General features: G+C 72.6%; 43 protein-coding genes and 2 pseudogenes. 25 read left to right on the forward strand and 20 right to left on the reverse strand.

The genetic code is table 11. The features are described from left to right. Positions 1 to 119: 119 nt before the first annotated feature. Positions 120 to 1,049, reverse strand: a complete 930-nt coding sequence (locus tag ACNTMW_RS32430; RefSeq protein WP_426637855.1) for an SGNH/GDSL hydrolase family protein — start codon at positions 1,047 to 1,049, stop codon at positions 120 to 122. 368 nt (positions 1,050 to 1,417) lie between these two features. On the opposite strand from ACNTMW_RS32430, the gene ACNTMW_RS32435 reads away from it, so the two are divergent. Beyond that, complete coding sequence (locus ACNTMW_RS32435) at positions 1,418 to 1,591, forward strand: hypothetical protein (RefSeq protein WP_426637856.1); 174 nt, start codon at positions 1,418 to 1,420, stop codon at positions 1,589 to 1,591. Positions 1,592 to 1,728: 137 nt separating this feature from the next. Next, positions 1,729 to 1,989: a hypothetical protein gene (locus ACNTMW_RS32440; RefSeq protein ID WP_426637857.1), complete on the forward strand. Its 261-nt coding sequence runs from the start codon at positions 1,729 to 1,731 to the stop codon at positions 1,987 to 1,989. A 403-nt stretch (positions 1,990 to 2,392) separates the two neighbouring features. Here ACNTMW_RS32440 and ACNTMW_RS32445 read toward each other — a convergent pair. The 5 genes and pseudogenes from ACNTMW_RS32445 to ACNTMW_RS32465 all read right to left on the reverse strand — a co-directional run. Then, a pseudogene (locus tag ACNTMW_RS32445) lies at positions 2,393 to 2,528 on the reverse strand (IS5/IS1182 family transposase); the annotation flags it as partial. 38 nt (positions 2,529 to 2,566) lie between these two features. Beyond that, complete coding sequence (pip, locus tag ACNTMW_RS32450) at positions 2,567 to 3,577, reverse strand: prolyl aminopeptidase (protein ID WP_426637858.1); 1,011 nt, start codon at positions 3,575 to 3,577, stop codon at positions 2,567 to 2,569. An 84-nt stretch (positions 3,578 to 3,661) separates the two neighbouring features. Beyond that, a pseudogene (locus tag ACNTMW_RS32455) lies at positions 3,662 to 3,895 on the reverse strand (DUF6886 family protein); the annotation flags it as partial. Between the two features lie 100 nt (positions 3,896 to 3,995). Further along, positions 3,996 to 4,520, reverse strand: a complete 525-nt coding sequence (locus tag ACNTMW_RS32460; RefSeq protein WP_426637860.1) for a hypothetical protein — start codon at positions 4,518 to 4,520, stop codon at positions 3,996 to 3,998. Positions 4,521 to 4,667: 147 nt separating this feature from the next. Continuing rightward, the gene (locus ACNTMW_RS32465; protein WP_426637862.1) at positions 4,668 to 5,687 is read right to left on the reverse strand and encodes an alpha/beta hydrolase-fold protein; all 1,020 of its coding nucleotides are present in this window, start codon (positions 5,685 to 5,687) and stop codon (positions 4,668 to 4,670) included. Between the two features lie 146 nt (positions 5,688 to 5,833). Here ACNTMW_RS32465 and ACNTMW_RS32470 point away from each other — a divergent pair, with 146 nt between their 5' ends. Together ACNTMW_RS32470 and ACNTMW_RS32475 are read left to right on the forward strand one after the other, a co-directional pair. Then, complete coding sequence (locus ACNTMW_RS32470; RefSeq protein WP_426637864.1) at positions 5,834 to 7,288, forward strand: diguanylate cyclase domain-containing protein; 1,455 nt, start codon at positions 5,834 to 5,836, stop codon at positions 7,286 to 7,288. 47 nt (positions 7,289 to 7,335) lie between these two features. After that, a complete protein-coding gene (locus ACNTMW_RS32475; protein ID WP_426637865.1) occupies positions 7,336 to 8,430 on the forward strand; it encodes a PLP-dependent cysteine synthase family protein in 1,095 nt (364 codons plus the stop codon). A gap of 72 nt (positions 8,431 to 8,502) precedes the next feature. Here ACNTMW_RS32475 and ACNTMW_RS32480 read toward each other — a convergent pair whose 3' ends face one another. Together ACNTMW_RS32480 and ACNTMW_RS32485 are read right to left on the reverse strand one after the other, a co-directional pair. Beyond that, positions 8,503 to 8,874: a TraR/DksA family transcriptional regulator gene (locus tag ACNTMW_RS32480; protein WP_426637866.1), complete on the reverse strand. Its 372-nt coding sequence runs from the start codon at positions 8,872 to 8,874 to the stop codon at positions 8,503 to 8,505. Then, positions 8,871 to 9,359 (reverse strand): universal stress protein, encoded by a 489-nt coding sequence (locus ACNTMW_RS32485; protein WP_426637868.1) that lies wholly within the window; start codon positions 9,357 to 9,359, stop codon positions 8,871 to 8,873. Before ACNTMW_RS32485 ends, ACNTMW_RS32480 begins: the two co-directional genes overlap by 4 nt. Positions 9,360 to 9,505: 146 nt before the next feature. Between ACNTMW_RS32485 and ACNTMW_RS32490 the strand changes: the two genes are divergently transcribed. Beyond that, a complete protein-coding gene (locus ACNTMW_RS32490; RefSeq protein WP_426637870.1) occupies positions 9,506 to 10,237 on the forward strand; it encodes a DsbA family oxidoreductase in 732 nt (243 codons plus the stop codon). 65 nt (positions 10,238 to 10,302) lie between these two features. On the opposite strand, the gene ACNTMW_RS32495 is transcribed toward ACNTMW_RS32490, so the two are convergent. Further along, a complete protein-coding gene (locus tag ACNTMW_RS32495) occupies positions 10,303 to 10,779 on the reverse strand; it encodes a VOC family protein (RefSeq protein ID WP_426637871.1) in 477 nt (158 codons plus the stop codon). An 18-nt stretch (positions 10,780 to 10,797) separates the two neighbouring features. On the opposite strand from ACNTMW_RS32495, the gene ACNTMW_RS32500 reads away from it, so the two are divergent. Then, on the forward strand, positions 10,798 to 11,646 hold the full coding sequence (locus ACNTMW_RS32500) for a DUF6597 domain-containing transcriptional factor (RefSeq protein ID WP_426637873.1): 849 nt from the start codon (positions 10,798 to 10,800) through the stop codon (positions 11,644 to 11,646). A gap of 75 nt (positions 11,647 to 11,721) precedes the next feature. Here the strand turns inward: ACNTMW_RS32500 and ACNTMW_RS32505 are convergent, their stop codons facing one another. Then, complete coding sequence (locus ACNTMW_RS32505; protein ID WP_426637875.1) at positions 11,722 to 12,582, reverse strand: helix-turn-helix domain-containing protein; 861 nt, start codon at positions 12,580 to 12,582, stop codon at positions 11,722 to 11,724. Positions 12,583 to 12,766: 184 nt separating this feature from the next. Here ACNTMW_RS32505 and ACNTMW_RS32510 point away from each other — a divergent pair, with 184 nt between their 5' ends. The 3 genes from ACNTMW_RS32510 to ACNTMW_RS32520 all read left to right on the forward strand — a co-directional run bounded on the left by ACNTMW_RS32510 (position 12,767) and on the right by ACNTMW_RS32520 (position 15,518). Continuing rightward, positions 12,767 to 13,201, forward strand: coding sequence for a protein-tyrosine phosphatase family protein (locus ACNTMW_RS32510; RefSeq protein ID WP_426637877.1), 435 nt, complete (start codon positions 12,767 to 12,769; stop codon positions 13,199 to 13,201). A gap of 174 nt (positions 13,202 to 13,375) precedes the next feature. Continuing rightward, on the forward strand, positions 13,376 to 14,494 hold the full coding sequence (locus ACNTMW_RS32515; protein WP_426637879.1) for an endo-1,4-beta-xylanase: 1,119 nt from the start codon (positions 13,376 to 13,378) through the stop codon (positions 14,492 to 14,494). A gap of 130 nt (positions 14,495 to 14,624) precedes the next feature. Continuing rightward, positions 14,625 to 15,518 (forward strand): serine hydrolase, encoded by an 894-nt coding sequence (locus ACNTMW_RS32520; RefSeq protein ID WP_426637880.1) that lies wholly within the window; start codon positions 14,625 to 14,627, stop codon positions 15,516 to 15,518. Between the two features lie 58 nt (positions 15,519 to 15,576). Here ACNTMW_RS32520 and ACNTMW_RS32525 read toward each other — a convergent pair whose 3' ends face one another. Beyond that, the gene (locus ACNTMW_RS32525) at positions 15,577 to 15,978 is read right to left on the reverse strand and encodes a PPOX class F420-dependent oxidoreductase (protein ID WP_426637881.1); all 402 of its coding nucleotides are present in this window, start codon (positions 15,976 to 15,978) and stop codon (positions 15,577 to 15,579) included. A 92-nt stretch (positions 15,979 to 16,070) separates the two neighbouring features. Here ACNTMW_RS32525 and ACNTMW_RS32530 point away from each other — a divergent pair, with 92 nt between their 5' ends. From ACNTMW_RS32530 to ACNTMW_RS32540, 3 genes are read left to right on the forward strand one after another with little or no spacing between them, the layout of a single operon-like run. Further along, entirely contained in the window at positions 16,071 to 16,631 is a 561-nt protein-coding gene (locus ACNTMW_RS32530; protein WP_426637883.1) for a PadR family transcriptional regulator, read from the forward strand. Further along, on the forward strand, positions 16,628 to 17,329 hold the full coding sequence (locus ACNTMW_RS32535) for an ABC transporter ATP-binding protein (RefSeq protein WP_426637885.1): 702 nt from the start codon (positions 16,628 to 16,630) through the stop codon (positions 17,327 to 17,329). The genes ACNTMW_RS32530 and ACNTMW_RS32535 overlap by 4 nt, the downstream gene beginning before the upstream one ends. After that, the gene (locus ACNTMW_RS32540; protein ID WP_426637886.1) at positions 17,326 to 18,876 is read left to right on the forward strand and encodes an FtsX-like permease family protein; all 1,551 of its coding nucleotides are present in this window, start codon (positions 17,326 to 17,328) and stop codon (positions 18,874 to 18,876) included. Before ACNTMW_RS32535 ends, ACNTMW_RS32540 begins: the two co-directional genes overlap by 4 nt. Positions 18,877 to 18,885: 9 nt before the next feature. Here the strand turns inward: ACNTMW_RS32540 and ACNTMW_RS32545 are convergent, their stop codons facing one another. The 3 genes from ACNTMW_RS32545 to ACNTMW_RS32555 form a co-directional block, all read right to left on the reverse strand. Further along, positions 18,886 to 19,407: a PH domain-containing protein gene (locus ACNTMW_RS32545; protein WP_426637887.1), complete on the reverse strand. Its 522-nt coding sequence runs from the start codon at positions 19,405 to 19,407 to the stop codon at positions 18,886 to 18,888. Positions 19,408 to 19,533: 126 nt separating this feature from the next. Next, positions 19,534 to 20,364, reverse strand: a complete 831-nt coding sequence (locus ACNTMW_RS32550) for a hypothetical protein (protein ID WP_426637888.1) — start codon at positions 20,362 to 20,364, stop codon at positions 19,534 to 19,536. A 53-nt stretch (positions 20,365 to 20,417) separates the two neighbouring features. Next, positions 20,418 to 21,101, reverse strand: coding sequence for an RNA polymerase sigma factor (locus ACNTMW_RS32555; RefSeq protein WP_426637890.1), 684 nt, complete (start codon positions 21,099 to 21,101; stop codon positions 20,418 to 20,420). A gap of 180 nt (positions 21,102 to 21,281) precedes the next feature. Here ACNTMW_RS32555 and ACNTMW_RS32560 point away from each other — a divergent pair, with 180 nt between their 5' ends. The 6 genes from ACNTMW_RS32560 (at position 21,282) to ACNTMW_RS32585 (ending at position 30,240) form a co-directional block, all read left to right on the forward strand. Next, complete coding sequence (locus ACNTMW_RS32560) at positions 21,282 to 21,467, forward strand: hypothetical protein (RefSeq protein ID WP_426637892.1); 186 nt, start codon at positions 21,282 to 21,284, stop codon at positions 21,465 to 21,467. Positions 21,468 to 21,758: 291 nt separating this feature from the next. Beyond that, positions 21,759 to 23,720 (forward strand): protein kinase domain-containing protein, encoded by a 1,962-nt coding sequence (locus ACNTMW_RS32565; RefSeq protein ID WP_426637893.1) that lies wholly within the window; start codon positions 21,759 to 21,761, stop codon positions 23,718 to 23,720. 317 nt (positions 23,721 to 24,037) lie between these two features. Continuing rightward, the gene (locus ACNTMW_RS32570; RefSeq protein WP_426637895.1) at positions 24,038 to 25,633 is read left to right on the forward strand and encodes an FHA domain-containing protein; all 1,596 of its coding nucleotides are present in this window, start codon (positions 24,038 to 24,040) and stop codon (positions 25,631 to 25,633) included. 30 nt (positions 25,634 to 25,663) lie between these two features. Then, positions 25,664 to 26,176, forward strand: a complete 513-nt coding sequence (locus ACNTMW_RS32575) for a hypothetical protein (protein ID WP_426637897.1) — start codon at positions 25,664 to 25,666, stop codon at positions 26,174 to 26,176. A gap of 64 nt (positions 26,177 to 26,240) precedes the next feature. After that, on the forward strand, positions 26,241 to 28,358 hold the full coding sequence (locus tag ACNTMW_RS32580) for a RecQ family ATP-dependent DNA helicase (protein WP_426637898.1): 2,118 nt from the start codon (positions 26,241 to 26,243) through the stop codon (positions 28,356 to 28,358). A 643-nt stretch (positions 28,359 to 29,001) separates the two neighbouring features. Then, positions 29,002 to 30,240, forward strand: a complete 1,239-nt coding sequence (locus tag ACNTMW_RS32585; RefSeq protein WP_426637900.1) for a class I SAM-dependent methyltransferase — start codon at positions 29,002 to 29,004, stop codon at positions 30,238 to 30,240. A gap of 46 nt (positions 30,241 to 30,286) precedes the next feature. On the opposite strand, the gene ACNTMW_RS32590 is transcribed toward ACNTMW_RS32585, so the two are convergent. Then, the gene (locus ACNTMW_RS32590) at positions 30,287 to 30,868 is read right to left on the reverse strand and encodes an O-methyltransferase (protein ID WP_426637901.1); all 582 of its coding nucleotides are present in this window, start codon (positions 30,866 to 30,868) and stop codon (positions 30,287 to 30,289) included. Positions 30,869 to 30,940: 72 nt separating this feature from the next. Next, on the reverse strand, positions 30,941 to 32,551 hold the full coding sequence (locus ACNTMW_RS32595; protein WP_426637913.1) for a DEAD/DEAH box helicase: 1,611 nt from the start codon (positions 32,549 to 32,551) through the stop codon (positions 30,941 to 30,943). A 346-nt stretch (positions 32,552 to 32,897) separates the two neighbouring features. Here ACNTMW_RS32595 and ACNTMW_RS32600 point away from each other — a divergent pair, with 346 nt between their 5' ends. Next, a complete protein-coding gene (locus ACNTMW_RS32600) occupies positions 32,898 to 33,551 on the forward strand; it encodes a ferritin-like fold-containing protein (protein WP_426637903.1) in 654 nt (217 codons plus the stop codon). Positions 33,552 to 33,764: 213 nt separating this feature from the next. Here the strand turns inward: ACNTMW_RS32600 and ACNTMW_RS32605 are convergent, their stop codons facing one another. Next, positions 33,765 to 33,992, reverse strand: coding sequence for a DUF3107 domain-containing protein (locus tag ACNTMW_RS32605; RefSeq protein WP_426637904.1), 228 nt, complete (start codon positions 33,990 to 33,992; stop codon positions 33,765 to 33,767). A 55-nt stretch (positions 33,993 to 34,047) separates the two neighbouring features. Continuing rightward, positions 34,048 to 34,686 carry a TetR/AcrR family transcriptional regulator gene (locus ACNTMW_RS32610; RefSeq protein ID WP_426637914.1) on the reverse strand — a complete coding sequence of 213 codons (639 nt, stop codon included), beginning with the start codon at positions 34,684 to 34,686 and terminating at the stop codon, positions 34,048 to 34,050. A 250-nt stretch (positions 34,687 to 34,936) separates the two neighbouring features. Between ACNTMW_RS32610 and ACNTMW_RS32615 the strand changes: the two genes are divergently transcribed. The 5 genes from ACNTMW_RS32615 to ACNTMW_RS32635 all read left to right on the forward strand — a co-directional run bounded on the left by ACNTMW_RS32615 (position 34,937) and on the right by ACNTMW_RS32635 (position 42,892). Then, entirely contained in the window at positions 34,937 to 38,080 is a 3,144-nt protein-coding gene (locus ACNTMW_RS32615) for a hypothetical protein (RefSeq protein WP_426637906.1), read from the forward strand. Between the two features lie 192 nt (positions 38,081 to 38,272). Further along, the gene (locus ACNTMW_RS32620) at positions 38,273 to 39,340 is read left to right on the forward strand and encodes an alpha/beta fold hydrolase (protein WP_426637907.1); all 1,068 of its coding nucleotides are present in this window, start codon (positions 38,273 to 38,275) and stop codon (positions 39,338 to 39,340) included. A gap of 289 nt (positions 39,341 to 39,629) precedes the next feature. Further along, positions 39,630 to 40,763, forward strand: coding sequence for a DUF3152 domain-containing protein (locus ACNTMW_RS32625; RefSeq protein WP_426637908.1), 1,134 nt, complete (start codon positions 39,630 to 39,632; stop codon positions 40,761 to 40,763). A gap of 110 nt (positions 40,764 to 40,873) precedes the next feature. Further along, positions 40,874 to 42,052 (forward strand): adenylyltransferase/sulfurtransferase MoeZ, encoded by a 1,179-nt coding sequence (gene moeZ / locus ACNTMW_RS32630; RefSeq protein WP_426637909.1) that lies wholly within the window; start codon positions 40,874 to 40,876, stop codon positions 42,050 to 42,052. A 48-nt stretch (positions 42,053 to 42,100) separates the two neighbouring features. After that, positions 42,101 to 42,892 carry a prenyltransferase/squalene oxidase repeat-containing protein gene (locus ACNTMW_RS32635; RefSeq protein ID WP_426637910.1) on the forward strand — a complete coding sequence of 264 codons (792 nt, stop codon included), beginning with the start codon at positions 42,101 to 42,103 and terminating at the stop codon, positions 42,890 to 42,892. A gap of 51 nt (positions 42,893 to 42,943) precedes the next feature. Here ACNTMW_RS32635 and ACNTMW_RS32640 read toward each other — a convergent pair whose 3' ends face one another. Both ACNTMW_RS32640 and proB read right to left on the reverse strand, forming a co-directional pair. Next, positions 42,944 to 44,197 carry a glutamate-5-semialdehyde dehydrogenase gene (locus ACNTMW_RS32640; RefSeq protein ID WP_426637911.1) on the reverse strand — a complete coding sequence of 418 codons (1,254 nt, stop codon included), beginning with the start codon at positions 44,195 to 44,197 and terminating at the stop codon, positions 42,944 to 42,946. A 15-nt stretch (positions 44,198 to 44,212) separates the two neighbouring features. After that, complete coding sequence (proB, locus tag ACNTMW_RS32645; RefSeq protein WP_426637912.1) at positions 44,213 to 45,313, reverse strand: glutamate 5-kinase; 1,101 nt, start codon at positions 45,311 to 45,313, stop codon at positions 44,213 to 44,215. 122 nt (positions 45,314 to 45,435) lie between these two features. Between proB and ACNTMW_RS32650 the strand changes: the two genes are divergently transcribed. Beyond that, on the forward strand, positions 45,436 to 45,666 hold the full coding sequence (locus ACNTMW_RS32650) for an MGMT family protein (RefSeq protein WP_426637915.1): 231 nt from the start codon (positions 45,436 to 45,438) through the stop codon (positions 45,664 to 45,666). Positions 45,667 to 45,859 lie beyond the last annotated feature (193 nt).

Here is a 45,859-nt window from a genome sequence, read left to right on the forward strand (position 1 = left end):
TACGGACGCCGCTGGGACGGCGACGACGGCGAATCGCCCGAGCCCAAACGGCCAGCCCGGCTCCTCACCGACCTGCCACCCATCCTGCCCTGGTGGGGACCACGCCAGCGAGGTTGAAATCAGCTCAGGGCGTCCGGGGTGATGGTCAGGTTGACCGGTAGATGCAGGGCATTGATCCAGGGCGTATTGCTGCCGCAGATGAGGTTGTTGGCGAACCACGGCGACGGGTCGAGGAAGGCGTAACCGGCAGCCAGCGCGCGGGCCCTGGTGACGGTGTTGAGCTGAGTTGCCAAGTTGTTCGCGGCGGTGCGGTTTTCGCGGGTCATGTTGAACGGTTGTTGGGTGAACGGGTTGGCGACGACGCAGTTCTCGACATTGGCAAACAGGACGGGATACCCGATCACGATCACCGTGGCTGAGGACGACTTCTTGGAATTGATCGAGTTGTAGAGGTTGGTCAGCCTGTCTGGAAGTACGGTCTGTGCCTGCGTGATGGCGGCGTCGATTGAGCTGACGCACGAGGTGGTGGCGGTGCAGTCCACGATCAGCTTCGCGAAGCCGACGTCGTTTCCTCCCGCCGAGACGGTGATCAGGTCTGTGGTGCTGGTGATGGCGCTCAGTTGACTGTTGATCACGCTGTCGGTGGTGGCGAGCTCGCAGGCGGGAAATGAGAACGTGCTGCCCGACAGGCTGTGCGCGTTGGCGAAGAGTTGGGGGAAGGCCTGGTTGCTCCGAAGGCAGTACACGCTGTTGAGGTCGAAGGTGGCAGGGTACCCCGTGGGCAGGTTGCCGACGCCTGCGGAGAATGAATCTCCCAGGGCGACGTAGTTGGTTACGGGTGGGTCCGCGGACGGGCCGCCGGTGGGGCTGTCGGCCCGAGCCGTCACTGACCATGCCAGTAGGGCCGCTGTTGTCGCGCCGAATATGATTCCCATTCCGGAGCGAAGAAGAATCGTGATCGGCGCTGCCATTTCGCGTAGTCGACTTCGCTTCCTCCGGTGGGCGGGCGCGGTCTTCTTCTGCGACGAACCAACCTCATGTTCTTCCACCGCTACCCCCTCGTGTCCCTGCAAAGTCGGTTGTGACCTTGAACTGTCGGGGTTCGGGTTGTGTGGCGCATTGCGATGCGAGCTGCGCCAACGGTATGGGGCTGGCTACTCCATTGGTACTAAGCCTGCGGTACCCCCACGAACGTGAGCTATTCGCCGAGGCGGTGCTCGGCTAGCGGAGTTACCGGTGCGCGGTAACCGGCGGTCACCAGCCGAAAGGTGAACCGGACTGGAAAATCATTCCGTTCGTTACATGAGTGCCCCGCTGTGCGTGCACTTTCGTGCTGAGCCTGGGTGGCCCGCCGCCCGGTCGGGGCGTAGGGCAGGTCCTGGTGTTACGTCGGGATGGACGCTGACGGCGGTACCGCGTGGCGACCGCTCGGGGCGTACTGCGACAGCCAGCCCAGGAACCGGTCGTGCAGGTCCCCGGCGGGTACGCCGCGCAGGTCGGCGCTGGCCTCGACCAGGGCGGCGCTCAGGACCAGGGCCAGGCTGACCGGGGTGTCGGCGTACTCGCCCAGGAGTTGGCGGCGCCTTGGTAGCGATGCGCCGCCGACCAGGGGCGCCTGTCATATAGCCAAACAGTATTGTTGTCCATTTGGCATAATCGGTTAAGAGCTGGTTGTGCCTAATCGAATCCGACCTCGTTTGGCCAAGGGTGGGATGCGAATATCGCGGCGTGTCGGACGACCTTGAATCCGCCATGCGCGCATACCGGGAGGCCCAAGCTGCCGTGGGCGATGCGCGGGCCCAGGCTGAGCGGTTGATCTCCGACGCCAAGGCTGAGGTGGACCACGCGCGCGAGCGGCTGGCTGCCGCCATTGTGGAGGCAGCCCGTAGCGGCGTGCGCCAGGTGGATATCGTGCGCAGGACCGGATACACCCGCGAGCGGGTGCGGCAGATCTGCCGCGCGGCCGGCGTGGAGGCTGACCAGGACTGAGGCTGACCAGGGCTGGGGTCAGTCCTGCCGACCATGGGGTTCGTGCGGCGCTGTTGCGGTTCCGCGGAGCGGTCGGCCGGAGCCGGTTCCCCGTAGATCTTGGAAAGTTGGGCGCCAATATTGGTGCCCAACTTTCCAAGATTGAATACGTGGACCAATGATCATGAGACGCACTGCCCGTTATGCGCGATTCGGCAGTCCTCATACTCATCGCCACCGTCCGACGGCTCCGGTTGTCGGCGAGACGGGTCTCGGCCCTGTCGCTCTCGGGTCTGACGATCAAGCGCCAGGTCCAAACCGGAGTGGGAAGGCAAGGGCTCCTGACCTCCGCCAAGGCTGCCGACTTCCCGTAGGTCGTTAGGCGGGCGGGTGGCTTGCCGTGGGAATTTCCAGTGAGCCATTTTCATCGTGCGTAGCGGTCGGCTTCGACGTGGTGTAGGACGAGGATGACCTGCACGATCGCGGTGGCGCGGCAGGGGGCAGCAGCGCAGGCCGGCCAGGATCTTCCAGCCTTTGAGGGTGGCAACGGCGCGTTGTCGTACGGCCGCACCGCCCTTGCCGTACCCGCGTCGGTGCGTCAGTACCTGTGTCCGGAGTTCGGTTCGGTGATCGCCGCGTACAGCTTGTCGCCGGCGGCGTGCTGCGCCTCCCGCATCGCGTCGCTGCCGGTGTGTCCGGAGTCGTCGACGACGACGAGTTCGGCGCCGGGCCAGGCGCGTGCGAGTTCCCAGGCGGTGATCACCGGGCCACCGAGGTCACCGCGTCCGTGGATCAGGATGCCGGGGATGCCGGCCAGCCTGCCCGCCTCGCGGATGAGTACGCCGTCGTCGAGGAAGCCGCCATTGGCGTAGTAGTGCGCGCAGATCCGTGCGAAGGCGAGCTTCGCGTCGTCCGGGCGGTTGCCGTACTGGCCCGGATTGCCGTTGCCCTCCATCGAGATGACCGCGTCCTCCCAGGCCAGCCACTCGGCCGCGGTCCGGGCCCGGACGTCGGGGTCGGGATTCTCCATGAGCCGGGAGTACGCCGTCAGCAGGCCCTCGATCGGCGGTTCGGTGTCCGTCGGCAGCCGGTATTGCCCGGCCCCGACGAAGTCACGGAACCGCGCCCACGCCTCGGGGAACATCCGCCCGGCACCCCGGTACAGCCAGTCCAGTTCGGACCGCCGGCACGACGTGATGCTGACCAGGAGCATGCCGGAGACACGGTCCGGGTGGCGCTGCGCGTACGCCAGCGACAGCGTCACGCCCCACGACCCGCCGTACAGCATCCACCGGGGTACGCCCAAGCGCTCGCGCAACCGCTCCATGTCGCCGAGCAGGTGTGCGGTGGTGTTGCGGCTCATGTCGGCGGCGGGGTCGCTCGCGTGGGGCGTACTCCGGCCGCAGTTGCGCTGGTCGAACAGGATGATCCGGTACCGGTCCGGGTTGAACGACCTGCGTGCACCGGTCGAGCACCCGGCACCCGGGCCGCCGTGCACGACGAGGACGGGCACGCCGTCCGGGTTGCCGCAGGTCTCCCAGTAGACGGAGTTCCCGTCGTCGGTGTCCAGCATGCCGGTCTCGTACGGCTCGATCGGCGGGTACGCCATGCGAGCTCCTCGTTCCATCGTTCGCCGCAAATATTCGGTTCCGGTCATCCAGCCATGGCGGTCACGGGCGCGGGGCGGCATTCCTCAGCCGGATGCCACTGAAGCCGAGCGTGCGATCGATATCGCCTCCAGCCAACGGTGCTCGACAGTGTGTACCCGCTCACCTCCGCCCGGCCCGAGGATACGGTCCCGGCCGGTCTGCGACGAGGTCCCGGTCGTCCACACCATCGCCCGTGGGTAGTCCCATGGGAACCAGTAGTTCGGCGCCGAACCCCGTCGACCACCCCACGCGTACGCCTCGGGCTGCGCGGCGGTGGCCGCGACATGGGTGCGAAGCGGGTGATCGTGGGATCTTCCGAGAGGTACGGGACCTGTCCGGGCTCCGGGCGAAGCCTCCCCCTTGTGGCGAACGGTGCCGTCACTGCTCGTGTATCGGCTGCTTCGTCGCCGCGTCCTCTTCGTGGATCAAGGCGGTCACGAAGGCGGCGAACTCATCGATGTAGTGGCTCTCGACCGCCCGCCACACCGTCCTGAACTCGGTTGTCGCCACGTCGGTCTCGATAACGTTCTTCCAGGCGCCCCATGCGTTCTCTGCCAGGTGGCCGGACTGGTGCGACGTGAAGATCGCCTCATGCACGTCCATCCGGACGTACATGAACATGTGGCGTAGGTTCTCGTCGTGGGATCCGACCGGAATTCCCCGCGACGACAGGAACCAGTCGAGGAGGTCCTTGTTCGCCCCGAAAAGAACCGTATTGAAGTTGGCGCCGTAGGTGGTGAGCTGGCGATATGACTCTTGTTGGAGAATTGAGCTGGAGAGCTGGACCTGCTTTGATGCCTCGCTGGCCTGCCTGCCCGTTTCGCGCGCTTGCCAGTAGTTGAGAAACAGTGCTGTCGCTACCGCCCCCAGTGAAACAATCTGCAGAACGTCCGCCAGCTTCACACCGTCTCCCATGGCGCCGCTCGACAACCGGTGACGCGATGCAATAAACCATGGAATATTAAGCGCTGTCAATCATGAGTGAATTATTTCGGATTGCTGCAAGAAAGCGGGTACGACCTCAGTTCCGGCGAAACTGAGCGGATCTTGTCAGGGGGAGACGGATCCGTACCGGCGGGCCGCCGTCGGATCGCGTCGCACCATCTCGGTCAGCTCCGGTTCCATCAGGACGCGCATCGCGGTCGGGCCGGTGACGCCGAACGCGTCGAGATCGGGCGGGGGGCCCTGGCGCCCACCGGCCGCCCAGGCGAGCCAGGCGGCTTCGAGTTCCCGGTCGGCCGCCGTCCTGTCCTCGCCCGCCTGCGCCCGCTGCACCGCACCGAGGAACGCCAACGCGGCGCGCGGCGCGGCCACGGCCTCCGGCCCGAGGTGGTCGGCGCCGAAGACGAGGTGGTACTCGTGGCCGATGTCGAGATCCCACAGCGCGCGGTGGAGTTGTTCGGTGCCGTCGTGCAGGTGGAACATGTCCCGGTCGCCGCAGCGCAGGAAGATGGGCAGCTCGCTCGCGCGGATCGCGTCGGCGTTGGCCCGCAGCCGGTGCAGGACGCTGTTGGCGGCGAACCGGCGAGGGTCGGTGCCGTCGCCGGCCATCTCCCTGCCGAACTGCGCGAGCACGCTCAGGGTGTTGCGCGGTCGCAGATCCTGCGGAGCGTCCGCGGGTAGCAGCGCGGGGGCGATCGCGGCGACCGCCTGCCAGCGCGCCGGCTCCGCGAAGACGATCTTGAGTGCCCCGTAGCCGCCCATCGAGGAGCCCATCAGCAAGATGCGGTCCGGGTCGATGCGGTACCGCTGTTCGAGCAGCCGGGGAAACGCCGTGGCGATCAGGCTCTCCCACGAGCCGCCCTCGGGGCGGTCGATGTAGAAGCCGCCGACCGTGGGTGTCGAGGCGCAGGCGACGACCGACCGGGTCAGCGACCCGTCCCGCCACATGCCGTCGATGACCGGCTGGAGCCGGGCGAGCAGGTCGCTGGACGAGTTCGCGCCGTGCAGGAGCAGGATCAGCGGCAGCCGCTCGTCGGTCGTCCACCCGCCCGGTAGGACGACGGTATAGGCGACGTCGTCCGGGACGAGCGGGTCTCGGATGACATCCCGCACGAGGCTGCTGTCCATGCCCGCCAACCTGCCACGGGGAAAGATCGGTGAGCAAACCGATTAGTACGGCGCCGGGCGGATGACCGGTCCCGCGCCCGTCAGGTACGCGGCGCCCGGTCCGGCGTTGTCCTCACGTCGACCGGTGGTCGGCCGATGACCGGTACGTGGGCTCCGCCGCCGGCAGCCGCCGGGTTCTCACGTGGTACGTCATCGTGTCGCTCGGTGCGACCCTGGCGTACCCGGCGCTGCCCGTCGCGATCCGCCCGACCGCGTACCTGCTGATCGCCCTGACCCCGATCCTGCCGGTCGGCATCAGCCTCGTGAACACACCGAAGCCGCACCGGCGGGCGGCCCGGCTGTTCATCACCGCGCTGCTCGTGCTCGGCGCGGGCAACACGATCAACGCCGTCTCGATCGCCGGCAGCGGCGTCCGCAGCGGGACGGCCCAGTTGACCATCACCGTTGGCCACGTACTCCTGCTGCTCAGCGCCTTGTTGCTGGTCCGACAGCACGGGCGCGACGACGTCGGCGGGGTCATCGACATGGCGGTGGTCGCGATCGCCGGCGTGGGCGTGCTCTGGACGATCCTGCTCCACCCACGGCTGACCGAGCTCGGCGTGCACCTCGGCGGTCAGGCCTCCCTGCTGACCATCACCATGTCGCTCAGCGGGATCCTGGGCGCGCTGCTGCGCCTGGAACTCGTCAGCCGGCAGCCGCTCCTGGCGCTGCGCCTGTTCATGGGCGTCCTGCTGCTGTCCGTCGTGGGTAACCTCGGGCTCGCGTTGACCGGCAGTTTCGTCAAGGTCCACCGGCCGCCGTGGCTGGACGTGGTGTTCCTGCTGTCGTACGTGATCATGGGGGTCGCCGCGTCGCACCGGTCGATGGTCACGCTGCTGATGCCGGGGCCGACCGTCGAGGACCGGCTCAGCGTGCTCCATCTGGTCTTCCTCGGCGTGGCGCTCGGCATCAACCCGGTCGTGGCCGGCTTCCAGCAGGCGCTCGGCCTGTCACCGAACGCGTCCCTGCTGGCCATCGTCACCGCCGCCATCGTGCCGCTGGTGATGGTGCGGATCGGCTGGCTGTCCGCCCAGCGGCTGCGGGCCGAGCGGGCGCTCGGTCACCAGGCCACCCACGACCCGCTGACCGGTCTGCCCAACCGGGTCGAGTTCCTGGCCCGGCTGACCACCGCGCTGGGCGCCGGGGCCGGTACCGGGCGGCCGGTCCTGCTCTTCTGCGACCTCGACGGCTTCAAAGCGGTCAACGACCGGTTCGGCCATGTCGTCGGTGACGAACTCCTGCGACGGGTCGCCGGCCGGCTGGTCGGCTGCCTGCGGGACGGGGACACGCTGGCCCGGTACGGCGGCGACGAGTTCGTCATCCTGTGCCCGTCGGCCGTGACGGCGGGCGTCGTGGACCACATCTGTCAGCGCATCGAGCAGGCGCTGTCCACGCCGTTCGACCTCGCCGGCGAAGCGGTCCGCATCGGCGTGAGCGTGGGAGCGGTCACCGCCGTACCCGGCATGGACGCCGACGACGTCGTGCGCCGGGCCGACGAGGCGATGTACGTGGCCAAACGCAACCGGGACGCCGGGACGTCCGTGTCGCTGCGGGGCGCGTAGCCGGCACCGGGCGAATCCTGTCGCCGCCCGCGGCTACAGTGCACCGCATGAACGTCGGCGGCGGGGCGTCACGGGCATGGGCGGCGGAGGCGATCGGGCGACTCGACCGGGAGGCCGGGGACGCCGGGCGCACGCCGTTGCGTACGTTTCCGCTCCCGCCGGAGTGGGGCATCACGCTCCGGTTCAAAGACGAGTCGGCGCACCCTACCGGCAGCCTCAAGCACCGCGCCGCGCGCGCCATGTTCCGGTACGCCATCGCCGCCGGCCGGGTCACCGAGGGCACCACCGTGGTCGAGGCCACCGGCGGCACCGCGGCGGTGGCCCAGGCGTACTTCGCGCGCCTGCTCGGCCTGCCGTACCTGGCGGTGATGCCGGGAGCGCCGAGTCCCGGTCGCGCCGCACCGGTGGAACGGCTCGGCGGCCGGTGCCGGTTCGTCAGCCCGCCGCTGGCCATCTACGAGGAGGCCGCGCGGATCGCGGCCGAGAACGGCGGCCACTACCTCGACCAGTTCACCTGGGCCGAGCGGACCGTCGACTGGCGCGGACCCGGACTGGCCGAGGAGCTGTTCGACCAGCTCGCCGACCTCGACGCGGGGGAACCGGCGTGGCTCGTGGTCGGCGCGGGTACCGGCGCCACGTCGGCCGCGCTGGGGCGGTATCTGCGGTACCACGGCCACGCGACCCGGCTCGCCGTCGTGGACCCGGAGAACTCGGCGTACTTTGCCGGCTGGGCGACCGGCGCCGCCGACTACGCCACCGGCGCGCCGTCGCGGATCGAGGGCATCGGCCGGCCACGGATGGAGCCCGGCTTCCGGCCGGAGTTGGTCGACGTGGTGATCCCGGTGCCCGACGCGGCGAGCGTGGCCGGCGCCCGTACGGTTCGCGGGGTCACCGGGCAGCCGGTCGGTGGCTCCACGGGTACCAATCTGTGGGGTGCCCTCGAACTCGTGGCCCGCATGCGCCGGGACGGGGAGACGGGCAGCATCGTCACGCTGATCGGTGACGCGTCGCCCCGTCACCTGCGCACCTACCACGACGACCGGTGGGCCGGGGAGAAGGGGCTGGTGGACGTGGCGGCGTTCGACGCCGCGATCCGGGAGTTCCGCGCCGGTGGCGACTGGCGGTCGACGAACCGGCCCTGACGGTGGCGGGCGGCTGACGGTGGCGGGCGGCCGCGTAGCCGTCAGCGGCGGCGGATGGACGCGCAGCCGCCGCTAACGGCGGCGGGCTGAGGCGCAGGTGATGCAGGTCCGTGCCGCCGGGCGCGCCGCCAGGCGCTCCGCCGCGATCGGCTGCCCACAGTGCTCGCACACGCCGTAGGTGCCCGCGTCGAGTTGCTCGACCGCCCGGTCCAGGTCGGCGAGGCGTTCCCGGGCCCGACCGAGCAGCGCCGCGACCTGGGCCCGCTCGAACGCGATGGTCGCGCCCTCCGGATCGTGCTCGTCGTCGGTCGCCACCGAGGTGGACGCGTCGATGATGTCCTGCAGGTCCCGGGTCAACGCACCGATCTCGTCCGTGGTGCTCGCCCGCGCGGCGGCGAGCGCGCTCCGCAGTTCGTGCCGATCGTGCGGCGGGAGCGCGGTCATCGCGCCGGGGCCTGGTCGCGGACCACCAGTACCGGGCGGTGCGCCCGCCGGATCACGTCCTGTGACGTACTGCCGAGCAGCAGCTCACTGATGGTGCGGTGGCCGTGGGCTCCGACGATGATGGCCGGGCTGTCGTTCTCCCGGGCCAACCGGATGAGCGTGTCGGCCACCGTCCCCTCGTCGGCGACGACCATGCTCTTCGCGTCGAGGCCGGCGTCGCGGGCGAGCACCTCGCCGTACCGGGCCGTGCGCCGTGCGGCCTCGTACATCGCCTGGTCGAGCACGAAGCCGGTGCGCAGGTCGAGGACGGCCGGCGGTTCTTCCAGGGCCCGGATGGGCAGCGTCGCCAGTTCGAAGGCGCGGCCCGCCTCCCAGACCACGACGACGAGCGCCGGGTGCGGGGCGAGCAGGGCGGCCGCCTCGCGCAGGGCGTGCTCGGCGGCGGGCGAGCCGTCGAAGCCGATGATCACGGGACGAGAACTCATGGCAATTGTCACGGTACGCCTGATCGGGTGGGGCCGCGCCCGACGGCACCCTTGCGCGGCCAATGGGGTGGCACTCTTGTGTGACCCTGTCGGGCGGCGCCCGGTCCACGCTATGGTTGAGACCTCAACAACTGGAAGGCCCTCACGTGATCACCGTTGAGATCTGGTCCGACGTCGTCTGCCCGTGGTGCTACATCGGCAAGCGTCGCTTCGAACAGGCGCTGGCGACGTTCGAAGGCGACGTGGAGGTCGTGTGGCGCAGCTTCCAGCTCGACCCCGAGGCTCCGGCGCGTGAGGAGGGCGGGTTCGCCGAGTCGTTCGCGGCCCGCAAGGGGTTCGGGGTGGACCAGGTCCGCGCCATGTTCGCCAACGTGACCGAGGTCGCCGCCGGTGAGGGACTGGCGTACGACTTCGACCGGGTACGCGGCACCAACACGTTCGACGCGCACCGGCTCCTGCACTTCGCCGCGGCCCACGGTCGGCAGGGTGAGCTGAAGGAGCGGCTGCTGCGGGCGTACTTCACCGAGGGCGAGCAGCTCGGTGATCCCGAGGTCCTCGCCCGGCTCGCGGCCGAGGTCGGTCTCGACGCGGAGCAGGCCCGGCGGGCGCTCGACGGCGGCGCGCACGCCGACGACGTGCGCGCCGACATCGACACGGCGCGGGCGTTCGGCGTCACCGGGGTGCCGTTCTTCGTCTTCGACCGGCGGATCGGGGTGTCCGGCGCCCAATCCACCGAGGTCTTCACGCGCGCGCTGGAGATGGCGCGGGAGCAGACCGCGGACGGTTCGTCCGGGGCCGGCGCGGCGCCGGGAGCGTCCACGGCGGACCCCCACGGCGCCGCCGGCCACGCCTGCGACGACGACCACTGCGCCGTCTGACCTCGGCGCAGACCGCCCGGCCCCGGCGTAGCCGGTCCGGCCTCGGGCAGGCCATCCGCGTCGGCTCAGCTCTCCTGAGTGGCCGCCCACGCCCGTGCGGCGGCCTCGATCTCCTGCGCCGGTACGTCCCGGTCGTGGCGGGCCACGCACCAGCGGATACCGAACGGGCAGCGCACGACGCCCATCCGGTCGCCGGAGAACGCGTCCTGCACCGGCGTCATCACGGTCGCCCCGGCGGCCACGAGCCGGTCGAAGACCGCGTCGACGTCCGCGGTCCAGTACGTGATCGTGAAGTTGTTGCCCTCCGCCGGCGGTGGGAGGAGCCCGTACGAGGGGGACGCCTCGCCCAGTTCGAACACGCAGTCGCCCAGCCGAATCGCGGCGTGCATCACCGTGCCGTCCGGCATCGTCGCCCGGGTCAGCACCTCGGCGCCCAGGGTCTCGGTGTAGAACTCGATGGCCTTCGCACAGTCGTTCACCGCGAAGTAGGTCACCAGGCGCTGGCTGCCGGGCGGGGCGACGCTCTGAGAATTGTCGGTCATGGGGTCCATGCTGGTGGCGTGGACGACGGGCGGCTTGGACAAACGCGACAGATCGCGACGACCAGTGAGTACGGCATTCTCGGCGTCCGGGACGTGGACTTCTACCTCGACCGGATGCCCGCCTCCGCCGACCTCGCAGACCTGGTCGAGCGTCACTGGCTGGTCCGTTGGGAGCTGCCCGAGGGGCGGCGCGCCTCGGTGACCCTGCTCCCGCACCCCTGCGTCAATCTCGTCTTCGACCGGGGCCACGTGGCGATCGCCGGGGTCGGCCGGGAGCGCTTCACCTATCGGTACGAGGGTCGCGGCCGGGTGTTCGGGGTGAAGTTCCGCCCCGGCGGGTTCCTGCCGTTCCTGGGCGGCCCGGTGTCCCCGCTCACCGGACAGACCTGGCCACTCGCCACCCTGTGGGGCGCCGACGCGGCGCGGCGCCTGGCCGACGAGCTGGCTCGCGCCGCCGGCCTGGACGAGCTGGTCGAGGTCGCCGAGCGGCACCTGCGCGCGCACCGGCCGGCGCCGGACCGCGAGGTCACCCGCGTCGGCCGGATCGTCCACGCGCTGCTGCACGACCGGTCGGTGCGCCGGGTCGACGACGTGTGTGTCCGGTTCGGCCTGTCGGCGCGCTCGCTCCAGCGGCTCTTCCAGCGGTACGTGGGGGTCAGCCCCAAGTGGGTGCTCCAGCGCTACCGCCTGCACGAGGCGGCGGCCCGGCTCGCCGACGGCACCAGCGGCACCTGGGCGGAGGTTGCCGTGGAACTGGGCTACTTCGACCAGTCGCACTTCATCCGCGACTTCAGCCGGGCCGTCGGCATGACCCCGGTGGCGTATGCGGACGCGTGCGTCCGCCGGCAGGCGCCGGTGAGCGCCTGACGCACCCGGAGCCGGGCGCGGTGCCGCCCAGTCATGCGTGCATGACTGGGCGGTGGAGAGGCGTCCGCGGGCGCTTCAGGAGGCCGGATCTCCCAGGTACCGATCGAGGTCCGCGGCGATCGACCGTAGGTACCGGATCGACTCGGTACCCGGCAGTGCCGCGCTCCACAGTGACGCGAACAGGTCCGTGTAGCGCCGGATGTCGTCCGGCGCGGCGAAGTACGCGGCCGCGGTCGGCGACTCGACGCACGCCACCGGCCGGCTCTGCGGGTGGTGGAAGTCGTACAGGGTGAAGCCGACGGCGCACAAGCCGCCCGCCGGCCGGCCGACGGGGACGATCCGCAGGTCCAGTCGGGGCAACCGCTGCGCCCGGACGGCCAGCGAGAGGATCTGGTCGTGGATCACGTCCACCGGCGCCACCGCGGACAGCAGGGCCCGGGCGTCGAGGACGAGGTCGTACCGCGGCCCGTTGGCCGCGGTGAGGATCTCCTGGTGGCGCATCCACGCCTCCGCCAGGGCGTCCGGGTCGTCGGTGCCGGACACCGCGAGGGCCCTCCGGGCGTACTCGCGGGTCTGGAGCAGGCCGGGCAGGACCGCCGGTTGGTACTCGCGGAGCCTGGCCGTCACCGGTTCCGGTCCGGTGGCCGGGCCCCGGCGCGGCCGGGGGCCGGAGGTACGGACCAGCCAGGCGCCTTCACCGTTGCCGGTGGCGGTTGCGCCCAGCAGTTCGGCCCGGAGGTCGTCGCCGCTCCCGTACACCTCGAGCAGGTCGGCGATGTCCCGTACCGCCACGGCGTGCCGGCCGGCCTCGATCCGGGACACCTTGGACTGCGACCAGCCGAGCGTACCGGCCACCTGGTCGCCGGACAGGCCGGCGAGCACCCGCAGGCGGCGCAGGTGTGCGCCGACCCGTACCCGTTGAGCGGTAGCGTCCACCGGCACCGCACCCCTCCACTCATGCGTGCATGAATGGGTCCAGACTAATCCCGATTTCTCCTTAAAAGGGACTATTCGCCGCGACGCGCCGGTCTCGTCGCGGTGCACCGGGTCCGCTTCGCGTGGTACATCGGACCTTTTCCCTGCGGTCCGCCTGGGCTCCGGGATGGGCTAGCGTGCGGTCATGGTCGATGGTTGGGACGAGACCGCGCCGGGGGTCCTGCGGTTGCCGTCGGGGCGGCTGGTCCGCGGTCGGGGACTGGGTCGACCGCTGCCGGCCGGACCCCGGCCGACGTACGGGCTGTACCTGCTGGGCAAGCAGCCGCCGGCGGTACCGTGGCGGTCCCGGTGGTTGCGCTGGCCGGACTTCTGGCTGCCGGCCGACCGGATCGACGCCGTCGACGCGCTGCGCGAGGTGTGGATGCTGGCCGGTGCCGAGCGGGTCGAGGTCGCGTGTCACGGTGGCCGGGGGCGTACGGGCACCGCGCTGGCCTGCATCGCCTGCCTGGACGGGGTGCCGCCCAGGGAGGCCGTTGCCTTCGTCCGCGCGCACTACGACCGGTCGGCGGTCGAGATGCCGTGGCAGCGTCGATACGTTGCCCGCTTCGGCCGGCGGTGATCCCCGGCTGTCGGACTCCGGTCGTCGACCATCGTCCGTCGAGTCCCGGTCGGCGACCGCCGGTGGTCGAGCGCCGGACGTCGACGATATTGGCCCTTGCGAATCTCGATAGCGCGGCGGATCCTTACCGGAAACATTCCGGAAATTGCCCGACGTCTATCGAGAGGACGCCGCATGAAGATGACGCGCTCAGCCGCCGCCGGCGCGGTGGCGGCAGCGGTGCTGCTGACCCTCCAGCTCCCCGGAGCGGCTGTGGGCGGGTCGGTCGGCGGTGACCGCGCGCAGCCGGTCGACCAGTCGCTGCGGGCCCTGGGCAACCGCCACGACCTGCGCATCGGTACGGCCGTCGACATGGCGGCGCTCGCGTCCGACGGTACCTACCGCGACCGCACGGCGGCGGAGTTCTCGACCGTGACGCCGGAGAACGTCATGAAATGGGAAGTGGTCGAGCCACAGCGCGGAAGTTTCGACTTTTCCGCCGCGGACCGGCTGGTCGACTTCGCCCGCCAGCACGGCCAGAAGGTCCGTGGCCACACCCTCCTCTGGCACAACCAACTGCCGAAGTGGCTCACCGACGGGGTCGCCGACGGCTCGATCACGGCCGACCAACTGCGCACGATCCTGCGTGACCACATCTTCGCGGAGGCGGGTCACTTCCGCGGCAGGATCTGGCAGTGGGACGTGGTCAACGAGGCGATCAACGATGACGGCACCATGCGGAACACGATCTGGCTCCAGAAGCTCGGACCCGGGTACATCGCCGACGCCTTCCGCTGGGCACACCAGGCCGACCCGCACGCCCTGCTGTTCTACAACGACTACAACATCGAGTTCACCGGCGCCAAGCACGACGCGGCGGTCGCCCTGGTCACGTCGTTGAAGGCCCAGGGCGTACCGATCCACGGCGTAGGGATGCAGGGGCACCTCGGGTTGCAGTACGGCCTGCCGAGCGCCCCGGAGTTGGCGGCCAACGTCAAGCACTTCGCCGACGCCGGCCTGGCCACAGCGTTCACCGAGGTGGACGTCCGGATGCCGATGCCGAACGACGTCTACCGGAGCCAGGCGCAGGCGCAGGGCTACAGCGTCGTCATGCAGGCGTGCCTGCTCAATCCCCGCTGCCTGTCCGTCACCGTCTGGGGCTACACCGACAAGTACTCCTGGATCCCGGGCTGGTTCACCGACCCGCCGCAGGGCGCGGCGAACCTGCTCGACGAGAACTTCGCGGCCAAGCCGGCCTACCAGGCCGTGCGGACCGTCCTCGCGATGTCGACCGGCCCGCGACACCGCTCCTGACCGCGTCGGGCCCGGCGGTGTACCTCCGGTGCGCCGCCGGGCCGGCCGCCTGCCCAGGTAAGGACATCGCGGGATGTAAATCCTGAAAACAGGGGAATACGCCGGCGGTGACCGGGTAGGGCCGGCCGTCGTGATCAGATGGCGCTCCACTGTGGTCGGCCTGGCGATTCTCGCCGCCGTCGGCATCGCGACCGGTCAGAGCCTGCGGTACGTTCCGGCCGCCGGTGCCGCCCTGTGGCGCCCGGTGGATTCGGTGCCGATACCCGTCGCCGGCCGGGCGCCGGTGCCGCCGTCGTCGACCGGGCAGCGGTGGCAGCAGCGGGAAGCTGCTCTCGCCGCGGCGCTGAAACGGTACGACGGCGGCGGCCGCGTCGATCTGGCGGTGGCCGTGGTGGACCGCGCCACCGGTCGGACGTTCAGCTACAACGGTCAACGGCCGTTCCAGACCGCCAGCATCGTCAAGGTGGAGATCCTCGCGGCGCTGTTGCTGGAGAACCAGCCCACCCGGCGGCCGCTCACGGAGGAGGAGAAGCACCTCGCGGCCGACATGATCGAGCGCAGCGACAACGACGCCGCGACGCAACTGTGGAGCCACACCGGCGGCATCGCCCGATGTATCGATGCCTTCGGCCTGACCGCGACCGCGTTGCCCGACGACGACCGCTGGGGGAACACCACCACGACCGCGGAGGACCAGGCCCGGTTGATCAACGCGCTGGCCAGCCCCGCCGGTCCGATCGAGGACGCCGGGTACCTGTTCGGTCTCATGCGCGACGTCGACCGCTCCCAGGGCTGGGGGATCAGTGCCGCGGCCCGGCCGGGTGAGGCGGTCGCGGTGAAGAACGGCTGGATGCCGAGGGAGACCACCCCCGAACGGTGGACGGTCAACAGCGTCGGGCGGATCACCGGCACCGGCACCGACGTCACCGTCGTGGTGCTCTCGCATGGCCACGACTCACTGGAGTCCGGCATCGACCTGGTCGAGGCGGTCGCGAAGCTGACGCGCGGCACGCTCGGCTGGTGAGGCCGGCGACGCCGTCCGGTCCCGCTTCCTCCGTGGCCGGGAGGGGGCGCGGCGGTGCTCAGGCGACGTCACGCCGCGACATGCCGGGGCCGAACCGTTCGATACCCCACGAGATGATCCGGCGCGGGTGGATCCGGATGATGTCGTCGCTGAGGTGGGGCATCGGGGGCGTCGCACCGCGGACGGCCTCCGCCACGCCGCGGATCTCGATGCCGCGTACCCGCCACGGGTCCCGCGACGCCACGTCGTCGACGACGAGGGCGGCCCGGCCGTTGGCCTGCACGTTGCGGAACTTCCTGGTGGTGCCCATGGTGTAGCCGCCGATGTCGATCGTGCCGGTCTCCGGGTTGTACCGGAAACCGACCGGGTTGTTCTGCGGTTCCCCGTCGGGGTCGACGGTGGCCAGGCGTCCGAGACGCTGGGTCGACAGGTACGCGAGTTCGGCCTCGGTGAAGGACATGCCACCAGCCTTCAACCTGAAGCGTGGTTGAGGTCAAGCCGGACGGTGTACTCCACTTGACCAAACTATTCATTCAGTGAATAGTTTGGTCCGTGCCCATCCCGTCCTCGGCCGGTTCGGTGACCGCGCACGTGCTGCTCGGCCTGCTCGCCGCCGGCCCCCGGCACGGATACGAGCTGAAACGCGCCCACGACGAGCGGCTGCCCCGCGCCAAGCCGCTGGCCTACGGGCAGGTGTACAGCACCCTCGGTCGGTTGGAGCGGGACGGCCTGGTCGAGGCCGCCGGTCAGGACCAGGCCGGCGGCCCGGAGCGCACCTCGTACACCCTCACCGCGGCCGGCCGGGCCGAGTTGGCGGCCTGGCTCGGCAGCGTCGAACCGCCCGCGCCGTTCGTCAGCAGCACGCTGCTGGCCAAGGTGGTCGTCGCACTGCTCGTCGCCGATGCCGACGCCGCCCGCGACTACCTGGTCGCGCAGCGCCAGGCACACCTCGACCGGCTGCGGGAGCTGACCGCCGCCAAGACGGCACCCGGTGCTGATCTCGGCACCGTCATCGCGGCCGACTTCGCCATCGTCCACCTCGACGCCGACCTGCGGTGGCTGCGGACCACCCTCGAACGCGTCGCCAGCACCCACGGGGGAGTGCTTTCATGATCTTGCAGGCCCGCGGCCTCGTCCGCTCCTACGGGCTGACGCCGGCCCTGCGCGGCGTCAGCCTCGGCATCGAGGAGGGCGAGGTGCTCGCCGTCACCGGTCCCAGCGGCTGCGGCAAGTCCACCCTCCTGCACTGCCTCGCCGGCATCATGCGACCGGACGCCGGCGAGGTCTGCTACCGCCACCAGCGCGTCGACACGCTCTCCGAGGCAGCCCGGTCCCGGCTGCGCCGCGGCGAGTTCGGTGTGCTGTTCCAGTTCGGTCAGCTCGTCGCCGACCTGACGGCGGCCGAGAACGTCGCGTTACCGCTGATGCTCGCCGGCACGGGGCGGCGAGAGGCGCGTACCGCGGCACTGGCCTGGTTGGCGCGGCTCGGCGTCGCCGACCTGGCCGACCAGCGCCCAGGGGAGGTCTCCGGCGGCCAGCAGCAGCGGGTGGCCCTCGCCCGGGCGCTGGTCACCGAGCCTCGGGTGCTCTTCGCCGACGAGCCGACCGGCGCGCTCGACACGCTCGCGGGTGAGCAGGTCCTGGAGCAGCTCTTCCGGCTCGCCCGCGACCAGCGCACCACCGTCGTGCTGGTCACCCACGAGGCGCGGATCGCCGCGTACGCCGACCGGGAGATCGTGCTGTGCGACGGCGTGGTCGACCCGACGGGCCTGGGCCTGGGCGGCGCGCCGGCTGCCGGGAGCCGGCCGTGAAGCCCGCGGCGGTGGTCCGGCTGGCGCTCGCCGGTACCCGTACCGACACCCTCCGGGTGGTCCTCACGGCGGCGAGCGGGGCGCTGGCCACGGTCATCATGCTGCTCGCCGCGACCGTGCTCGCCATCCCCACGCACCCCTTGCGCGACAACGACGTTTCCGCCACCTATGCCAACCAGTACCGGATTCAACTGCTCGTCGAGCCCGGGTTGCGGGGTGGCACCGCCTTCGCGCTGGTCCTGCTCACGGTCCCGGTGCTGGCGCTGGCCGCCCAGTGCGGCCGGCTCGGCGCCCCGGCCCGCGACCGGCGGCTCGCCGCCATCCGGCTGGCCGGCGCCACGCCGGGGCAGGCGGTCGTCATCGCCGCCGCGGAGACCGGGCTCGCCGCCGCGCTGGGGTCACTGGCCGGACTGGCCGCCTACCTTGCCGGGCGGGTACTCCTGCACCGGCCCGACGCCGAGGGCACGCTGTTGCTGCCCACCGACGTCCTGCCGTCGTGGTGGGGCATCGTCGCGGTCTGCGCCGGCCTGCCGGTGCTCGCGACCCTGATCGCGGCCGGGCTGCTGCGCCGGGTCGTGTTCACCCCGTTCGGCGTCGTGCGCCGCACCCGTACCCGGGCGCCCAGGCCGTGGCCGGTCGCACTGATCGCCGTCGGCGTCGGACTGGTCTGGCTGGCCGTGCCGCTCGGGCGGTGGGTCGAACGGTGGCCCGGGAACCCGGTGGGCCCGGTGCTGACGACCGTCGTGTACCTCGCGGGTCTCACGACCGCGATCGGCGTCGTCGTCTCGACCGGCTCCATCTCCCACGCCGCCGGCCGGCTGCTGCACCGGTACGCGCGGCGGCCGGCCGCGCTGCTCGCCGCCCGCCGGCTCCTGGCGGACCCGTGGTCGGGCAGCCGGACGTTCGCCGTCCTCATGGTGTGCGTGCTGTTCGGCGCGGGCGCGGTGGCGGTGCGGGCCTCGTTCGTCACCGAGTTCGCGACCCGGGAGGCCAGCGCCCGCTGGCAGGCGCGGGCGGCCGGGATTCCCTACGAATCCGTGGAGAACACGAACTTCTACTTCGACTCGCTGAAACTGGTCGACGCGGCGGTCGCGGTCGCGACCGTCCTGGCCGCCGCCGGCATGCTGGTCGCGATCGCGGAGGGCATCGTGTCGCGCCGACGCGAGTACGCGGCGCTGGTCGCCACCGGGGTACCGCGCGGCACGCTCGCCCGGGCCACGCTCTGGCAGGTGTTCGCTCCGGTCATACCCGCCGTGGTGGTGGCGCTCGCCGCCGGGGCCGCGCTGCCCCGCGGCATGGTGGGCGAGTCGCACGCCGGGGGCGGCCGGACGCAGTACTGCGTGGGCGGCTGGGATCAGTGCACGGACCCGGGGTCACCGAACCTGCGCACGATCGACGTGCCCGACTTCGTGCACGCCGTTCCCGTACCGTTCGCGGATCTTGCCCTGGTCGGGGCAGGCGCGCTCCTGGCCGTGCTCGCCGTGGTCGGTGTCGGAATGCTCTTCCTGCGCGGCGCGACCGCGGTGGAGGAACTGCGGACCACCTGACCGCCGCGGCTACGACGCCAGCCGGGGGTCGTGGCCGTCGCGGCTGCGCTCCCGGTAGGCGGTCAGGTGCCGGCGCAGCTCCCGGTACGCGGCGTGGAAGGCGTCCCGCCGGAACGCGAAGTCGATCCCCTGCGCCCACAGCGTCGTCTCGATCGCAGGCCCGTCGTGCGGGTCGAGCTGCACGCTCAGCCCGCCGGCGACCTGGAACCGGCCGATCGAGTGCCGGGTCTCGCGGACGGTGACCCGCTCCACCTCCGCCCACCGCACGGTGCGGGTGCGCAGCAGTCCGCGTACCCGCACGCCCCGGTCGCTGACGTACACGCCCATCCGCAGGATCCGGTACGAGATCAGCACCCAGGCGGCGAAGAGGGCCACGACGAGGGCGATGATGCCGGGCGGGGTCAACGCGAGGCTCGGCCGCAGCGCCCGCTCCGTGGTCCAGCCGAAGAAGGCCAGCCCGAAGAGTTCCCAGGCGACCACGAACCAGCGGCCGGGTCCGGGTGAGTACGGGCGGTGCCAGTGCGTCGTCACCGGACGAGTGTGACAAAAGTGAGTGCCCGCGTACCCGGTCCGTTCGGCCAATTTGCGAAGATCCGACCGGTGCCCGCCACGCCCACCGCGGGGGGGACGATGGGCGTGGCGGTGCTTACCGGCGTCCTAACCGGGGGGATAGGACGCCCGCACCGACCGTGCACGGGGGGAGTCACGGTCGGTGGTCGGGGACGCGGCCATGCTGTGCTGGCCGTACCGGTGGGGATCGGGGTACTGCGGCGGGCTGCCTGGTGGGGTCGGGCCGCCGGAGTCGGGGGACGGGTAGCCGCTGCGGGTGCGCTGCGGGGTCCACCACTCGGCGGCGGGGGTCGGGACGGGCATGGCCGGGGTGAGCAGGCGCGAGCAGTACGACCAGACCCCGGCGTAGCTGCCGGCCGCGGCGACCAGGGAGGCGAACGCGGAGCCGTCGAGACCGACGTGCGTGCCGGCCGTCCGGTTGCGCAGGTCGGCGATGAGGATCCGGCACAGGTTGTCCACCGGCGGCGCGGACGTCGCCACGGCGGGGCGTTGGGCCGACCGGGACGGGGCGGGGGCCGTCGGCACGACGGTGACGCGGCCGGTGGTGGCCGGTGCCGGCGTGGTCGCCACCGGCGCGGCCGGCCGGGCGCCGAACCGTGACGTGCCGTGCAGTCGGTGCAGCCCGCCGGCGGCCAGGGCGGCGCCACCGACGGCGGTCAGCGTGAACGCGGCGGTGAGCTTCACCGTGAGTACCCCCGCGAGGAGGGCCCGCCGTCCGGGCGCGTGAACCGGGGGCCGGTGGGACTGCCGGAAGGCGGCGACGGCCGCTTCCTCCCCGGCCAGTTCGGATCGCCCGCCGGGAGCGGTCGCCGCGGCGAGCAGGTGGACGAGCGGTTCCGGCGCGCCGGGGCACCGGTCGCCGTGCAGGAGCGACTCGGCGGTGCCGCGGTCCACTCCGGGGGTTCGATCTCGTCCCATCCCACGTCCTTTCAGCGTCCGCGACCGGTCTGGTGTTACTCCCTTCCGAAATTTCATCTTTTCCGCAGTTCGACGGCGGTCAGTCGGGCTCGCGGGGCCGGCTCCCCGGCCCGCCCGACGCGCTCGGCGAGCCGGCGCAGCCCGCGGTGGGTCGCGATCCGGACCGCGCCCGACCGCTTGCCGAGGACCTTGGCGGCGGCTTCGGCGGACAGTCCCATCACCGCTCGCAGCATGACCGCCTCGGCCTGGTCGCGGGGCAGGGAGGCGATCAGCGCGACCGCGTTGCCGGTCGACATCGCGTCGAGCGCGCCACCCGCGGTGTCGTCTGTGGACGCCAGATGGACCAGTTCCTCGACCGGTACGTCGGCGCTGGGACGGCGGCGCAGGCGCCGCAGGTGGTCCAGTGCCCGGTGCCGGGCGATGGTGGCGGCCCAGCCGCGGAACCCGTCGAGGCCGCCCTGGAACGCGTGCAGTCCCCGGGTGATCTCCAGCCAGACGTCGGCGGCCACGTCCTCGGCGTCGTCCGGGACGAGCGCGTGGAGGTAGCGCAGCAGGCGTGGCTGTACCTCGCGGTACAGCAGCCGGAACGCGTACTCGTCGCCGCCCTGGGCGGAGGCGATCAGATCGTCGCTGTCCGGGCGGTGGGCGTCACCGGCGCGGTGCACGTGGTCCGGTCCGGTGATCTGCGGTCCACATGCGACCGTGTCGAGGGTCTGGCCGTACTCGCCCCGGGTCACCGGCACCATGATGGGGCAGTTCGAACCCGCTGGGAAGCTTCTCGATGCCCGGACAGGGCAATTTCGGCGCTCCGTGTCTGGATGGTCGCTTTACGTCCGAACCTGGTGCCCGGTATATGAGGTAAGCCCGGATGGCTTTTCGGGGGGTGTGATGCTGTATGTGGCGGGTACGAGAGACGTATGAACACTCCGCGACACGATGACCGGTCGGAGCGGGTCGAGCTACGGACCGGGGCCGACCAGATATGGGAGCCGGTGGACCTGGCCGCGGCCGAGGGCAAGGATCCGACTCCTGAGAACATCGACGACGCACGCCGGGAACTCGAGGAGCTGGGACCGGCGGCGATCGAGAAGACCGTCCCCTGACGGTCGCGCGGCGACCTCTGCCGCCCGCGTCGTCGCATAGCGGCCCGCATCGCCACGGCGCCGCGCGGCGACCTCCGCCGCCCGCGTTGCCGTCCCGGCACCCCCGTTCGCGTGAATCGGGCACCCGTGCCGCCGCGCGGCGGTACCGTACGACGTGGAAGCCCGTCGATGGTCCAGGGGCGTGCGAGCTGCTGTTCGTCGCCCGGTCGGGCCCTGCGACGCCACCCGTTGGCATGTCACCACGGCGGATGTAAATGATTAGCTCTCCGACGATCGGGGCAGGTTGGGCACGTGGATGCGGTCGAGGTGCTCGGGGGTCGGTACCGGCTCGTGGAACGCCTCGGAGCCGGTGGCATGTCCGTCGTCTGGCGCGCCCATGACGAGGTGCTCAACCGGCAGGTCGCGATCAAGGTGCTCGCCGCCACGCTGGCGGCCGACGCCGACTCGCGGGCGATGATCCGGGCGGAGGCGCAGGCGGCGGCCAGGTTGTCCCACCCGCACATCACCGGCGTCTACGACTACGGCGAGTCGACCACCGGGGACGGGGAGACCGTTCCCTACGTCGTGATGGAGCTGATCTCCGGGCGGACCCTCGCGGAGCGCCTGGCCGGCGGGCCGATGCCGTGGCGGGCGGCGCTGCGGGTCGGCGCGGAGGTCGCGGCGGCACTGGCGGCCGCGCACGCCCGGGGACTGGTCCACCGCGACGTCAAGCCGGCCAACATCATGCTCACCGCGTCCGGCGTCAAGGTCGTCGACTTCGGCATCGCCGCCGTCGCCGGCGAAACCGGCGAACCCCGCCCCGACGGCACCGTGCTCGGCACCCCCGCGTACCTCGCGCCGGAGCGGCTGGACGGTGGGCCGGTCCGGCCCGCCAGCGACGTGTACGCCCTCGGGCTGCTGCTGTACCGGGCGCTGGCCGGCGGAATGCCCTGGACCGCCGAGACCACCACCCAGATGATCAACGCCAACGTGCAGGTCGAACCGCGGCCGCTGCCGGCCATCACCGGCCTGCCCGACGGGGTGACCGAGCTGTGCCTGCGGTGCCTGGCGAAGAATCCGTCCGACCGGCCGACCAGCGCGGAGGTGGCCCGTGCCCTTGCCACCGCCGCCGGCATCCGGGTACCGCTGCCGGCCGGTGCCGACGACCCGGAGGACCTGGTACTCGACCCGTCGATGGTCGCGAACGCCCCGGCGGGGCGCTTGCCGGAGCGCCTGCGGCTCGCGGTCGCCGCGCTCTTCGGTGCGGGCATCGACCCCGCGGCCGAGACCGCCATCCTGCCCGGCGCCGTCCTCGACAGTGCCGCCGTCCGTAACGCCCGCCGGCTACGGCGACGGCGGGCGATCCAGGTCGGCGGCGCCACCGCCAGCATCGCGGTCGCCGGCCTCGCCCTGGCCACCTGCGCCGCGCTGCCGGGCGACCGGAGGGCGACACTCGCCATCGCGGCCGACGGGGCCGGTGCCAACCGGGCGCCCTGCGCCGTGCGGTACGTGACGCGGGCCGACACCGGCAGCCGGTTCGACGTCGAACTCAGCATCACCAACAACGAGGCCAAGCCGCTCGACCGGTGGACGCTGCGGTTCGCGTTCGCCGGTGACCAGACGTTGACCGGGGGATCGGCCGGGGAGTGGGCCCAGCAGTCGGACGGCACGGTGACCGTACGCGGCCCGGCCGGCGACCCGTCGCTGGCGGCCGGGGCGCAGCGGACCCTCGACTTCTCGGCCGGGTACCGCACGGCCAATCCGATGCCGACCGCCTTCACGCTCAACGGTGCCGAATGCTCGTACGTGCTGGTCGGTGCGTCGGGCGAGACGCGGACCGGAGGGCCCGGCAGGCAGCCGGCCGGCGGCGGTGAGGTCGAGGCGGCCGGTGGCCAGGGCGGTGCGGATGGGTACCGCGGCGGCGGGCGGCCCGCCCAGGTGACGCGCGGCGGCTCGACCGTCGGCGGGTCGAACCCGGCCGGTGCCGGCCGGGCGACCGGCGGCGCGCCAGCCGGCGGCGGCTCTGCCGGGCACGGTCCGGCCGGCGATGGCTCCCCGGCCGGTGCTCCCACCACCCCGCCCGCCGGTGGGTCCGCTCCTGGTACCGGCGCGCCGACACCGCAGCCCACCGGCAGTGCTCCGGCTCCCGCGCCCAGCCCGGAGCCGACCTCGCCGGTCGCGGGACCGACCGGTACGACCAGCCCGAACCCGGGCGGGGCGAGCCCGTCGTCCGGCTCCAGCCCCGCGCCGGCCGACGCCGGCTCCGGTTCCTGACGGCCGCGTGCGGGTGCGCCCGACCACGGCCGGTTCCTGGCGGCCGCGCACGGGCGCGCCCGACCGCCGCCTATCGCTAGAAAACACCGCCGCCTATCGCTAGAAAACATCGTGAACCAGCGTGAAAAATCATCGTGAACCAGCGTGATCGTCGCTGTCCCGACTTGCCCCGGTGTTCTGCGCGTTCCGGACGTATCCCGATGTATGAGTCGGCGTGGCCGGCCCGAACGGAGCGATCGGAATCGTCGCCATCTACAGACGCGCAGGTAGCACGTCATTTAGGGTGTGGGCAGCGCGCTCGCGAGCGGGAGGTGGCCGTGCGCTTCGAAGTCAACCAGGTAATGGACACCATCGAGCGGCGTCTATCAACCGATATCGTGATGGCCCAGGCCGTGTGCGATCTCGGGGAGATCGTTCGGTACGTCGACCTGGACAGCGGCCGGTCGGCCAACCTGATCCGCGCCGGTATGGTCGTGGACGCCTTCGGGCGCTACCTGCGTGACGGCGGAGCGATGATCTATCCCGTGGCGCCGCGCCAGCTGCTGTCGGAGGCGGCGTTGACCGCCAAGGAACGGATGGTGCTCGGCCGCTGGACCGACGACGGGTTGATCGAGGCCACCCAGGACGCGCCGACCAGGGTGCTGGAGATCGCTGAACTGACCGGGTTGCCCATCATCACCCTGCGCGATTACGCCGAGCTGGCGGCGTCGTACGGCTGGCTGGGCGACGCCCCGCTGCGGGTCCTGACGGTCAGTCCGCGCGGCGGGGGAGCGTTGCTGACCGACGGCGCCGGCGGTACGGGCGGGGTGGTGCGGTCCCGGCCGGGCGACCACGCCGGCCGGTGGCGGGTGGCCGTGGCGGCGGGTGCGCCCAGCGCCGGGCCCGCTGCCCGACCGGAGACCGCCGCGGCGCCCACTGCCCGACCGGAGACCGCCGCGGCGCCCACTGCCCGACCGGAGACGGCTGCCGAGCCCGCCGACGTGGCGGAGGCCGCTGCGTCCACTCCCGCGGCGGAGGCGGCCGAACCTTCCGTGGCCGAGAGCGCCGTCGAGCCGGCGCCGGTGGCGAAGATCGACGGGTCCGACGCGGCGGAGCAGGCCGGTGCGGGATCCGGGACAGCTGAACAGGCCGGTGACGGGGCCGCGGCGGGCGGGAAGGCCGGTGACGGGGCCGCGGCGGACGGTACGAACGGCCACACCTCTGACGCCGGTGAGCACCAGCGGATCTGGCCCGACCCCGCCGCACCGGTGTTCGAGCCGTTGCCGGAGCCGCCGGCCTACCTGCCCGCTCCGAGCCCCACCGGTACCGCGCTGACCGCGCGGGCCTGGCGCTGCGAGGAGTTCGACTGCCCCAGCTTCGGTGCCGGCCGGCGGCTCGGCCAGCCGGTGCCCAGGCTACGCGCCGGTAAGCCGGTCTGTCCGCGGCACGACGAACCCCTGCGCGACATCGGACCGCGCCCGATGTCCGTACCCGTCACTTTGATCATTGACGGCCTGCGGCGCCGCCACTTCGTGGTGATGGCCGACCGTCCCGTGTTCGTCGGCCGGGCACCCGAGGAGCCGGACGCCGTCGAGGTCGGGGAGTGGCTGCACGAAGCGGCGGCGCGGTGGATCAGCCGCACCCACCTGAAGCTGGAGATCACCGACGGTCGGCTGGTCGCGACGGACCTGAGTAAGAACGGCACCCTGGTGTGGGTGCGTTCCGACCCCGGCGACCGGCCGGACACGTACCGGCTGGCCCGCGGCCGGTCCTACCCGCTGGGCGAGTGGGACACCGTCGAGATGTACACCGGTATCGAGCTCGGCCGCGCCGACCGCCGGCCCAAAGGTGTCGACGAGTCGCACGACGAGCCGTACTCGGTACTCACCGACGCGCCCACGTTCGCGATGCGTCAGCTGTCGGCCGACCGCTGACGCGCCGGCCGCGTCGACAGCCTTGCGATCGTGACCGGAGACGAGCAGCACTCAGCGGAGGGTGCGCCGCCCGCCCTGCCCGCGGTCCGACCGGTGCCGACCTGGATCGCTCCGGTCTTCACGGTCCTCGCCCTGGTGACGGTTCCGTGGACGGCTTACCTCGCCGCGACCCTTCCCGACGACATCCGTACCCGCAACTACCGCGTCGCGTGGGTCGGCTTCGACGTCGGCCTGATCGTGCTGCTCCTGCTCACCGCGGTCCTGGCCTACCGCGGGCACCGGCACATGGTGATGACGGCCACCGCGACGGCGACGGCGTTGCTGATCGACGCCTGGTTCGACGTGGTCACCGCGCCCACCGGAGGGGACCTGGCGGTGGCGGTGGCGACCGCGCTGGTCGGCGAGCTGCCGTTGACCTGCCTGTGCGTGTGGATCGCGCTCCAGGTGGACCGGGTAATCGCGCGGCGGCTGCGCCAACTGGAGCGCCGCGCCGAGCAGGGGTCGCGCCCACGATGGCGGTACCGCACCCGGTACCGGGGCTGATCGCACCGCAGCCGGGCGGAACGTCACCGGCTGCTGGTAGAAAGTCCTGGTGGATGAGGCCCGGATGGACGAGCGTGCGGCGACCAGAGATCGGGCCGAGGAGATCCTGCGCGCCCTGGCGGGGCCGGAGGCGACCCTTCGGCCCGACCAGTGGCGCGCGATCGAGGCGCTGGTGCTCGACCGTCGCCGGGTGCTGTGCGTGCAGCGCACCGGATGGGGCAAGTCGGCGGTGTACTTCGTCGCCACGGCCCTCCTGCGCCGGACCGGCGCCGGGCCGACCGTGATCGTCTCGCCGCTGCTGGCACTGATGCGCAACCAGGTGGACGCGGCGGCGCGGGCCGGCATCGTCGCCCGCACGATCAACTCCGCCAATCTGGAGGAGTGGGAGCAGATCAACGCCGAGGTGCACGCCGGTACGGTGGACGTTCTGCTGATCAGTCCCGAGCGGCTCAACAACCCCGATTTCCGCGACGGTGTCCTGCCCAAGCTCGCGGCCACCACCGGCCTGCTCGTCGTCGACGAGGCGCACTGCGTCTCCGACTGGGGCCACGACTTCCGCCCCGACTACCGGCGGCTGCGTACCCTGCTGGACGAACTGCCCACGGGTACGCCGGTGCTCGCCACGACCGCCACCGCCAACGCCCGGGTGACCACCGACGTCGCCGAGCAGTTGGGCGACGCACTGGTCCTGCGCGGCACGCTCGACCGGGAGTCGCTGCGGCTGGGCGTGCTCGCCCTGCCCGACGCCGCGCACCGGCTGGCCTGGCTTGCCGACCACCTGGCCGAACTGCCGGGCTCCGGCATCGTGTACACCCTCACGGTCGCCGGGGCGCAGGAGACCACGGCGTTCCTGCGGGCGCGGGGGTACCCGGTGGCGTCCTACACCGGGCAGGCCGAGGACGCCGACCGGCGCGCCGCCGAGGCCGACCTGCTCGACAACCGGATCAAGGCGTTGGTCGCGACGTCGGCGCTCGGGATGGGTTTCGACAAGCCCGACCTCGGCTTCGTCGTGCACCTGGGCGCGCCGTCCTCGCCCATCGCGTACTACCAGCAGGTCGGCCGGGCCGGGCGGGCAGTGCGCAGCGCCGACGTGCTGCTGCTGCCCGGCCGCGAGGACGAGGCGATCTGGCGGTACTTCGCCGCGCTCGGGTTCCCGCCCGAGGAGCAGGTACGCGCCACCCTCGACGCCCTCGCGGGCTCCGACCGGCCGCTGTCCACCCCGGCCCTGGAGGCCCGTGTCGACCTGCGCCGCAACCGGCTCGAACTGATGCTCAAGGTGCTCGACGTGGACGGCGCGGTGCGGCGGGTACGGGGTGGCTGGGTCGCCACCGGTGCCCCGTGGCGGCACGACACGGCCCGGTACGAGCGGGTCGCGGCGGCCCGCGCCGACGAGCAGGCCGCCATGCGGGAGTACGCGACGACCGCGAGCTGCCGGATGGAGTACCTGCGCCGGTGCCTCGACGACCCCGAGGCCGCCCCGTGCGGCCGCTGCGACAACTGCGCCGGTGCGTGGTACCCGTCGGGTGTCTCGGCCGAGGCGCTGACCGCCGCGCAGGCGCACCTCGGCCGGGTCGGGGTGACCGTCGCACCCCGGCAGTTGTGGCCGACCGGGCTGCCCGCGGTCGGCGTGCCGCTGTCCGGGCGGATACCGGCGGGCGAGCAGGCCGGGCCCGGCCGGGCCCTGGCGCGCCTGTCCGACCTGGGCTGGGGCGACCGGCTGCGACGCCTGCTCGCCGACGACGCGCCGGACGGGCCGGTGCCCGACGACGTCTACGCCGGGGTGGTGCGGGCGTTGGCGGACTGGGCGCGCGGCGACGACCCGTGGCCGGCCCGGCCCGCCGGCGTGGTGAGCGTGCCGTCCCGCCGCCGCCCGCACCTGGTGGGCGACCTGGCGGCGCGGATCGCGGCGACCGGCCGGTTGCCGCTGCTCGGCTCGGTGGCCCGGGTCGGCGGTGCCGCCTCCTCCGGCGTGCGGGGCAACAGCGCCCAGCGGGTACGGTCCCTGCACGGCGCGTTCGCCGTGCCCGCGGAGCTGGCGGACCGGCTGGCCGGGCTCGACGGCCCGGTGCTGCTGGTCGACGACCTGATCGACTCGGGCTGGACGGCGGCCCTCGTCGCGCAGGTGCTGCGCCGGGCCGGCGTGCCGGACGTTCTCCCGTTCGCCCTGGGGCTCGCCGGCTGACCGGGTGGGCCGCCGGCCGTCCGGGTGGGCCGCCGGCTCGGATGGGCTGTCCGGTCGGTATCAATGTGGTTAAATCCAGCTACCGGCCGCCGGGCATCCGGGATGCCGCCGTACCGGTGCCTGCCCAGTTAGCGGCGCATCGTATGCGTGGCACAGGTCCCGGTCAATAGCTGACGGCGAGGACAAAACGATGAACCGCCGATGACATTGCCCCGCACACTTGGCTCCACAGGCAAGTGGGAGGGAATACGGGGAATGGCGACGACGAGGCGGGTGATCTGTCAGCACACCACGGGGGGCCGGGACGCGACCTGGACGCGCTCCGGCCACGGGGACGGCTGACGCCGGCGACGGCGGGCACCCGACGGGTGCCCGCCGTCAACGCTGCCGGCCACTGGATCGCCCGGCAGGGTCGCCCGACCAGCCTGTTCAGCCACCTCGCCGGCGTACCCGTGGGGCCGGACACGCTGCTCGCCGATACCGCCGCGGCGTTGGTGCGCGCGCTGGCCGGGTGGCCGGGCTCCGGCCGTACCCGCCGGCTCCGGCGACCGTCGTGCCGGCGGGCCGCGGCAGGCGGGCGCACCGGCGGGCTGACCGCGGGGCGCGGGCGCGACCCGGACCGTCGCCATGACAGGCTGAGAGGGTGCCGGATTCGCTCGATGCCGCCCTGACCGAAGTGCGTAACCTGTTGCTCGACCCCGACCGGCTGGTACGTGCCGTGGCCGCCGGTCGTCGGCGGGGCACCCAGCCGCGATGGCAGCGGGTGGAGTTGCGCCCCGTCGCGTTGAAGTCCGGCGGCCAGTTGCAGGTCGTCTCCGACGACGGCGTCCGGCCGTTCACCCGCAACGTGGCCTGGGGTGACGCCGCCGCGGAGTCGGTCGACCGGCTGCTGGCCGAGCCGTTCGGAAACTGGTACGTGGAGAGCGCCGACGGCGTCCTGCAACTACGGGTGACCAAGCGCGGCGAGGCGCAGGTGCACCGGGCCGCGCCGGTCGCCGGTGGCCCGGCGACCACCGGAGCGCCGACCACCGGAGCGTCGACCACCGGAGCGCCGACCGCCGCCGCGCACGACCGCGCCGCGGCCCACCTGCTCGACCCCGGCGACCCGCTGTTCGACGTGATCGGGGGCAACGCCGCGAAACGCCGGCAGGTCGACGCGTTCCTGCGGGCGCTGGCCGCGACGCTCGGCGAGGAGGAACTGCCGCAGCCGCTGCGCGTGGTCGACCTCGGCTGCGGCAACGCGTACCTGACGTTCGCGGCGTACCGGTACCTGTCCGCCCGGGGCGTGGACGTCCGGCTGACCGGGGTCGACGTACGGTCCGACCAGCGCGTCCGCAACGCCGGGATCGCCGCGCGCCTGGGCTGGTCGGATCATGTCGACTTCGTCGCGGGCACGAACCTGGAGGCGCCGGTGGCGGGGGCGGACGTGGTGCTCGCGCTGCACGCCTGCGACACCGCCACCGACGAGGCGCTGGCCCGCGCGGTGGGGTGGGGAGCGCGGTGGGTACTCGCCGCGCCCTGCTGCCACCACGACATCGCCGCCCAGTTGCGCGCCGGCTCGGCGCCCGACGGGTACCGGCCGCTGACCCGTCACCCGATCCTGCGCGAGCGCTTCGCCGACGTGCTCACCGACGCGCTCCGGGCGGCGCTGCTGCGACTGCACGGGTACCGGGTCGAGGTGGTCGAGTTCGTCGGATCGGTACACACGCCGCGCAACCTGCTGCTGCGGGCCAGGCATACCGGTGCCCCCGCGACACCGCGGCTACGCGCCGAGTACGACGCGCTGGTGGGCCAGTGGGGCATCACCCCGGCCCTGGCCCGGCTGCTCGGGCCGGTGCCCGACGCGCCCGGGCCGGTCCCCGAGGTGCTCGGATCCGAGTGAGTCGCCGTCCCGTGCGGACACGCGGCGGCGCTCGGACCCGGGGCGCTCAGTGGCGGCGCCAGGCCAGGTGCAGGCCCTTGCCGACCGGGATCGTCGCCATTTCGAACCGGCCGTCGGCGGCGAGTAGCGCCAGGAACGGCGCGGCTTCGTCCGGGTGCGACAGTACGTTGTCGACCGCGAGCACGCCGCCCGGCCGTACGACGCGGGCCGGGTGCGGCCACCAGTTCGGGTACTCGACCCGCTCGGAGTCCAGGAACAGCAGGTCGACGCTGTCGTCGGCGAGTCCCGCCAGGAACTCGCCGCCGTCTGCGCGCTCCAGCCGTACCCGGTCGGCGAGGCCGGCGCGCTCCAGGTTGGCGGCCGCGGCGTCCATCGGCCCGAGGTCCACGCTCACGGCGCTGCCTCCGGTGTCGGTCAGCGCCTCCGCGAACCAGATCGCCGAGTACCCGTTGCTGGTCCCGATCTCGACCACGGTCCGGGCCCGGAGTGCGCGGGTGAGCAGCGCCAGGAGGGCGGCGGTGGGCGGTTCGAGATTGCGTCGCCGCCGCAGCCGGTCCGGCTGACCGGCGTCGTGGTCCCGGCCCTCGGCGTAGAGGCTGTCCAGCAGGTCACGTACCTGGTCGTCCATGGAGTGATTGTGGCCGCCGGGGACGACGAAGGGGTGGTCCCGGCCGGGACCACCCCTTCGTCGTTGTCTAGATCACTCGCTGTCGGCGGTCGCCACGCCGGCGCCGCTGCGGCGACCGCGCCGGCGCCGCCGCGGGCGCTTGGCCGGCTCGCCCTCGTCGGCCGAGCGGACCGTGGTCACAGTGGACGCCTCGACGGCGGCGGGAGCCGAGGCACCCGGCTCGACCCGCCGGCGGCGCCGGCGGGGCGCCGACGATCCGGACTTGTCGTCGGTCCGCGTCGCGGAGGCCGTACTCGGGGCGTCGCCCCGGCGACCGCCACGGCGGCCACCCTTCTTGCCCTCTACGTCCTCCAGCCGCTCGGCCGCCAGGCCGGCACGGGTCCGGTCGGCCGTGGGCAGCGTGCCCGTGACCTCCTTGGCGATGCCGAGGTCGGTGTAGAGGTGGTCGGAGGTGTGGTAGGTCTCCGGGGGCTCCGACATGTCCAGCCCCAGCGACTTGTCGATCAGCCGCCAGCGGGGCATGTCCTCCCAGTCGACGAACGTGACCGCGACGCCCGTCGCGCCGGCCCGGCCGGTCCGGCCGATGCGGTGCGTGTAGGTGTCGGCGTCTTCCGGGCAGTCGTAGTTGACGACGTGGGTGACGCCGGCGACGTCCAGCCCGCGGGCGGCGACATCGGTGGCCACCAGTACGTCGATCTTTCCGGCGCGGAAGGCGCGCAGCGCCCGCTCCCGGGCACCCTGGCCCAGGTCACCGTGGACCGCCGCGACGGCGAAGCCGCGGAAGTCCAGCTCTTCGGCCACCTTGTCGGCGGCGCGCTTGGTCCGCGTGAAGATCATGGACAGGCCACGCCCCTCGGCCTGCAGGATCCGGGCGACCATCTCGACCTTGTTGAGCGGGTGGGCGCGGTAGACCACCTGCCGGGTCAGCGGCGAGGGGCCGGTGCGGTCGTCGTGCTGGGCGTGGATGGTCACCGGCTGGCGCATGAACCGGCGGGCCAGCGCGACGATCGGGTCCGGCATGGTCGCCGAGAACAGCATCGTCTGCCGGTCGTCGGGCAGCATCGCCAGGATCTTCTCGACGTCGTCGAGGAAGCCCAGGTCGAGCATGCGGTCGGCCTCGTCGAGCACGAGCGCCCGGACCCGGTCCAGCCGCAGTTGCTTGCTCTTGGCCAGGTCGAGCAGGCGACCCGGGGTGCCGACGACGATCTCGACACCGCGCTTGAGCGCCTCGGTCTGCGGCTCGTAGGCCACCCCGCCGTAGAGGGCCAGGACCCGCACACCGCGGGTACGGCCGGCGGCGTCGAGGTCGCGGGCGACCTGGATGCCCAGTTCACGGGTGGGTACGACGACGAGCGCCTGGGGCAGGCCGTCGGCGCCCTCGTCGGGTGCGACGGCGCGCTGCAGCAGCGGCAGGCCGAAGCCGAGCGTCTTTCCGGTACCCGTCGGCGCCTGGCCGATCACGTCGGCCCCGCGCAGCGCGATGGGGAGAGCGTGTTCCTGGATCTTGAAGGCCCGGGTGATGCCGATCGCCTCGAGGGCGGCGACCGTCTCGGGGCGGACGCCCAGTTCGGCGAAGGTCGGGCTCGCGGCGTCGGCCGGAGCGGGGGAGGAGGCGAGATCGGTCTCGGCCGGGTCGGCGCCCGTCGCGGCGCCGGTCACGTCGACATGGGCCGACGGATTCATCGTGGGTTCGGTCGTGGCCGCGGTTTCGGCCGTATTGGCTTCGTCAATGTTCATCAAGTTTTTGGGGTGTCTCTCTCGCGGGAGCGCCCCGACTTGACGGGTGCGCTCGGATGTGTTGGCGCGCGCCACGGGCGACAGTGAAATCGCGGGCCGCGCGCTCGCTGGACGCAACAGGTCACAGCGAAAGTGGTACTGATGCTATCACCAGGCGCTGACCTGCTCACTTGCGTGGATTTGAACTCCGTCGCGGTATTGCGGGACCGCTACCACGCTCGATCTACCGATTGTCGCGACTACTCTTACGATCGGCACCTCGTCGGCAGGTCATGAGGAGTAACCTGCCGGCGTGTCTGAGTATTCCGCGCCGCCACCCGTGGCCGAACTGTTGGGCCTGCTCGCGTACGCCGAACTGGTCGCTTTCGACCAGATGGCGGCCGATGCGCGACTCGCCCCGGACCTGCGCCGGCGGGCCGTGCTCAGTGAGATGGCCGCCCGCGAGATCGACAACTACTGCCGGCTGGCCGCCCGGCTGCTCGAGCTCGGCGTCGAGGCGGAGGAGGCGATGCGCCCGTACGTCGACGCGCTGCGCGACTACCACGACCAGACCGAGCCAAAGGACTGGCTGGAGGCGTTGACGAAGGCCTACGTGGGCGACGGCGTCGCCGACGACTTCTACCGGGAGATCGCCGGCTACCTCGAGCCGCCGGACCGGGACCTCGTGCTCGACGTACTGCACGACTCGCGGCACGCCGACTTCGCCGCGGAGGAGTTGCGGGCGGCGATCGCCGCCGACCCGAAGGTGGCCAACCGGCTGTCGATGTGGGCGCGGCGGCTGGTCGGTGAGGCGCTCTCGCAGGCGCAGCGGGTCGCGGCGGAGCGGGTCGCGCTCGCCGGGCTGATCGCCTCCGGCGGCGGGGACCTGTCGGACGTGCAGGCGCTGTTCAAGCGGCTGACCACCGCTCATACCGCCCGGATGGCCGCGGTCGGTCTCAACAACTGACGGCGACGATCGGCGGGGGACGGTGATCGGCGGGCGACGGTGATCGGCGGGCCGGCCCGGGTGAGGGCGGGCGGGCCGGCGCTGGGCTGATCCGGACCGGATCGCCCGGTCTGAGGCCCCGACCGAGGGGCATCAGGGCGACCGCCCCCGTGATCTTGGACACGTGGACGGGAGTCGCCGTCCACGTGTCCAAGATCGCGAGGTGTGCTCGGCTCAGCTTGCGGTGAAGCCGACCGGGCGCGGGGAGCTCTCGGCGATCTCGATGTAGGCGAGCTTGTCGATGGGAACGATGACCCGGCGACCCTTCTCGTCGAAGAGCGTGAGAACACCGTCTCGGCCCGAGAGAGCCTCCGCCACCGTCCGCTCGACCTCGGCCGGCGATTGGGCGCTCTCGAGTACAAGCTCGCGAGGTGCGAACTGTACGCCGATCTTGACCTCCACGTCTTCCTCCTTGATCAGGCGGCCTGTTCGCCGCCTCCGAAGGGTAACGCGATCATCAGGGCTGTTCGCCGTGTAGCGGGAAGCTCGCGATCCCGCGCCACCCCAGGGCGGCAACCAACTGCACGGCTTCAGCCTTTCGCACCTGGCGCCCGCCTGCCAACCAGAACTGGGCGGCCGTCTCGGCCGCGCCGACCAGGCCGGCGGCCAGCAGTTCGGCACGCGCCCGGCTGACGCCGGTGTCGGCCATGATCGTGTCAGTGATGGAGGCGATGCAGCTCTGCTCGACCCGGGCCACCCGCTCGGCGACGGCGGGGTCGTTGCGCAGATCCGACTCGAACACGAGGCGGAACGCCTCGCTCTCGTGGTCGACAAAGTCGAAATAGGCCTGCGTGGCGCCGAGGACACGGTCCTTGTTGTCATTGGTGGCGGCCATCGCGCGGCGCACCCGGTCCACCAGTGCGTCGCAGTGGGTGTCCAGCAACGCCAGATAGAGCTCGAGCTTGCCCGGGAAGTGCTGGTAGAGCACGGGTTTGGAGACCCCGGCGCGTTCGGCGATGTCGTCCATCGCCGCGGCGTGATAGCCCTGGGCCACGAAGACCTGCTGGGCCGCGGCGAGAAGTTGCTTGCGCCGCGCCGAGCGCGGCAGCCGCACGGGTCTGCCGGCTGCTTGCATGCCGCTCGCCGCCGAGGTCATGGTCACCCTCCGAATCACGCCGCCGGATGCAACTTACCGCCCTTACCCGTTCACGGTAGCCTCACGTCAGGCGACTGAGGAGCGCACGGTGGACGAAACGGGACAACCAGGCGCGGACGCTACCGCTCGGGGAAACAGCGCGGGCGAACGCGACGCGATGCACGACAGTACGCCCTGGCCTGCCAACGGCTCGTCCGGGGAGGCGCATCCCGGTAGGCGTCATTATGGCCCAGATGGCGGATGGCCGCCCGTGGGTTCGGCTCGTGTCGAGGCCGACAACGCGTCCGGCCGGGGTCGCGCCGAGCCGCGCGCGCCGTACGGCGATCCGTTCGGGCCGGTCTTCACGGCCGCCCCGCAACCGACCGGGCCCGCCGCCGGTGGTGCCGAGCCGGCGGTCAACGGTGCCGAGCCGGCGGTCAACGGTGCCGCGTCGGCGGGCGTCGAGGAGCGTTCCGTCAACGGATCGGTCCGGCCGCTGAGCCTGTCCGACCACCCGGCGCGCATCGAGAGATTCCCGTACGGTGATCGCCAGCCGGCTACGGACCGTCGCTTCGGTGGCTCCCCGGTCGACCATCTCGCGCCGCGCACCCCGGAACCGGAGGCGGACGGATCGCGGACCGACCGGGAAACCGGGGCGGGTCCCTCGGCCCCCGCCGTACGGTCCACGGCCAGCACGCGTCCACCGTTGTCGCTGGTGCCGCCGCTTGTTGAGCCACCTTCATTGGTTGCCGAGCCGCCGTCTCCGCGCGACGAGTCGCCGTCCGCGCTCGCGGAACCGCTCTCGCCGCCGGGGTCCGCCGGCCCCGCGCCCGCGCCCTTCCCGCTCGGTACCGATCCGGTGGACCTGGCGGCCAACCCCGCGCCGTTCGCGGGTACCGAGGCACAGGCGCACCCGGTCAGTGGCGTCCCCGCCGCCCGCCCGGTCAGCGGTGCCCCGGCGTCCGCGCCGGCCGGTAACGGCTCGACGCCCTCGCCGCTCGGTGCGCTGGAGCCGCCGCGTCCGGCCGACCCGGCCCGGTCGCCGTTCAGCGCGCTGGAGCCGCCGCGTCCGGCCGCCACCCCGTCACCGTTCAGTGCGCTGGAGCCGCTACGGCCGGTCAGCCCGGCGCCCGCCCAGCCGACCCCGCCCGAGCCCTCCCGGCAGCCGATGCCGGGAGGGCCCCCGGCCATCCCCGGTACGCCGACCGGACCGACCGCGCTGTCGACCCCACGGTCGTTCCCACCGGTGGGGGGCACCGCCCTACCGCCCGATCCGTCCGCGCCCGTCCGGGCACGGTCCGCCGTGCCTCAACCGGCGCTGCCGGAGCCCGCGACGCATCCGGTGCCGCCGGAGCCCGCCACCCACCCGGTGCCGCCGGAGCCCGCCCCGCACCCGGTAGCCGGTGCCCCGGCGTACGAGCCGGCCGGGTACGAGCCGGCCGGGTACGAGCCGCAACAGTCCGACCCGTTCTCCGTGGACCGGCGTGGCCAGCAGTACGGACGTGGCGGGGAGTACGGGCGTGGCTACGACTCCCGGCACCCGGGCGTACCCCGGGCGGACGCCGGGCGGCATTCGGAGCCTGACGACGTCCGGTACTCCGACCAGCCCGACCAGTCGTTGCCGGACCGACTGTTCGGCGACCAGGCGTTCGGCGACCAGGCGTACGCGGACAGGCCCGATCAGCAGGCGCGTCAGGAGTCCGGTCCGGGCGGCCGGCACCACGGCGACGAGCCGGCCGAGCGGTCGCCGTGGGCGCCCGCGCTGCCTCCCGGCTACGAGCGGATCCCGACGGCGCGTACCGCCCCGCCGGCGGAATTCGAGGAGGCGCCGGCCTACCGGGAGCCGGCCGGATCAACCGGATCAACCGGGTCAACCGGGTCAACCGGATCTGTCGGATCTGTCGGATCCGTGATCGGATCGGTCGGTTCCACGGCGGGAACCGCCGGCCCCACCTCCGTGCCGGGTTTCGGCACGGTGCCGACCGCGGAGCCCGCGGGTCTCTCCGTACGGCCGCGCCGCGCCGAACCGCCGAGCCCGCCGGCGCTGCTGCCCCAGCGGGTGCCGGCCGAACCGGACGTGCCCGGCGTGCCCGGAGTGCCCGGCGTGCCCGGCGCCGACCAGGAGCCGGGCGGCCACCCGACCGCGGCGCCGGAACTGGCCCGCATCGCGACCTACCTGCGCGATGAGGACGACGACGGCGGGGCCGACCAGCGCCCCGACGGTTTCGACATCCCGGGGGTGCTGGCGGCGGTACGGATCGTGCCGGGCGTGCGCGACGCCCACGTGCGTACGACCGCGGGCGGCGGGCAGACCCTGCGCCTGGAACTGGCTGAGGATGCCGATCCCGCAGAGGTCAGCCGGGCGGTCACCAGGCTGCTCAACGAGCGCATGGGGCTGGACGCGGCGCCCAACGACGAGCAGAACCCGCCGGTGTCAGCCGTACCCGGTCGGGCCGACCGGGTCGGCCCGAGGGACGCCGACCTCCTCGGCGGCCCGGCCGGCGCCGCCGACGCCGCGAGCGCCCCCGACCGCGTCCCCCGGTGGCGCCGGGCGGTTGAGGACGCCGGTGACGAGCCGTCCTTCGCTGGGCCTTCGCCGTCCTTCGCCGGGCCTTCGCCGTCCCTCGCCGGGCCTTCGCCGTCCTTCGCCGGGCCTTCGCCGTCCTTCGCCGGGGACGAGTTGGGTTCCGCCGGGGACGAGTCGGGTTCCGCCGGGGACGCGCCGGCCGAGGCATACCCGCAGCGGTCGCGCGGTGCCGAGCGCGGCGTAACGGAGGCCCGGCCGCTGGGCGGCCGGGGTGCCCGGAGCCGTCCGGCCGGAACGGGTACCGAACCCGGGGGAGCCGCGCGCCGGGCGGCCGCGGACGACCGTGGTGGGCCGCCCCACGTCATGGACCCGGCCGCCCGGAGCGCCGGCGCCATAGCCGCCGCCACCACCGGCCGGAGCCACCAGCGCGGCGAGCAGAGCCGGGACTCGGTGCCGGCACACCACCCGCTGCCGGGCGGTTCCGGCGCTGCCCGGGTCGTACTCGACCAGGTCGAGGTCGGGACGCACGGTACCGACGCGGTGGTCGAGGTCCGGCTGTCCGCCGACGACGATCCGGCCGTCGGCGTGGCGCGCGGGCCGGCCTTCGACGGGTATGTCCTGCGCCTGGCGGCGGTCGCGGCGGCGAACGCGATCGACGAGTTGCTGACCGGCGCCGACGGCGAGCCGCAGGCCCGCTGCTTCATCGAGAACGCGACGGTAGTACCGATGGGTAGCTGCGAGGTCGCGGTGGTGGTGCTCCTGCTGGCGCACGGCGGCTGGGTTGAGGAGCTGTCCGGCGCCGCCGTGGTGAACGGTGACCAGCGGCACGCGGTCGTCCGGGCGACCCTGGCGGCCGTGAACCGACGGCTGGAGGCGCTGCTGTCCTGACCGGGCGCCGCTGGTCTGGCCAGCGGTGCCCCGAGCACCTGACTGATCCGGTCATCGGTGTCCTGACCAGCGGTGACTCGATCGTCGGTCGGAGATGCCGCCGTCCGTGCTGCCCGGGTCGCCCGGGAAGACGGCAGTGGGTCTAAGGGAAAGTTAACGGCAAGTCAGTTTCGGGCGAGGCAATATGGTGCCATGGAGGCCGCCCGACTAGTACCGGATGACGTCCTCCCGGTGGCCGAGGGGATTACGCCGGCATGGCCCGGGCGCACCGTGTCGGTGGATGGCTCCAACATGCACGTCCGGGACACCCCGGCGCGTTCGGTCCACGCGGAACCTGCCGTGTACGTGCACGGTCTCGGCGGCTCCTCGCTGAACTGGACCGACCTGGCCGGCCTGCTGGCCGACTACCTCGAGGGCGAGGCGATCGACCTGCCCGGGTTCGGGCGCAGCGACCCCGCGCGCAGCTACACCGTGACCGCGTTCGCCGACCGGGTCATCCGTTGGATCGAGCACTCCGATCGGGGGCCGGTCCACCTGTTCGGCAACTCGCTGGGCGGCGCGGTCTCGGTCTGCGTAGCGGGTACCCGTCCGGACCTGCTGCGCTCGCTGACGCTGGTGTCGCCGGCGATGCCGTTCCTGGACCCGCGGCGGTCGTTCCACGGCCGGCTGCTGCCGCTGCTGCTCATCCCGCGCGCCGACTGGATCGCCGCGCGCCGACTGGCCGCGATCGACCCCGCCGACCTGGCCCGGATGGTGATCGAGAGCTGCTTCGCCGATCCCAGTCGGCTCCCGGAGCAGCGCTTCGCGGAGGCGGTGGAGGAGGCCCGGTTGCGCTACACCGTGCCCGAGTACACCAGCGCCTACGTGCGTACGCTGCGCAGCCTCATCCTGAGCTTCGTGCGGGCCTACCTGCCCGGCTCCGCGTCGCTGTGGCAGGTCGCGCGGCGCATCAGCACGCCGACCCTGGTCATCGGCGGCCAGCGCGACATGCTCGTCGACGTACGGGTTGCGGCCCAGGTCGCAGGTACGATCCCGAACAGCCGCCTGCTGACCCTGCACGACGTGGGGCACGTGGCGCAGATGGAGGCCCCCCGGATGGTTGCCCGCGCGTTCCTCGCGATGCTCTCCGACGCCAGCTCGATCAAGGTCCTGCCCCGGGCGAAGAGCGAGCGGGCCCGGCGGGCCCGGCGTGACAGCACGTCCAAGCGGGACATCACGTTCGGTGGCGGGATCACGACTACCGGTGAGGCTGCCGGATGAGATCGGGGCCCGGCCAGCGGAAGTGGACGACACATGGCAAGCTGGCTCCCTGATGACCTACGGCGCGACGAGTGAACCCCCCGCGCGTGGCGGACGCGGTCCGTGGCCCGGCGGAGACGACGCACCATCCGGTCCGCCACCCCGTGAGGTGTCCGGGGGTTGGGCCGCACAGGATCCGGGCGGCGCAGCCGGCTGGCCCGACCCGCGTACCATGCCGCCGCGACCGGCCCAACCGCCGCGACCGATCCGACCGGACCAGCCCGTACGGCAGCCCTGGCCGGACCGGTCCGTGCGCTACGAGCCGGGTACCCGGATCCCGACCCGTACCCCCGAGCCGACCGGGTGGCCGCAGCCGCCGGCCACGGCCGAGTGGTCGTCGGCTCCGGCGGCCGGGGTCGGCAACGGCCCGGGCTGGCCCGGCCACGACGACGGCCGCGCCTGGCCCGGCCCCGACGACGGCCGCGGCTGGCCCGGCCCCGACGACGGCCGCGCCTGGCCCGGCCCCGACGACGGCCGCGGCTGGCCCGACCCCGAGGACGGCCGCGGCTGGCCCGACCCCGAGGTGTCCGAGCGCCCCCGCCGACCGCGGGACCGCCGGTCACGGGACCATCGGCCCGAGACGGCCGCGCCGTCGCCCGCGCCGGCCCGGCGCGGGCGGTACCTGCTCGTGGGGTTGGTGCTGGTCCTGGTCGTCGCCGGGCTCGGCGGCGCGGTGTGGGGAAGCGGACTGCTGACCAGCTCGCCCAACAGGTCGGCCGCGCAGCCTCCGGCGGGCGCCCGCCCCGGCCCCACCATCACCGCGGCGGCCGCGCCGGACGCCACGCCGCCGTCGGCGGCCAGTGCGCCGCCCACGATCGTCGATCCAGGCGCCGGCACCTTCACCGGGGTCCAGTCCACCGGGCCGGTCCTGGGCACGGCGGGAACGCTGCGCCGGTTCCGGGTCGAGGTCGAGAACGGCATCAACGAGGATCCGAACGCCTTCGCGGCGGCCGTCGACAAGGTGCTCGGCGATCCGCGCAGCTGGATCGCCGCAGGCCAGTTCCGGCTCCAGCGGGTACCCAAGAGCTCGCCGGCCGAGTTCACGATCTACCTGGCCAGCCCCACCACGTCGGAGTCGATGTGCGCGGTGGGCGGCTTGCACACGGATAAGTTCACCTCCTGTCGGCTGACCGGCCAGGTCATCATCAACGATGCGCGCTGGCTGACCGCGATCCCCGACTACGGCGCCCCGCTGGAGGTGTACCAGGCCTACGCGATCAACCACGAGGTCGGCCACCAGCTCGGTCACGGCCACGAGGCGTGCGTGGGGCCGGGGCAGTCGGCGCCGGTCATGCAGCAGCAGACGTACGGGCTGAAGGGTTGCGTGGCGAACCCCTGGCCGTTCGTCAACGGCAAGCGGTACGCCGGACCGCCGATCCCCTAGCACCCGGCATCCCGCAGTGCGGACCAGGTAACGGAGGTCACGTGGGCGCGGCGGGATCACGCGGCAGAATGGGTTGACGGACAGCTGTCCATAGACGGAAAGGCACGCCCGTGTCATTGCCACCGCTCGTCGAACCGGCCGACGAACTGACGATCGACGAAGTGCGCCGCTACTCGCGCCATCTGATCATTCCCGACGTCGGGATGGCCGGCCAGAAGCGGCTCAAGAACGCGAAGGTGCTGTGTGTGGGCGCCGGCGGGCTGGGCTCCCCGGCGCTGATGTACCTCGCGGCGGCCGGCGTCGGCACGCTCGGCATCGTCGAGTTCGACACGGTCGACGAGTCGAACCTCCAGCGCCAGATCATCCACGGCCAGTCCGACATCGGTCGGCCGAAGGCCGAGTCGGCGCGCGACTCCGTCCGGGAGATCAACCCGTACGTGAACGTGGTCGTCCACAACGAGGCGCTGAGCAACGACAACGTGCTGGAGATCTTCGCCCAGTACGACCTGATCGTCGACGGCACCGACAACTTCGCGACCCGGTACATGGTCAACGACGCGGCGGTCCTGCTGGGCAAGCCGTACGTCTGGGGCTCGATCTACCGCTTCGACGGCCAGGCCAGCATCTTCTGGGCCGAGCACGGTCCGTGCTACCGCTGCCTGTACCCGGAGCCCCCGCCGCCCGGCATGGTCCCGTCCTGCGCCGAGGGCGGCGTGCTCGGCGTGCTGTGCGCGTCGATCGGCTCGATCCAGGTCAACGAGGCGATCAAGCTGTTGACCGGCATCGGCGAGCCGCTGCTGGGCCGGCTGATGGTCTATGACGCCCTGGAGATGACCTACCGGTCGATCAAGGTGCGCAAGGACCCCAACTGCGCGGTCTGCGGCGAGAACCCGACCGTGACGGAGCTGATCGACTACGACGACTTCTGCGGCGCCATCTCCGACGAGGCGAGCGCGGCGGCGGTCGGTTCGACGATCACGGCTCCCGAGCTGAAGGAGTGGATCGACTCCGGCAAGTCGATCCACCTGGTCGACGTCCGGGAGCCGGCCGAGTGGGAGATCGTGCGGATTCCGGGCGCGGTGCTCGTACCGAAGGGGGAGATCCTCTCCGGCGAGGCGCTCGCCGACCTGCCGCAGGACAAGCAGATCGTCCTGTACTGCAAGGCCGGCACCCGCTCGGCCGAGGCGCTCGCCGCGGTGAAGGCGGCCGGCTTCTCCGACGCCGTCCACGTGCAGGGCGGGGTCTCGTCCTGGGTCAAGACCGTCGATCCTTCGCTTCCTTCGTACTGACCGATCGGATGGCACGGTGGGCCGTACGGGCTGGGTACCGTACGGCCCATGGTCGACCTTGACGCCGCGATCGGCTACGTCGTCGCGCACGGCGACGACGTCGACCGGGCCAGGCTGAGCTGGTTGGTCTCGGGCACGGCGCCGCCGCGCGGCGTCCTCGACATCGCCGAGACGGGCCAGTTCGCCGAGGGCGGGTGGCCCGCGTTCGCGGGCGCGGAGGTCCCGTCGGTCGACGCCACCTGCTTCCGCCTGGCCGAACTCGACGACCTCGGCGCGCTGGACCGTCCCGCCGCCCGGCAGGCGGTCGGCTGGCTCGCCGGGCGGCAACGGCTGGACGGTACGTGGGAGGAGGACGGGTCGCTGGCCGATTCGGCCCCGCACTGGGCCCGCCCCGGTGACCCCGAGGCCCGGTTGTACCTGACCGCGTGCGCCGGTTTCTGGCTGACCGTCGCCGCTGGTGGCGACGACGGGTACGCCGCGGCCGCGGTACGGGCCGCCGAGGCGTTCCGGGCGTCGCTGCGCCCCGACGGCTCGTGGCCGTCGTTCCTGGTGACCGGGTGGCTCGGCGCGGCGATGCTGCACCACGTCGGCTGGTTCTACGAGTCCGCGCAGATCCAGGTGCTGCTGTCCCACCGGGTACCGGAGATGAGCGCGGGCGACTGCGCGGCGATGGTGGCCGCGCTGCGCCGGGTCGGCGTGTCACCGGACGACCCGCTGCTGGTGGCGGCGCGCCGCCGGTTGGCCGAGACGCAGCGCAGCGACGGCGGCTGGCCCAGCGCGGACGGCGCCGCGTTCGACGTACACACGACGCTGGTCGGTATCCGCGCGCTCCGCGCGTAGGTTGCGCCGCGCCCGTGGCCGGCCGCTGGATGCCCGGCGCCGGGGCGGTCCTCAGCGGACGTGACCGGTGCCGGTCACCACGTACTTGGTCGAGGTCAGCTCCGGCAGGCCCATCGGGCCGCGGGCGTGCAGTTTCTGGGTCGAGATGCCGATCTCGGCGCCGAAGCCGAACTCCTCCCCGTCGGTGAACCGGGTCGACGCGTTGACCAGGACGGCCGCCGCGTCCACCCGCGCGGTGAACTCGCGCGCCGCCTCCAGCGACCCGGTCACGATCGCCTCGCTGTGCCCCGAGCCGAACCGGGCGATGTGCGCGACCGCCGCGTTCAGCGACCCGACGACGACGGCGGACAGGTCCAGCGACAGGTACTCGGCCGCGTAGTCCTCGTCGGTGGCCGGGACGACGGTGACGCCGCGCCGGTGGCCGGCCTCCACCACGTCCGCGTCGCCGTGCACGGTCACGCCGGCGTCGCGCAGCGCCGGCAGCGCGCGGGCCAGGAAGGCCTCGGCGACCTCCCGGTGCACCAGCAGCGACTCGGCGGCGTTGCACACCGACGGCCGGGACGTCTTCGCGTTGAGCAGGATGTCCAGGGCCATGTCCAGGTCGGCGGCGGAGTCCACGTACACGTGGCAGTTGCCCACGCCGGTCTCGATGACCGGTACGGTCGACTCCTCGACCACCGACTTGATCAACGACGCCCCGCCGCGCGGGATCAGCACATCGACCAGGCCCCGGGCGCGCATCAGTTCCTTGACCGAGTCGCGGCTGGACGCGTCGACCAGCTGCACCGCGTCGGCGGGCAGCCCGGCGCCGGCCAGCGCGTCCCGCAGGGCCGCCACGATCGCCGCGTTGGAGCGGGCGGCCGAGGACGAGCCGCGCAGCAGCACCGCGTTGCCGGCCTTCAGGCACAGGCCGGCCGCGTCGGCGGTCACGTTCGGGCGGGCCTCGTAGACGATGCCGACCACGCCGAGCGGTACGCGTACCTGCCGCAGCTCCAGCCCGTTGGGCAGGGTCGAGCCGCGGACCACCTCACCGACCGGGTCCGGCAGGCCGGCGACCTGACGCAGGCCACCGGCCATCCCCTCGATCCGCTGCTCGGACAGCGCGAGCCGGTCCAGCAGCGCGTCCGTCAGGCCGGCGGCGCGGCCGGCCGCGAGGTCGGCGGCGTTCGCGGTGAGGATCTCCGCGGAACGACCGACGAGCGCGTCGGCCATCGCCCGCAGCGCGGCGTCCTTGGTGGCCCTGGTCGTCGTGGCGAGCGTCGTGGCCGCCGCCCTGGCCCGGCGCCCCTGCTCCTGCACCGACATCTGTCGCTCCTCAGCTCACAGCAGTACGAGGTCGTCGCGGTGGACAACCTCTCGTTCGTACCCCGGTCCCAGCTCCGCCGCCAGTTCGGGGGTGGAGCGGCCGAGCAGGCCGGGAAGTTCGATGGCGTCGTAGTTGACCAGCCCGCGGGCCACCGATCGCCCCGCGTCGTCGACCAGGTCGACCGGGTCACCGGCGGTGAACCGGCCGTCGACGGCGGTGATCCCGGCCGGGAGCAGGGACGCGCGGCGGTCGACCACCGCGCGTACCGCACCCGGGTCCAGGTGCAGCCGGCCGCGGGGGCTGGTGGCGTGGGCCAGCCAGAAGAGGCGGGCGGCGGGCCGTTCGCGTACCCGGTGGAAGAGCGTGCCCACCTCCTCGCCGGACAGGGCCGCGGCGGCCAGTGGCGCGGAGGTCAGGATCACCGGGATGCCGGAGCTGGTGGCGATGCGGGCGGCCTCGACCTTGGTGACCATCCCACCGGTACCCACGCCGGCCTTGCCGGCCTTGCCGATGCTGATCCCGGCGAGGTCGGAGTCGTCGCGGACCTCGGTGACCTTCGTGGTGTCCGGTCTGGTCGGGTCGCCGGTGTAGAGGGCGTCCACGTCGGACAGCAGCACGAGCAGGTCGGCGCGGACCAGCGCGGCCACGAGGGCGGCGAGCCGGTCGTTGTCACCGAAGCGGATCTCCTCGGTGGCGACCGTGTCGTTCTCGTTGACGATCGGCACGGTACCCAGGTCCAGCAGGCGGCGCAGGGTGCGGTACGCGTTGCGGTAGTGGACCCGCCGGGTGACGTCGTCGACGGTGAGCAGCACCTGGCCGACGGTGCGCCCGGTCCGCGCGAACGACTCGGTGTACGCCTGCATCAGCAGCCCCTGGCCGACGCTGGCCGCCGCCTGCTGGGTCGCCAGGTCGCGCGGTCGCCGGGGCAGCCCGAGCGGCGCCAGCCCGGCCGCGATGGCGCCGCTGCTGACCAGCACGATCTCGGCCGGGTGTGCGGCGAGGGCGTCGACGAGGGCGTCCACCCGCTGGCGGTCCAGCCCGCCGGTGGCGGTGGTCAGGGACGACGAGCCGACCTTGACCACGATTCGGCTGGCCGCCGTGACCTGTACGCGCACGGAGCCCATTCTGGCCCCCGGCCGCTGCCGAGCATCCGCGGGATCCCCTATCGTGACCGCTCGTGGACGACTACGTCGAGGATGTCCTCACCCTGGTGGAGCGCATCCCGGCCGGACGGGTGATGTCCTACGGCGCGATCGCCGAGTGGCTGGGCCGGGGCGGACCGCGCCAGGTGGGCGCGGTGATGGCCCACTACGGCGGGCCGGTGCCCTGGCACCGGGTGGTAGCCGTGAACGGTCGACTGCCGCCCGGCCATGAGGCCGAGGCGCGGCGCCGGCACGCCGCGGAGGGTACGCCGATGCGCGGCGAGCGCGTGGACATGCGGCGGGCCGCGTGGTTCCCCGACGAGTGACTTCCTCGCGATCGTGGACACGTCGACCGCCTGTGGGCGGCCGGGGTGTCCACGATCAGTGAAAGGGCCCTAGGCCGTGTTTCATAGGCCGTTGATCGGCCGGCGTAGGTTGCGGCCGCTGGCGTGTCGGTCATCGATAGATGGCGAGGTCTCCGGTAGATGGTTCATCGACGAAGAAGACCATCAACACGGA

The organism is Planosporangium spinosum (genome assembly GCF_049999945.1).
GTDB classification, from domain to species: Bacteria; Actinomycetota; Actinomycetes; order Mycobacteriales; family Micromonosporaceae; genus Planosporangium; species Planosporangium spinosum.

Excerpts from the sequence above, each read along its gene's own strand:
- ACNTMW_RS32595 (WP_426637913.1), bottom strand. The coding sequence starts at position 32,551 with ATGAATCCGTCGGCCCATGTCGACGTGACCGGCGCCGCGACGGGCGCC.
- pip (WP_426637858.1), bottom strand. The coding sequence starts at position 3,577 with ATGGCGTACCCGCCGATCGAGCCGTACGAGACCGGCATGCTGGACACC.
- ACNTMW_RS32525 (WP_426637881.1), bottom strand. The coding sequence starts at position 15,978 with ATGTCCTTCACCGAGGCCGAACTCGCGTACCTGTCGACCCAGCGTCTC.
- ACNTMW_RS32535 (WP_426637885.1), top strand. The coding sequence starts at position 16,628 with ATGATCTTGCAGGCCCGCGGCCTCGTCCGCTCCTACGGGCTGACGCCG.
- ACNTMW_RS32515 (WP_426637879.1), top strand. The coding sequence starts at position 13,376 with ATGAAGATGACGCGCTCAGCCGCCGCCGGCGCGGTGGCGGCAGCGGTG.
- ACNTMW_RS32465 (WP_426637862.1), bottom strand. The coding sequence starts at position 5,687 with ATGGACAGCAGCCTCGTGCGGGATGTCATCCGAGACCCGCTCGTCCCG.
- ACNTMW_RS32590 (WP_426637901.1), bottom strand. The coding sequence starts at position 30,868 with ATGGACGACCAGGTACGTGACCTGCTGGACAGCCTCTACGCCGAGGGC.
- ACNTMW_RS32640 (WP_426637911.1), bottom strand. The coding sequence starts at position 44,197 with ATGTCGGTGCAGGAGCAGGGGCGCCGGGCCAGGGCGGCGGCCACGACG.
- ACNTMW_RS32650 (WP_426637915.1), top strand. The coding sequence starts at position 45,436 with ATGTCCTACGGCGCGATCGCCGAGTGGCTGGGCCGGGGCGGACCGCGC.
- ACNTMW_RS32620 (WP_426637907.1), top strand. The coding sequence starts at position 38,273 with ATGGAGGCCGCCCGACTAGTACCGGATGACGTCCTCCCGGTGGCCGAG.
- ACNTMW_RS32580 (WP_426637898.1), top strand. The coding sequence starts at position 26,241 with ATGGACGAGCGTGCGGCGACCAGAGATCGGGCCGAGGAGATCCTGCGC.
- ACNTMW_RS32480 (WP_426637866.1), bottom strand. The coding sequence starts at position 8,874 with ATGACCGCGCTCCCGCCGCACGATCGGCACGAACTGCGGAGCGCGCTC.
- ACNTMW_RS32485 (WP_426637868.1), bottom strand. The coding sequence starts at position 9,359 with ATGAGTTCTCGTCCCGTGATCATCGGCTTCGACGGCTCGCCCGCCGCC.
- ACNTMW_RS32550 (WP_426637888.1), bottom strand. The coding sequence starts at position 20,364 with ATGGGACGAGATCGAACCCCCGGAGTGGACCGCGGCACCGCCGAGTCG.
- ACNTMW_RS32475 (WP_426637865.1), top strand. The coding sequence starts at position 7,336 with ATGAACGTCGGCGGCGGGGCGTCACGGGCATGGGCGGCGGAGGCGATC.
- ACNTMW_RS32635 (WP_426637910.1), top strand. The coding sequence starts at position 42,101 with ATGGTCGACCTTGACGCCGCGATCGGCTACGTCGTCGCGCACGGCGAC.
- ACNTMW_RS32510 (WP_426637877.1), top strand. The coding sequence starts at position 12,767 with ATGGTCGATGGTTGGGACGAGACCGCGCCGGGGGTCCTGCGGTTGCCG.
- ACNTMW_RS32610 (WP_426637914.1), bottom strand. The coding sequence starts at position 34,686 with ATGACCTCGGCGGCGAGCGGCATGCAAGCAGCCGGCAGACCCGTGCGG.
- ACNTMW_RS32560 (WP_426637892.1), top strand. The coding sequence starts at position 21,282 with ATGAACACTCCGCGACACGATGACCGGTCGGAGCGGGTCGAGCTACGG.
- ACNTMW_RS32495 (WP_426637871.1), bottom strand. The coding sequence starts at position 10,779 with ATGACCGACAATTCTCAGAGCGTCGCCCCGCCCGGCAGCCAGCGCCTG.